This window comes from Paenibacillus sp. LHD-38 (assembly GCF_031157315.1).
In the GTDB taxonomy this organism is placed as follows: Bacteria; Bacillota; Bacilli; order Paenibacillales; family Paenibacillaceae; genus Pristimantibacillus.
The window spans coordinates 1-57,671 of record NZ_JAVIFU010000026.1 but is presented as its reverse complement, the minus strand read 5'-3'; the positions used below and the strand labels follow the sequence as shown (position 1 = coordinate 57,671).

Annotated in this window: 57 protein-coding genes (1 of these 57 running past the window's edge); 50 read left to right on the top strand and 7 right to left on the bottom strand. The window is 46.7% G+C overall.

Annotated elements, in window-relative coordinates; genetic code table 11:
- From RCO25_RS21255 to RCO25_RS21150, 22 genes are all read left to right on the top strand, one after another.
- Window positions 1-157, top strand: the final stretch of a protein-coding gene (locus RCO25_RS21255) for a glycosyltransferase family 4 protein (RefSeq protein ID WP_308998136.1). It extends 1,100 nt beyond the left edge of the window; 157 of the gene's 1,257 nt are visible here — the last part of the coding sequence; its start codon lies off the left edge, out of view; it ends in the stop codon at window positions 155-157.
- Between the two features lie 23 nt (window positions 158-180).
- On the top strand, window positions 181-1,530 hold the full coding sequence (locus RCO25_RS21250) for an O-antigen ligase family protein (RefSeq protein ID WP_308998135.1): 1,350 nt from the start codon (window positions 181-183) through the stop codon (window positions 1,528-1,530).
- Window positions 1,527-2,777 (top strand): glycosyltransferase family 4 protein, encoded by a 1,251-nt coding sequence (locus RCO25_RS21245; RefSeq protein WP_308998134.1) that lies wholly within the window; start codon window positions 1,527-1,529, stop codon window positions 2,775-2,777. Before RCO25_RS21250 ends, RCO25_RS21245 begins: the two co-directional genes overlap by 4 nt.
- 3 nt (window positions 2,778-2,780) lie before the next feature.
- Window positions 2,781-4,154 carry an oligosaccharide flippase family protein gene (locus RCO25_RS21240; RefSeq protein ID WP_308998133.1) on the top strand — a complete coding sequence of 458 codons (1,374 nt, stop codon included), beginning with the start codon at window positions 2,781-2,783 and terminating at the stop codon, window positions 4,152-4,154.
- Window positions 4,147-5,193, top strand: a complete 1,047-nt coding sequence (locus tag RCO25_RS21235; RefSeq protein WP_308998132.1) for a glycosyltransferase family 4 protein — start codon at window positions 4,147-4,149, stop codon at window positions 5,191-5,193. The genes RCO25_RS21240 and RCO25_RS21235 overlap by 8 nt, the downstream gene beginning before the upstream one ends.
- The gene (locus tag RCO25_RS21230; RefSeq protein ID WP_308998131.1) at window positions 5,190-6,077 is read left to right on the top strand and encodes a glycosyltransferase; all 888 of its coding nucleotides are present in this window, start codon (window positions 5,190-5,192) and stop codon (window positions 6,075-6,077) included. The genes RCO25_RS21235 and RCO25_RS21230 overlap by 4 nt, the downstream gene beginning before the upstream one ends.
- A 21-nt stretch (window positions 6,078-6,098) precedes the next feature.
- The gene (locus tag RCO25_RS21225) at window positions 6,099-9,056 is read left to right on the top strand and encodes a chitobiase/beta-hexosaminidase C-terminal domain-containing protein (RefSeq protein ID WP_308998130.1); all 2,958 of its coding nucleotides are present in this window, start codon (window positions 6,099-6,101) and stop codon (window positions 9,054-9,056) included.
- Between the two features lie 89 nt (window positions 9,057-9,145).
- Window positions 9,146-9,697, top strand: a complete 552-nt coding sequence (locus RCO25_RS21220; RefSeq protein ID WP_308998129.1) for an acyltransferase — start codon at window positions 9,146-9,148, stop codon at window positions 9,695-9,697.
- Between the two features lie 99 nt (window positions 9,698-9,796).
- Window positions 9,797-10,783 carry a polysaccharide pyruvyl transferase family protein gene (locus tag RCO25_RS21215; protein ID WP_308998128.1) on the top strand — a complete coding sequence of 329 codons (987 nt, stop codon included), beginning with the start codon at window positions 9,797-9,799 and terminating at the stop codon, window positions 10,781-10,783.
- A gap of 24 nt (window positions 10,784-10,807) precedes the next feature.
- The gene (locus RCO25_RS21210; protein ID WP_308998127.1) at window positions 10,808-12,178 is read left to right on the top strand and encodes a sugar phosphate nucleotidyltransferase; all 1,371 of its coding nucleotides are present in this window, start codon (window positions 10,808-10,810) and stop codon (window positions 12,176-12,178) included.
- Window positions 12,179-12,210: 32 nt separating this feature from the next.
- Complete coding sequence (locus RCO25_RS21205; RefSeq protein ID WP_308998126.1) at window positions 12,211-13,551, top strand: UDP-glucose dehydrogenase family protein; 1,341 nt, start codon at window positions 12,211-12,213, stop codon at window positions 13,549-13,551.
- A 24-nt stretch (window positions 13,552-13,575) separates the two neighbouring features.
- Window positions 13,576-14,742, top strand: a complete 1,167-nt coding sequence (locus RCO25_RS21200) for a nucleotidyltransferase domain-containing protein (protein ID WP_308998125.1) — start codon at window positions 13,576-13,578, stop codon at window positions 14,740-14,742.
- A gap of 120 nt (window positions 14,743-14,862) precedes the next feature.
- On the top strand, window positions 14,863-15,759 hold the full coding sequence (locus RCO25_RS21195; protein WP_308998124.1) for an ATP-binding cassette domain-containing protein: 897 nt from the start codon (window positions 14,863-14,865) through the stop codon (window positions 15,757-15,759).
- Window positions 15,756-16,049 carry a lasso peptide biosynthesis PqqD family chaperone gene (locus RCO25_RS21190; RefSeq protein WP_308998123.1) on the top strand — a complete coding sequence of 98 codons (294 nt, stop codon included), beginning with the start codon at window positions 15,756-15,758 and terminating at the stop codon, window positions 16,047-16,049. The genes RCO25_RS21195 and RCO25_RS21190 overlap by 4 nt, the downstream gene beginning before the upstream one ends.
- Window positions 16,049-16,540 carry a lasso peptide biosynthesis B2 protein gene (locus RCO25_RS21185; protein WP_308998122.1) on the top strand — a complete coding sequence of 164 codons (492 nt, stop codon included), beginning with the start codon at window positions 16,049-16,051 and terminating at the stop codon, window positions 16,538-16,540. The genes RCO25_RS21190 and RCO25_RS21185 overlap by 1 nt, the downstream gene beginning before the upstream one ends.
- 21 nt (window positions 16,541-16,561) lie before the next feature.
- The gene (locus RCO25_RS21180; RefSeq protein ID WP_308998121.1) at window positions 16,562-18,367 is read left to right on the top strand and encodes an ABC transporter ATP-binding protein; all 1,806 of its coding nucleotides are present in this window, start codon (window positions 16,562-16,564) and stop codon (window positions 18,365-18,367) included.
- 50 nt (window positions 18,368-18,417) lie between these two features.
- Window positions 18,418-20,355, top strand: coding sequence for an asparagine synthase-related protein (locus tag RCO25_RS21175; protein ID WP_308998120.1), 1,938 nt, complete (start codon window positions 18,418-18,420; stop codon window positions 20,353-20,355).
- Between the two features lie 27 nt (window positions 20,356-20,382).
- A complete protein-coding gene (locus tag RCO25_RS21170) occupies window positions 20,383-20,532 on the top strand; it encodes a paeninodin family lasso peptide (protein ID WP_308998119.1) in 150 nt (49 codons plus the stop codon).
- A 168-nt stretch (window positions 20,533-20,700) separates the two neighbouring features.
- On the top strand, window positions 20,701-22,623 hold the full coding sequence (locus tag RCO25_RS21165; RefSeq protein WP_308998118.1) for an asparagine synthase-related protein: 1,923 nt from the start codon (window positions 20,701-20,703) through the stop codon (window positions 22,621-22,623).
- A 35-nt stretch (window positions 22,624-22,658) separates the two neighbouring features.
- The gene (locus RCO25_RS21160; protein ID WP_114379620.1) at window positions 22,659-22,796 is read left to right on the top strand and encodes a paeninodin family lasso peptide; all 138 of its coding nucleotides are present in this window, start codon (window positions 22,659-22,661) and stop codon (window positions 22,794-22,796) included.
- Between the two features lie 143 nt (window positions 22,797-22,939).
- Entirely contained in the window at window positions 22,940-23,077 is a 138-nt protein-coding gene (locus RCO25_RS21155) for a paeninodin family lasso peptide (RefSeq protein ID WP_308998117.1), read from the top strand.
- Window positions 23,078-23,179: 102 nt separating this feature from the next.
- A complete protein-coding gene (locus RCO25_RS21150) occupies window positions 23,180-23,317 on the top strand; it encodes a paeninodin family lasso peptide (protein ID WP_308998116.1) in 138 nt (45 codons plus the stop codon).
- A 98-nt stretch (window positions 23,318-23,415) separates the two neighbouring features.
- On the opposite strand, the gene RCO25_RS21145 is transcribed toward RCO25_RS21150, so the two are convergent.
- From RCO25_RS21145 to RCO25_RS21135, 3 genes are all read right to left on the bottom strand, one after another.
- Window positions 23,416-25,755, bottom strand: coding sequence for a golvesin C-terminal-like domain-containing protein (locus tag RCO25_RS21145; protein ID WP_308998115.1), 2,340 nt, complete (start codon window positions 25,753-25,755; stop codon window positions 23,416-23,418).
- A gap of 309 nt (window positions 25,756-26,064) precedes the next feature.
- Complete coding sequence (locus RCO25_RS21140; protein ID WP_308998114.1) at window positions 26,065-26,406, bottom strand: helix-turn-helix domain-containing protein; 342 nt, start codon at window positions 26,404-26,406, stop codon at window positions 26,065-26,067.
- A 148-nt stretch (window positions 26,407-26,554) separates the two neighbouring features.
- Entirely contained in the window at window positions 26,555-26,881 is a 327-nt protein-coding gene (locus RCO25_RS21135) for a cupin domain-containing protein (RefSeq protein WP_308998113.1), read from the bottom strand.
- Here RCO25_RS21135 and RCO25_RS21130 point away from each other — a divergent pair.
- Complete coding sequence (locus RCO25_RS21130) at window positions 26,802-26,981, top strand: cupin domain-containing protein (RefSeq protein ID WP_308998165.1); 180 nt, start codon at window positions 26,802-26,804, stop codon at window positions 26,979-26,981. The genes RCO25_RS21135 and RCO25_RS21130 overlap by 80 nt on opposite strands.
- A gap of 26 nt (window positions 26,982-27,007) precedes the next feature.
- Entirely contained in the window at window positions 27,008-28,054 is a 1,047-nt protein-coding gene (locus RCO25_RS21125) for a hypothetical protein (RefSeq protein WP_308998112.1), read from the top strand.
- 43 nt (window positions 28,055-28,097) lie between these two features.
- Here the strand turns inward: RCO25_RS21125 and RCO25_RS21120 are convergent, their stop codons facing one another.
- On the bottom strand, window positions 28,098-29,312 hold the full coding sequence (locus RCO25_RS21120; RefSeq protein ID WP_308998111.1) for a hypothetical protein: 1,215 nt from the start codon (window positions 29,310-29,312) through the stop codon (window positions 28,098-28,100).
- Between the two features lie 144 nt (window positions 29,313-29,456).
- Here RCO25_RS21120 and RCO25_RS21115 point away from each other — a divergent pair, with 144 nt between their 5' ends.
- The 17 genes from RCO25_RS21115 (at window position 29,457) to RCO25_RS21035 (ending at window position 44,634) form a co-directional block, all read left to right on the top strand.
- Window positions 29,457-30,407, top strand: coding sequence for a VanW family protein (locus RCO25_RS21115; protein WP_308998110.1), 951 nt, complete (start codon window positions 29,457-29,459; stop codon window positions 30,405-30,407).
- Window positions 30,408-31,096: 689 nt separating this feature from the next.
- Window positions 31,097-31,420 carry a nucleoside triphosphate pyrophosphohydrolase gene (locus tag RCO25_RS21110; protein ID WP_308998109.1) on the top strand — a complete coding sequence of 108 codons (324 nt, stop codon included), beginning with the start codon at window positions 31,097-31,099 and terminating at the stop codon, window positions 31,418-31,420.
- A gap of 112 nt (window positions 31,421-31,532) precedes the next feature.
- Window positions 31,533-31,820 carry a HesB/YadR/YfhF family protein gene (locus tag RCO25_RS21105; RefSeq protein ID WP_308998108.1) on the top strand — a complete coding sequence of 96 codons (288 nt, stop codon included), beginning with the start codon at window positions 31,533-31,535 and terminating at the stop codon, window positions 31,818-31,820.
- Window positions 31,821-32,203: 383 nt separating this feature from the next.
- Window positions 32,204-33,106, top strand: coding sequence for a LysR family transcriptional regulator (locus RCO25_RS21100; RefSeq protein WP_308998163.1), 903 nt, complete (start codon window positions 32,204-32,206; stop codon window positions 33,104-33,106).
- 300 nt (window positions 33,107-33,406) lie between these two features.
- Window positions 33,407-34,243 carry a transporter substrate-binding domain-containing protein gene (locus RCO25_RS21095; RefSeq protein WP_308998107.1) on the top strand — a complete coding sequence of 279 codons (837 nt, stop codon included), beginning with the start codon at window positions 33,407-33,409 and terminating at the stop codon, window positions 34,241-34,243.
- Window positions 34,244-34,269: 26 nt separating this feature from the next.
- Window positions 34,270-35,058, top strand: coding sequence for an amino acid ABC transporter permease (locus RCO25_RS21090; protein ID WP_308998106.1), 789 nt, complete (start codon window positions 34,270-34,272; stop codon window positions 35,056-35,058).
- The gene (locus tag RCO25_RS21085) at window positions 35,048-35,758 is read left to right on the top strand and encodes an amino acid ABC transporter permease (RefSeq protein ID WP_308998105.1); all 711 of its coding nucleotides are present in this window, start codon (window positions 35,048-35,050) and stop codon (window positions 35,756-35,758) included. Before RCO25_RS21090 ends, RCO25_RS21085 begins: the two co-directional genes overlap by 11 nt.
- Window positions 35,755-36,507, top strand: a complete 753-nt coding sequence (locus RCO25_RS21080) for an amino acid ABC transporter ATP-binding protein (RefSeq protein WP_308998104.1) — start codon at window positions 35,755-35,757, stop codon at window positions 36,505-36,507. Before RCO25_RS21085 ends, RCO25_RS21080 begins: the two co-directional genes overlap by 4 nt.
- Window positions 36,508-36,528: 21 nt before the next feature.
- Window positions 36,529-37,539: an LLM class flavin-dependent oxidoreductase gene (locus tag RCO25_RS21075; RefSeq protein WP_308998103.1), complete on the top strand. Its 1,011-nt coding sequence runs from the start codon at window positions 36,529-36,531 to the stop codon at window positions 37,537-37,539.
- Window positions 37,536-38,726: an amidohydrolase gene (locus RCO25_RS21070; RefSeq protein ID WP_308998102.1), complete on the top strand. Its 1,191-nt coding sequence runs from the start codon at window positions 37,536-37,538 to the stop codon at window positions 38,724-38,726. Before RCO25_RS21075 ends, RCO25_RS21070 begins: the two co-directional genes overlap by 4 nt.
- Window positions 38,710-39,843, top strand: a complete 1,134-nt coding sequence (gene solA, locus RCO25_RS21065; RefSeq protein ID WP_308998162.1) for an N-methyl-L-tryptophan oxidase — start codon at window positions 38,710-38,712, stop codon at window positions 39,841-39,843. The genes RCO25_RS21070 and solA overlap by 17 nt, the downstream gene beginning before the upstream one ends.
- Before the next feature lie 42 nt (window positions 39,844-39,885).
- The gene (locus RCO25_RS21060) at window positions 39,886-40,380 is read left to right on the top strand and encodes a DinB family protein (RefSeq protein WP_308998101.1); all 495 of its coding nucleotides are present in this window, start codon (window positions 39,886-39,888) and stop codon (window positions 40,378-40,380) included.
- 47 nt (window positions 40,381-40,427) lie between these two features.
- Window positions 40,428-40,964 (top strand): GNAT family N-acetyltransferase, encoded by a 537-nt coding sequence (locus tag RCO25_RS21055; RefSeq protein WP_308998100.1) that lies wholly within the window; start codon window positions 40,428-40,430, stop codon window positions 40,962-40,964.
- Between the two features lie 561 nt (window positions 40,965-41,525).
- The gene (locus tag RCO25_RS21050) at window positions 41,526-42,860 is read left to right on the top strand and encodes an LLM class flavin-dependent oxidoreductase (protein ID WP_308998099.1); all 1,335 of its coding nucleotides are present in this window, start codon (window positions 41,526-41,528) and stop codon (window positions 42,858-42,860) included.
- 168 nt (window positions 42,861-43,028) lie between these two features.
- Complete coding sequence (locus RCO25_RS21045) at window positions 43,029-43,244, top strand: helix-turn-helix domain-containing protein (protein WP_308998098.1); 216 nt, start codon at window positions 43,029-43,031, stop codon at window positions 43,242-43,244.
- A 166-nt stretch (window positions 43,245-43,410) separates the two neighbouring features.
- Window positions 43,411-43,551 carry a hypothetical protein gene (locus RCO25_RS21040; protein ID WP_308998097.1) on the top strand — a complete coding sequence of 47 codons (141 nt, stop codon included), beginning with the start codon at window positions 43,411-43,413 and terminating at the stop codon, window positions 43,549-43,551.
- 387 nt (window positions 43,552-43,938) lie between these two features.
- Window positions 43,939-44,634 carry a DUF421 domain-containing protein gene (locus RCO25_RS21035; protein WP_308998096.1) on the top strand — a complete coding sequence of 232 codons (696 nt, stop codon included), beginning with the start codon at window positions 43,939-43,941 and terminating at the stop codon, window positions 44,632-44,634.
- Between the two features lie 461 nt (window positions 44,635-45,095).
- Here the strand turns inward: RCO25_RS21035 and RCO25_RS21030 are convergent, their stop codons facing one another.
- Window positions 45,096-46,124, bottom strand: coding sequence for a Leu/Phe/Val dehydrogenase (locus tag RCO25_RS21030; protein ID WP_308998095.1), 1,029 nt, complete (start codon window positions 46,122-46,124; stop codon window positions 45,096-45,098).
- A 226-nt stretch (window positions 46,125-46,350) separates the two neighbouring features.
- On the opposite strand from RCO25_RS21030, the gene RCO25_RS21025 reads away from it, so the two are divergent.
- The 3 genes from RCO25_RS21025 to RCO25_RS21015 all read left to right on the top strand — a co-directional run bounded on the left by RCO25_RS21025 (window position 46,351) and on the right by RCO25_RS21015 (window position 48,699).
- On the top strand, window positions 46,351-46,881 hold the full coding sequence (locus RCO25_RS21025) for a hypothetical protein (RefSeq protein ID WP_308998094.1): 531 nt from the start codon (window positions 46,351-46,353) through the stop codon (window positions 46,879-46,881).
- A gap of 470 nt (window positions 46,882-47,351) precedes the next feature.
- Entirely contained in the window at window positions 47,352-47,933 is a 582-nt protein-coding gene (locus tag RCO25_RS21020; protein ID WP_308998093.1) for a nucleotidyltransferase family protein, read from the top strand.
- A gap of 82 nt (window positions 47,934-48,015) precedes the next feature.
- Window positions 48,016-48,699, top strand: coding sequence for a hypothetical protein (locus RCO25_RS21015; RefSeq protein WP_308998092.1), 684 nt, complete (start codon window positions 48,016-48,018; stop codon window positions 48,697-48,699).
- Window positions 48,700-49,000: 301 nt separating this feature from the next.
- On the opposite strand, the gene RCO25_RS21010 is transcribed toward RCO25_RS21015, so the two are convergent.
- Entirely contained in the window at window positions 49,001-49,504 is a 504-nt protein-coding gene (locus tag RCO25_RS21010) for an Rrf2 family transcriptional regulator (protein ID WP_308998091.1), read from the bottom strand.
- 229 nt (window positions 49,505-49,733) lie between these two features.
- Between RCO25_RS21010 and RCO25_RS21005 the strand changes: the two genes are divergently transcribed.
- The 6 genes from RCO25_RS21005 to RCO25_RS20980 all read left to right on the top strand — a co-directional run bounded on the left by RCO25_RS21005 (window position 49,734) and on the right by RCO25_RS20980 (window position 55,772).
- The gene (locus tag RCO25_RS21005; RefSeq protein ID WP_308998090.1) at window positions 49,734-50,177 is read left to right on the top strand and encodes a carboxymuconolactone decarboxylase family protein; all 444 of its coding nucleotides are present in this window, start codon (window positions 49,734-49,736) and stop codon (window positions 50,175-50,177) included.
- Between the two features lie 629 nt (window positions 50,178-50,806).
- Window positions 50,807-51,058 carry an EamA family transporter gene (locus tag RCO25_RS21000; RefSeq protein ID WP_308998089.1) on the top strand — a complete coding sequence of 84 codons (252 nt, stop codon included), beginning with the start codon at window positions 50,807-50,809 and terminating at the stop codon, window positions 51,056-51,058.
- Between the two features lie 344 nt (window positions 51,059-51,402).
- On the top strand, window positions 51,403-52,179 hold the full coding sequence (locus tag RCO25_RS20995; RefSeq protein ID WP_308998088.1) for a DUF817 domain-containing protein: 777 nt from the start codon (window positions 51,403-51,405) through the stop codon (window positions 52,177-52,179).
- 281 nt (window positions 52,180-52,460) lie between these two features.
- The gene (locus RCO25_RS20990) at window positions 52,461-54,530 is read left to right on the top strand and encodes an Ig-like domain-containing protein (protein WP_308998087.1); all 2,070 of its coding nucleotides are present in this window, start codon (window positions 52,461-52,463) and stop codon (window positions 54,528-54,530) included.
- A 333-nt stretch (window positions 54,531-54,863) separates the two neighbouring features.
- On the top strand, window positions 54,864-55,394 hold the full coding sequence (locus tag RCO25_RS20985; protein WP_308998086.1) for a DinB family protein: 531 nt from the start codon (window positions 54,864-54,866) through the stop codon (window positions 55,392-55,394).
- Window positions 55,395-55,457: 63 nt separating this feature from the next.
- On the top strand, window positions 55,458-55,772 hold the full coding sequence (locus RCO25_RS20980; protein WP_308998085.1) for a GNAT family N-acetyltransferase: 315 nt from the start codon (window positions 55,458-55,460) through the stop codon (window positions 55,770-55,772).
- 104 nt (window positions 55,773-55,876) lie between these two features.
- On the opposite strand, the gene RCO25_RS20975 is transcribed toward RCO25_RS20980, so the two are convergent.
- Window positions 55,877-56,986 carry an N-acetylmuramoyl-L-alanine amidase family protein gene (locus RCO25_RS20975; protein WP_308998084.1) on the bottom strand — a complete coding sequence of 370 codons (1,110 nt, stop codon included), beginning with the start codon at window positions 56,984-56,986 and terminating at the stop codon, window positions 55,877-55,879.
- Between the last annotated feature and the right edge of the window lie 685 nt (window positions 56,987-57,671).

The window sequence follows — 57,671 nt, the reverse complement described above, 5'->3', positions numbered from 1 at the left end:
CGTCTGTGAAACGGATGAGGAGATGGTACAAAATGTACTCCTATTATTGGACAACGATGAGATAAACGAAAAAGTATCGCGCAATTCGATCCGTTACGTGACCCATCATTTCAGCAGCTCCGTGACCCGTAAAAATCTGGAGTTGATTCTATCGTAGGGCAATTGCGCAAAGAGCAGGTGTTGGTTATTCGAAATCTTGTTATTGCGCTATTTATGTTATCCCTGATGCTTTTGACGTACGACAGCTTGCCATATATACCATTCTCGGTCTATAGGCCTGTATCCATGTTTCCGATGTTCCTTGCTTCCGTCCTCCTCTTGTTTACCGACTTCAGGTTCAAGAAGGGGGATGCATTCTTTCTCATCTTCGTGATGTACAGCATTGGGCATTCCTTGCTTGTGGCAACGAGAAACGGTGATATCGCCAGCAGTGCGTCGCATATTATCACGCTTCTGTTTGGTCTGTCTATGTACCGGGTAACGGTATATGTCGCTGAACAAGCGAAAGAAGATCCGGAGATTAGAAGCGGCATCGCTAAAAGTATTGCTATAGCCTTTATTCCTCCGCTTGCAGCCGGTTTTCTGCAGCTAGTCGATGCATTTTTCATCCGCAACGGATTTTCCGGAGCCTTTACGGGACTATTCGCGGATAAAGTGTACCTCCGGAGAATTCAGATGCTGTCGGGCGAGCCTTCATGGGCGGCGATCCATATGCTGAGCGGCGGGCTAATCATGTTCTTCTTGTATAAACAGGGATTCCGAAAGCAGATGCATCTGCTTATCGCTGTTGTGCTGCTTATGGTACTTTCCTTCTCCGCTTACGCTTACACCGTGCTTCTGACTGCGCTGGTTATTTATGTACTGGTAACGAACAAGAATAGGGGACGGATGCTGGTCGTTCTGTCAGTCTGCGCCTTTGTTGTTGTTGTAGGCGTGCCTTATCTGATCGAAACGTTCAAGGTAAGCGGCTATTTTACGCAGCGGTTTCAGTTCGATTTCAAACAATTAATAAATAATGATAATTCATTTTTTATCAGGCTGGTGTTTCCGGCCATCGGTTTTTTAGAATTTGCCAGACATCCGATTTTTGGAGTAGGCGGCGGCTTTTATTATACGGAATTTGCCTCCCTCCTACAGCAGTATTTCAGCAGCGGATTGAAATTCAGTGAAGTGCACGATCTGGTATTTATTAATCCCTATGACGCAACGTCAAGAAATATGGTGTCGAAGGTGTTCGCTGAGGAAGGCCTTATCGGGGTTATCCTTTTTGGAGGATTTCTGGTTTCGATTTTTCGCAGCTGTGGGGCAAATTCGTATTCGAAATTCGCTTTTGCGTTATGCATCGCACTCGTAATGAATTTTGATTCATATGCTTTTCTGGATTTCTGGTTGTTGTTCGGGTTCATCCGCGGGGGGGGGTTCGAAACGGAAGCCATACGTACCGGAATGCCTGTGCGTATGCCCGTTAGGGGTAAAGGTCCGATAATTCCCGCTAGACCCATCTATAGCGAATGGAGACGAAAGGCATGAAGATCGTTATTGTAAATAGTTTGTACAGCCCTCATATTATTGGCGGTGCGGAAATATCGACTCAAATCTTAGCCGAAACACTTAATACAGTAGCTGATGTGCACGTGCTTACGACTGGAGGGCAAAAGAGAAACGCCGGTATAACGTCTGAGTTGATTAATGGGGTTACGGTTCATCGTGTTCCTTACAACAATTTGTATTGGATCGGCGATTCGGAAAACCACGGCACGCTGCATAAGGTGGCTCGCAGACTTCTCGATTTTTATAATCCTGTGCAAATCGCGACTGTGACGAAGCTATTGAAGGAAATCAAACCTGATTTGGTTCATACTCAGAATTTGTCCGGTTTCGGGGCTGGGATATGGACTGCTTTCTTCAAAGCGGGTGTACCGATCGTTCATACATTAAGAGATTACTCGCTCATCTCGCCTGTCAGCTCGCCGATATCCAATCCACTAATTGCGGGGTTATACAAGCTGACTTCTCTTGGATTCAGCAAACGGGTATCCGCGGTTGTCGGTATATCTTCGCATATTTTAAAGCGTCATACGGAAGCGGCGGGATTGTTTCCGAATGCTCAAAAGCTGGTCATTCCGAACGTAGTGGATGGCGACATCGCCGCGGGAGAGAAAGATTTCGAGCGTAAGGCGCTGCGTATTGGCTATTTCGGCAGAATCGAACCGGAGAAGGGTGTTCGTGAAATAATCGATGCTGTCCGCTCGTTACCGAAAGAGATGGTTGAGCGGCTATATGTATGCGGGGAAGGCAAGCTGAAAGAGGAGCTTTCGGAATCGTGCCGGAATGACGGCCGCATCGTGTTCACCGGTAAAGTGAAGCCGAAAGAGGCGCGGGAGCTTATGGCCCAGGTAGATGTCACAGTGGTTCCCTCTATTTGGGAAGAGCCTTTCGGGCGGGTCATCATCGAATCCTATCAAGTCGGCACGCTCGTATACGCCTCTGCAGTAGGAGGAATTCCGGACGTCGTATTGAATCGCAGTCATCTGTTTGCACCGGGAAGTTCAGGAGCGATTCAAGATAAGTTAAAGGAATATTATTCCTTCTCGGCTGAAGAAAAACGAACGATTCAAAGACAATGTCTGGAACATAGCCGCAATTTCACCAAACAATCGCAACTTGAACGGTATTCGGAATTATATAAATCGGTACTGACTCAGGTAACCGGTACTGCACAATCGGAGAAGACTTTTTCAAATAGAAAAAAAATAAAGGCCGATGTGGGAAGGTAGTCTATGGCACAATTGGCAATCCGTAAAGTATTAAAAGGGAATGGTCTTGTTCAAACGATTATGCGCACAAGCGCAACCAATTTTATGGTGATGGTCATAACCACGCTGACCTCCATCGTGACGGCAAGAATGTTCGGCGTCGCCGGCAAAGGGGAATTTTCAGCGATTCTGTTCTGGCCGACCTTCTTAGTAGGGATTGTTGGATTCGGACTTTCCACTTCCCTTATTTACAACATGAAGCAGCATGCCGGCAAAGGAGCGGAATACATCAGGGCAGGCTTTCTGTTCCAACTCTCGATCAGCATAATTGTCGGCGTGATTTCATGGATCTATCTTCCGGCTTGGCTGGGCAACTATTCTGTAGACGTCATTCAGACCGCCCGATGGTACACAGTGCTTACGCTGCCGCTGCTGCTTGCGGTCAATCTGATTGCGGCGCTTGCGCAAAGCACGGACAACTTCAAAATCTATAACGGTGTGAGGTTGTTTGTTCCGCTTTTTAATTTGGCGGGCATCTTAGTACTCTTTATGACTGGAGTGCTGAATATCCACGCTGCTTCGTTCGTTTACCTGATCACGACGCTGCTGGTCGTCATTTTGTCTTTGTTCCAATTGAGGAGCGAGCTGAAAATCGATTGGTTCAAACGTATGGTTGACCGGGCGGCGGCCAAGTCATTGTTCGGTTACGGAAGCAGGGTATTTGGCGTCGAGCTGCTGGGAACCTTGTATTCGCAGTTTGACAAAATCATTATATTATCGCTGCTCACGCCGCGGGATTTCGGTTTGTATAGCGTCGTTTATGCGCTGTCCCGCGTGTTCAATACGGTACAGATGGCCATCTCGAACGTCATCTTTCCGAAATTGACAGGGCTAGATAAGGACAAGATTATCTCAACGGTTGGCCGGGCTTTCCGATTGTCACTTATTCTGATGACGATCGTGGTCGTACCGAGTATATTCATCGGCAAATTCCTGATGGGAATTTTATTCGGTAAGGAATTTCTGGAGGCCAGCACCGCGTTTTATCTTCTTTCTATAGAATGCATTCTCGGGGGCGGCTCATGGATTCTGGCAGCTTCGTTCAACGCATTGGGTCGTCCCGGTCTCGTACTAATCAGGCAGGTTATAGCACTTGCGATTACAATCGGACTATTCTTTGTATTTACCCCTTTATACGGTCTGAACGGAATTGCCCTATCTTTATTAATCGGTGCGCTGGTGAGAATGCTGATCACGATAGCCGCGATGCGGGTCGTGTTTAAGGTGCGGTTTGCCGGTATGCTTTTTGATAAAGACGATTTCCGCTTTTTAATCGGGCGTCTGAGAGAAAAAAAGATCATTAAAAGAGCTGGAAGAGCAGGTGGAATGGATGAGTAACCCAACAGTTTACATGTGGCCTAAAGTTAGCGAATATAACAAATATTCCGAATTGCTGACAAAGTCCATCGAAGATAACGGTCTGCAGGTGGAACATTACGATACAAAGAACACCCTTAAACCTGCAAAGGGAGACATCGTCCATATGCATTGGCCCAGTTATTCGTATCAGGCGTCAAATTTCCCCCTAACGATCGTGAAGTCGCTGTTATTTTCCGGACTTCTTTTGTTTTTGAAAGTAAGGGGAGTACGGTTGTTTTGGACCGTTCACAATATTTGGCCGCATTCGACAGGCAAAACGAAATGGGATTATATGATGCGAAAGTTTATTTTGTCAGTCTGCAACAAAGGATTCGTCATGAGTGAAACGGTAAAACAAGAGGTTATCGAAACATTCGGGGTGAGCTCTGATAAGCTGATTGTTACACCGCATGGCCATTACGTTGACGCATATGTCGGCAAAGGGACGGATATCCGTAAGCGGTTCGGCATTCCGCCGGAACAGTTCCTATTCTTATTTATCGGCAGAATCAACCCTTATAAAGGAATTGAGAAGCTAGTCGAAGCTTTTTTATCGGTCAAGTCGGACTCCGTTGGACTGCTGATAGCGGGAAAAGTGGATACCGGTTATACATTGGATTATATCGATCCGATTAATGACGGCAGAATCAAAGTTTATCCTCATTTTGTGGATGATCACGAACTTGTCGACTATTTACAGGCGGGCAATGTTATGGTTCTGCCTTATAACCAGATTACAACTTCCGGAAGCGCGATTCTGGCTCTCTCTCATTATAAGCCAGTCGTTGCGCCCAAGCTCGGTTCGCTCAGCGAATATGTTTCCGAAGGATGCGGAATCTTATACGATCCTGCTGACCCGGACGGGTTACGCAAGGCGCTGGCGATGTCGGTAAATATGAATATGAACGAGGTAGAGAAGCACATTTCAAAAAAATTGGCAGAACTGGACTGGCAGGGGATAGCCGGAAAAATGATAAAAGTTTATACCGGAACAAAACGGTACGAGGTGAATGCATGAAAGCGACAGTAGCGATTTGCACCCATAACAGAGCTGAGGATGTGAGAGAAGCACTTTTAAGTCTCTTACGACAAAACTTTGCGGATGCGTTTGAGGTGATTGTGGTTGACAACCGGTCCACCGACAACACCAAACAGGTTGTTCAAGAAGTCAATCAGATGACAAGCATCCCGATTATTTATGTTTATGAAGAAAGGCTGGGGCTCTCCGTAGCCCGGAATCGTGCGATTCGCGAAGCGAAGGGCGAATATGTGCTGTTCTTAGACGATGATGCAGTGGCCTCCAAGGAATGGATCAGTGGAATTGTCTCCTTATTTGAGACCGATCACCGGATCGGCTGCGTCGGCGGCAGAATCGAACCGGCATGGGAAGGGGCGGAGCCGACTTGGCTTTTGCCGGAAAACCGGACGCTCTATACCATTTTGGATTATTCCAATGAAATTGTAGAAATGCAAAAGCCGGCCATACCATTTGGAGCCAATGTAGCTTTCCGCAAATCCGTGTTTAATTCGCTTAAACCCTTTCGCGAGGATTTGGGCAGAGTGGGGAGTAACCTGCTTTCAAGCGAGGAAGCTGAGCTCATTGATCGAATCCGCAGCCGCTATACCGTCTATTACACACCTCATGCCTGGGTGCGGCACAAAATTGCGCGAAGCAGAGTTAGCAGAAAATGGCTGCTGCGCAGGATCTATTGGCAGGGAGTGAGCAGTGCAGTCAGCTCGGAGCAGAAAAAAGGCATTATCGTCAAATCCGTCGTGAAGATTCCGGTGTTTCTGCTTTTGACGATCATTTTTTTCTTCGATAAGAATCGGATATTCCGCAATATAAGCAAAATTATATACAATAACGGTTTGATCAGCGGTGTATTGCGCACCTATAACTAGAGAAAGAGGAAAAGGAGAAGCATGGTGGAGACGAAAGCAAACTTAAAGAATCGTACACGGATTAATTTGTTGTTGATTTTCAGTTTACTTATAACCCTAATGCCGACACACACTTTTGCAAGCAACTCTACTTCTGCTGAAATAGTAGTTGATGATCTCACGGATTGGAGTCAAGTTTACAAGCATTCGGAGACTCTTTCTCTACAAGTATCTGAGGCTTCCGATGATCCTACCCGGGTGATCCGAAGCTTTCGATCTAACGAATACATGACGTACCGGTCGGATGGTCCTCTCAGGAATTTTTCCTTATACACGTACTATCGTGCGGACAACGGGCCTTACAATCATCCGAATTTTTATGTTTCCCACGATGGACAAGAATACGAGGAAGTGACTCCGCAAATTTACAAAGACGCGGATAACATGAACATTGTCGTGTACGAAGTACGGAATTTTCGTGGAGATGCAAAATATTTGAAAATACAATACACTGGCAGCGATATTGCTAAATCACCGGTAATTGGGAAAGCGGTGCTGAATGGTTCATTGGGCGTAAGGTCCAACCTGCCTTCGGGGTCCGTCCCTTACGGCAGTATGGTCATGTTGGAAAGAGCAACTGCCGGCGATACCGTGTATTACACTACGGACGGCAGCGACCCCAGAACATCTCTTACACGCAAGCTTTATACTTCACCGATCAAAGTGGTGAACGAACTTCTGATAAAGATTTCCGCCGTAAACCATTCGGCATCGGGCAAATCAGCGGCCAGCAGGGTTTCCACCTACCGGTATGTGCCGGATGGCTCTTTGGATACAACAGTCGGAATGAATGACACGCTCGAAAATTTTAAACAGCTTTACAGCAAATCGAGTATTTATATTTTGAGAGATACACCCTATTTCTTCGGCAACGACTCAAACCGGATGGTGCGTACTTCAAAGAAGCCAGGGAACATCATTTATAATACGGATTACGATATTTCTTCCTTTATGGTCTACAGCTACTTTTTTACTGGAAAAGCCATTGAGAAACATCGGATCTTCATTTCGGAGAATGGAGTAGATTATTCCGAAATTTCTGCTAAAGCCTATTCGGTAGGCCATCCAGTAGGCAATTGGCAGAAGTACGCTTACGAAGCTTCGTTACTGCCTGCGGGTACGAGGTATTTGAAAATCGAGCTGCACGGATCGGATGCGTCTTGGTCGCCTCAGGTTTCAAATGTGATTTTAAATCGAAGCACCGCTTCCGTGGACATTAAGTCAACCAGAAGCGCCGAAACATTGCACGATGTGCAGTTAACGGCTTCGGGTGAGGCAAAGATTTTTTACCGTTTGAATAATGGGTTCGGCTTCAAGTCCTATTCCGAACCGCTTCAACTCACAGGTTATAACGTGCTGGAAACCTATGCGGTCAAGGATGGTATGGAGCCAAGCCCCATCCGTAAATATACGCTCAACGCAAGCAATCTAATTAAAGTGGACAGGTTCGGTCAATTGACCTCTGCGAATTTTCCCGGGAAGGTGACAAATGACCAGCAGCTGGAAGCGGATGCCGCGGCAGACGCCTCCTATTACGGGGGGTTAACACCGCCTTCGGATCGCGACCAATACGGCGGCCTGAATGGCAGTGCGGAAAAATACGGGTTGCAAAAAACGGGATTTTTTACAATTCAACAGATAGGAAGCCGCAAAGTGATGACAACTCCGGGAGGCAATCTCTTTTTCAGCTTAGGGGTGAACGGTCTTACAGCCAATGAAACCTATACGATGGTAAAGGGTCGGGAGGAACTGTTCGAATCGATGCCTTCTAATCAAGAGGAATATAAATCGGCATTTATGGGGTTAGAGAACTTCTCGTTCTATCTGGCGAACAAATACCGGAAAACAGGGGAAGTTCCAACCGAGCATGCTATCTATTCGGAAGCGGCCGAGCGCATCAGAAAATGGGGTTTTAACAGTGCGGGTGGCTATTCGCCTGAAAAATACAGCAATGAAACCAAATTGCCTTACGTGCGGATGCTTCCGCTTACGAGCATGAACTGGGCTAATATTGGCGGGATTTCGATATTCGACATTTTTTCGCCGGATGCGGAAGCTAAGCTCGATAAGACGTTAGCAAATGTACTCAAGCCAAACAAGGATGATCCGCTGCTGATCGGGTACTTCATCGACAACGAATACGAGTACCATAAGTTTTATTCCCATGTGCCGAAGCTGAAGGCAAGCAAAGCAGCGATCAAAGGAACTTTGGTTAAAAGGCTGAAGGATAAATATCAAGACATAGACAAATTTAACAGCCATTGGCAGACAAGCTTTAAATCCTTTGAAGATTTGAAGGAAGCGGAGCTGCCGATCAATACATCGTCGGCTTGGGGTGATATGGACGCATTTTTTAGATATTATCTGGAGACGTTCTTCGGAACGGTTTCACGGATCTACCGCAAATATGATCCGAATCATCTCCTTCTCGGAGACCGCTGGCTAACGACTCCTTTCCACAATGAGAAGTTTCGGAGCGTTATGGCGGAGATCGAAGGGAAATACGTGGATGTTATCAGTATCAACCATTACAGTTATCATCTCAAACCTGATCTATTGGAGGATGTGCACAAGAAGTCGGGAGGCAAACCGATTCTGATAAGCGAATTCGGTTACGGTACAGCGGAACAAGGATTGGATCCTCTCCTTCCAAATTCGGCCGCGAACCAGTTTGAGAGAGCAATGCGTTACCGGAATTATATGGAGGAGGCAGCCAGTCTGGACTTCATTGTAGGCGTTCATGTATTCAATTACGTGGACCAGGCAGGCCTTGGAAGATATTGGCAGGGAATTTGGGGAGAACGTTATAACTCAGGCCTTGTGAATGTCGCCGACCGTCCTTATAAGGAATACCTGGAAGGGATCATGGACACCAACTACGACATCTACAAGTTAGTTCTAGGGGAACGGCCGAAATTTTATTACGAGTTAAGGAAATAAGCGTGAAGTAAACCGCGGCTTCTTCTCGATCTTCTCGTCGGCGCTGGCCGTTTTCAAGGATGGAATCCCACCACATGGAGGTGAACATCATGGAAAAAAGAAAGAGAAGCCTAAAGGAATATGTCAGATATGGATACCGTATTTTGCTCGGCATGATGTTTAGAATGAAGGTGGAACAGGGAGGCAGCATGCTTCGGGTGTGCGGCAGAGTTATTGTATCCAAAGCTAAAGATTCTAAATTAATTATCGGGAAAAATGTCATTTTGCATAAAGACACTGGTTTTTATTTGGAATCGAAAAAAGCGAAGATTGAAATTGGCGATCATACATTTATTAACCGGAGATCTGAAATCAGGTGTAAAGAGCAAGTAAAAATAGGGAATAATTGCGCAATTTCCTGGGATGTATCCATAATAGACACCGATTATCATCAACTTTTTGGTACAGAATCGACGAAGCCGGTCTTCATTGGTGATAGGGTGTGGATCGGCTGTAAATCGACGATTTTAAAAGGCATCACCATTGGTAATGGTGCCGTTGTTGCGGCGGGCTCTGTTGTAACGAAGGATGTGGAGCCCTATACGCTTGTGGCGGGAGTTCCGGCAAAGGAAGTCAAACGGAATGTGAAGTGGAGTCTCTAGGGTTTGGATTGATTCTACCATCCGGCTCCTTGATAGAAATGATTTCTAATTTTTGATCTAGCGAATGAAAGAGAGAAAACAATAAAGGAGTGGATTGTCATGAAGAGTACCCCGAATGTTCACCCTATGGATGGTCTCAAAAATAAGCTTCGCCAAATTTTGAATGTTATTCCGCCGGGCTCCAACATTTACTATATCGATATTCCCGTTCATAGCAACGGCGGCGACCTGCTCATTATGAAAGGCACGGAAACGTTCTTCAAAGACTATAATATTCGCGTCCGTGCACGCTACAGCGTGCTTGATTTTCCCGATTCGCTGATGATTCCGAAAGATCATATCATCGTGCTGCATGGGGGAGGGAACTTCGGCGACCTGTATCCGGCGCATCAGAAGCTGCGCGAGAAAATTATTACCAGCTATCCGTACCATCGGATCGTGATGCTTCCACAGACGATATTTTATAAGAAAGAGTCTGAATTCGACCGGACGGCGCAAATATTCAATGGACATAAAGATATTCATCTCTATGTCCGCGACACGTTGTCCTATCAATCTGCATCCGAGAAATTCCATAGATGCAACGTTTATTTATCTCCCGACATGGCCCATCAATTATGGCCGATCCGGCACAAAGGCAGCCCGGGCAAAGATCTGCTCTGCTTCTTCCGTACGGATATAGAGAAAACGATTGAGCAGGAGAAGCTCGAATCGGCGGGTCGCGGCGATTATTTGGATTGGAACTCCTTGTATAACCGGGTGGAGCAGAAATCGATTAATCTCATTGTCAGAATGATAAAGAAAGGCAGCAGTCCGCTGCCGATGCAGGCGATTTGGGGCAGGTATACCGATTATCTGGTAGATAAAGCTGTCAAGCGCTTCAGCGGCTACCAGACGGTACAGACGTCAAGGCTGCATGGCCATATTTTATCGTGCTTGATGGACAAGCCCAATACGCTGCTGGACAATTCGTACGGCAAGAACTCCAACTATTATCATACATGGACAAGCGGCATAGGCTCCGCCCAATTGATTGTGAAGAATGAAGGGCAAAAAACAAATTCAAATACTTCGCAAATCAGTTAACTAATATATATAGGAGGAGTCACCATGAAAATTGTTCTACTCTCAGGGGGATCGGGCAAACGCCTGTGGCCGCTGTCGAACGATTCCCGTTCCAAGCAGTTCTTGAAGGTGCTGAGGAATTCGGAAGGCGAGCTTGAGTCGATGGTACAGCGGGTTTGGGGGCAGATTGCGAGTGCCGGACTTGGCGATCATGCTTTTATCGCAACGAGCAAGCCGCAGGTTGAAATGATTTACAACCAGCTGGGAAGCGAGATTGAAGTGATTGTCGAACCGGAAAGAAGGGATACGTATCCTGCGATCGCGCTGGCGGCTACCTATTTGTATTCGGTTAAAGGCGTCAGCCTGAATGAAACGGTAGTGGTCATGCCGGTCGATCCTTACGTTGAGGAGTCGTTCTTCCACAAGACCAAAGAACTGGACCGGGTCTTGAACGAGTCGGGCGCGGATTTGGCGCTTATGGGAGTAAAACCGACATATCCTTCGGAGAAATACGGGTATATCGTTCCGCAAAACGGGACCACGCATGACGCGCCATATATGAATGTACAAAGCTTCCGGGAGAAACCCCGCGAAGAAGAAGCAGCGGTCATGATTGAGCAGGCAGCACTTTGGAACTGCGGGGTTTTCGCATTCAAACTGGATTTCATCATTAATATTCTGCTATCGCACGGGCTTCCGATCCAATACGACGAGATGGTGAAGCAGTACGACAAGCTAACGAAAAACAGCTTCGACTACGAGGTGGTGGAGAAAGCCAATCTAATCGTCGCTCTGCCATACGAGGGGGATTGGAAGGACCTTGGAACGTGGAACACGCTGACGGAGGAAATTGCGACCCCGCTGATCGGCAAAGGAATCATTACCGACAATTCAATCAATACGCATATTATAAACGAACTGGATATTCCGATTACGCTGCTTAATTTATCCAATGTCGTCGTCGCGGCGAGTCCGGATGGCATTCTCGTCTCGGACAAAGCATCAAGCCCGATGATTAAGGAGGTTATGAAGCATTCGGATCAACGTCCTATGTACGAGGAGAGGCGTTGGGGCCGTTACAGGGTGCTCGATTACTTGAAATATCCGGACGGGAAAGAAGTGCTGACCAAACGGATATGCATAGGGCCTGGCAATAATTTAAGCTACCAATACCATCTGCTTAGAGACGAGGTATGGACCGTCGTTTCCGGTAACGGGGAGATGGTCCTGAACGATAAGCGGTTTCCGGTTAAGGCCGGAGATGTGCTTGTTATATCGAAACAGAGCAAGCACAGTTTGCGGGCGGAGACGGAAATGGACATCATTGAGGTGCAAACCGGGTCGGAGCTTGTTGAAGAGGATATTGTCCGGCTTGCCTTCGATTGGAATGAAATTATTGAAATATGTGCCGTATAAGTGAAGGGATTTCAATATAGGGAGTGATGAGAATGAACATTACAGTCATTGGCACCGGCTATGTCGGGCTCGTATCGGGTGTCTGTTATGCGGAGCTGGGGAATAAAGTCATCTGTGTCGACAAGGATCTTGGGAAGATTGAGACACTGCAGGCTGGAGAGATTCCCATCTATGAGCCGGGGCTGAAGGAATTGGCGGATAAGAACAGTTCCGCCGGGAAACTCGCTTTCACAACCGATCTGACCGAAGCGGTGCGTCAATCGGACATTATCATTCTGGCTGTCGGAACGCCTCCGATGCCAAGCGGCGAGGCGAATATGGCCTATATCAATCAAGCCGCCCTTGATATCGCCGAAGCGATGAACGGCTATAAAATCATCGCTATAAAAAGCACGGTACCGGTCGGCACGAATGAACGAATCCATGAGCTGATCCGCACCCGCACATCCGAGCCGTTTGACAGCATTTCATTGCCGGAATTTCTGCGCGAAGGTTCTGCCGTTAAGGATACGCTGAATCCGGACCGGATCGTCATCGGTGCTGATACTGGGAGCGCAGCCGATACGATGGTTCAACTGCATCGGCCGTTGACGGAGCAAATCATCGTAACGGATATCCGAAGCGCAGAAATGATTAAATATGCTTCCAATGCTTTTCTCGCTACGAAAATTTCGTTCATCAACGAAATTGCGAACATTTGCGAGAAAGTAGGCGCAGACGTGACGAAGGTTGCGGAAGGGATGGGCTACGATAAGCGCATTGGACAGTCGTTCCTTAAAGCCGGAATCGGCTATGGAGGCTCCTGTTTTCCGAAGGATACCAGAGCCCTTATCCAAATCGCCGGTAACGTCGATTACGAGTTCAAGCTGCTGCGGTCGGTTGTGGAAGTAAATCAAGATCAACGGTTTAATGTGATCCGCAAGCTGGAGACGATCTTTAATGGCCAGTTGCGAGGTAAGACAGTCGCGGTATGGGGATTGTCCTTTAAACCGAATACCGATGACGTCCGCGATTCACCGGCACTAGAAATCATTCAATATTTGGTAGAGAACGGCGTGAAGGTGAAAGCTTACGATCCTATTGCTATGGAAAACTTCAAGGCCTTATACGGCAAGGAAGGCGTCATTTGGTGCAATCAGGCGCTCGATACGGCACAAGACTCTGATGCGCTTTGTTTACTGACGGAATGGGATGAATTCGCGGAAGTGGATTTGAATCTGCTGCAATCCGTCATGAAGCAGGCCATTCTGATCGACGGACGCAATGTGTTTAAAGAGGAAGATTTGCTCGGAACGGCATTCGTTTATTATTCCGTCGGCCGCCCGAGCCTGAATAAGGGCGTCAAACAGCAAATTCCTGTTATGCAATTGTAATTCTAACGATAGTGGGGTTCTGACATGATTAAAGCAGAGAAAATTGATTTAAGCGATATTTCGAATGAATTGTCATTTATGCTATTCATTCTGCGCGACGTTCAAGAGTTGGATGAGAAGAGGATACGAGAATACACTTCAAATATGAAGTGGAATTCGTTTATACAATTAACCTTGCATCATCGTGTTTATCCGATCGTTTACTTGAAACTAAATCAAATCCGTTCATCTCTTATTCCTGCCGATATTATGGAGACGCTCCACTATCATTACAATTCCAATATCATTAAGATGATGCAGCTAACTAGAGAGATGAATAAAATTTGCGATAAATTATCAGACAACAGTATACGCACCATTTTGTTGAAAGGCCCCATTCTGGCGATTCAACTTTACGGTGATATGTCGCATAGGACTTCCAAAGATCTGGATATTCTGCTCGATGCAGAAGATGTGGAAAGAGCAGAAGAAGTCATGACACAGCTTGGATATGAATTAGAGGATGAGCATTCATTAAATCATAATTGGAAAGAGAAGTTGCATCATCTTTCCTTCCGTCATAAAGAACATGCCGTACAAGTTGAAATTCATTGGCGAATAAATCCTAATTCCATTGGTTCTCATTCATTCAATCAACTGTGGGAACGTAGAAATACAGTTCATTTATTGAATCAGTCATTTTATTGCTTAGGCAATGAAGACCTGCTCTATTATCTTGCTGATCATGGTGCAAGGCATGCCTGGTTCCGATTACGCTGGTTAATGGATATAGATCGTTTGATACCTAAAATGGATAGCGGGAAAATGCATGTTTATTTTAAACAGTACGGTGGACAAACATTCACAGGGCAGTCTTTCATATTAGCTTTCAATCTGCTTGATTCAAATATTCCTCATTCTATGAATCAAGTGACGAATAATAAGAAGGCTCTTCGGCTAGCGAAAGCATCTTTGTTTTTTATCAAGAAAATAGTTAAATTAAACCCGGTACCGGAGAAAAGCGTCGTTTGGCATTATTTTCGATACACTCTATCGCTGATGACAGGCAGGCAGAGAGCGAGGTATCTTCTGAATCACCTGGAACCTAACGTGAAAGATATGTCTCTGCTGCCGCTATATAAACCATTTCATTTTCTATATGTTCCGCTCCGGCCGTTTCTATGGTTTTGGAGAAATATCATAAATAATTAATTTTTATTTAGAAAAAAGCGACATAAAATGAATTTTAATTACGAATAGTATAAATAAATACAAAGTTTATACTACTTATTAAACGGGGTGCTTACTCTGAATTATTATCGAATATTTGGTTTGAACATTAAAAGTAAAATTGTTCTGCCTGAAGCATATGAAATACATGGAATTATTTCGGAATTTGATGTAGAAATTGAATTGAATCCACCGCAGCAAGATTACCTGGATCAATTTGCATCGACGAGCTACCGCTTCGACAATGGTCGATTTCACTTTCATGTACCAGACACAGCCGTTTACAGCATTACATCCGGCAGCCATATAATGGTAAATCCATACCCGGGAGCGGATGAGGCAAAAATTCGGCTTTACCTGCTCGGAACCTGTATGGGTGTACTGCTCATGCAGAGAGGGATTCTACCCCTGCACGGGAGTGCAGTCGTCATTGATGGGAAGGTTTACGCAATTGTCGGGGAATCGGGTGCCGGTAAATCGACTCTTGCCGCAGCGTTTGCTCACTCAGGATATCCATTAATGACGGATGACGTTATCGCGGTCTCCTTATCCAATGATTCGGCAGCAGCTACTGTCTATCCTTCCTATCCGCAGCAGAAGCTGTGGGAGGAAAGCATAGAACAATTAGGATTGCTTTCTCACAACTATTCATCGATTTACCAAAGGGTTAACAAATACGCGGTGCCTATACGGTCCCAATTTTGCAGAGAGCCTCTCCCTCTCGCCGGGGTAGTTGAGCTTATCAAAGCTTCCGAACCAGAACCGTCTCTTAAAGCTTATAACAGATTAGAAGGGCTTCATGTCTTAAATGTGCATACCTATCGGAATTCCCTTCTCCATCTGTTGAACCTGCAGCAATGGCAATTTCAATCGATTGCCCGGCTTGCTTCCGGGCTCCCGGTGTACCAGCTCCGCCGCCCGGCAGACGGCTTTTCTGCCTTTAACTTGGTTGATCAAATTGTCAGTTTGACTAATAAAAGGGAGGTTGTTATTTCATGAGCGTTGAATTAATTACCGCTAACGAACTTGTTGCACAGTCGGATGGTTACCTCGTAAGCGAAATGAACGGGGAGAAGATCATGCTGAGCATCGAGAACGGCAAGTACTACAACTTAGGCCAGCTCGGGGGCCGAGTGTGGGAGCTGATGGCATCCCCTGTGTCCATAAAAGATATGGTTAAGCAACTAGTGACCGAGTATGAGATAGAGCCGGGAGATTGCGAACAGCAAGTTTGCAATTTCTTGCAGAAGCTTGCAGCAGAAGGACTCATACAAGTTAGGAAGGAATAATGGACTTGTATAGGAAAGCGATAAGAAAAGTTAAGAGATTTATAGCTTACCCCGCAGACTTGAAGCGGATGTATGTGGAAGCTTATTTTTATTTAGCTTTGGCGAGGGTGCTTAAGCTGCTGCCATTCGCAAAAGTAGCACCTTCTCTTGGCGAGCATATGAGGGAGACACCATATACGAGCACTATGGAGCAGGATCTCATCCATCGTAAGGTATCCAAGGCCGTTCATGCGATGAGCCGCATCACATGGTGGGAAAGTCAGTGCATGGTTAAGGCTGTCGCGGCGATGAAGATGCTGCAGCGAAGAGGAATCGCGAGTACGCTCTATCTGGGCAGCGGCAGGGATGAGACGGGGAAAATGATTGCTCACGCTTGGCTGCGCAGCGGGTCGTATTATGTAACCGGCAATGAGAGACTGGAACGGTATGCTGTCGTTGCCGTGTTCGGGAATCACACAGAAGCTGCGGTTCTGTCGACAATTGAGCGGTAATCCGCATTAGGGGTTTTTCTTATGAAGGATTTATTCTATTTTATTCGAAAAATGCACCAGGTTTCAGGATTCCGTCTGTACCTCAATATGTTCACTACATTCGTTATCAGCTGTCTGGACGGCATCGGAATCTATATGATCGTTCCTATGCTTAGCATTATAGGTGTATTTCAAATGAATATGGATGAAGTGCCGCTTGTCTCTTCCTTATTCACATTCATCGAGTCATCGTCGATCGAGTTAAACTTACCGATCGTACTAGCGATATACGTGATGATCGTAGGGGGACAAGCTTTGCTTCAGCGAAGCCAGATGGTGTTGAACTCACGGATTTTGCAGAACTTCGTCCGTTCGCTCAGGACGGAAACGTATCAGGGGCTGCTTGGGGCGAAGTGGGAGTTCTTCCTCCGCAAGAGGAAGTCGGATTTTCATCATGTCATGGTCAACGAGCTCGGACGGGTCAGCTACGGCACTTCCCTCTTCCTGCAGATGGTCACAGCCATTATTTTTACGGCTATTCAAATCGGTCTGGCCTTCTGGCTGTCTCCGTTGTTAACGGCCGTCGTGCTTATAAGCGGCGGAATACTCGCTCTATTCTCGCGCAGGTTTATTAAGAAGGCGGGACATATTGGCGATAAGACATCAGAGCTGTCTCAGAGCTATTTTGCAGGAATAAGCGATCATTTCAACGGCATCAAGGATATTAAGAGCAACAGGCTTGAACGCTCCCATATCAGTTGGTTCAACAACATGAGCAAGGAGCTGGAGAGCAACGTTAACCAATTAATACGAATCAATTCTTTGTCCCAGTTCATCTACCGGATCTCTTCCATAACGCTTATTGCCGGATTCGTCTATTTAGCTTTAGAGGTCTTCCACACGCCGGCTGAGCAATTGATTCTGGTTGTTCTCATCTTCTCGCGGCTTTGGCCGAGATTTATCGGGATTCAGTCGAATATCGAACAGCTGGCGACCAATCTGCCCGCTTTTAAAGCAATGCGTAAGCTGCAGCAGGAATATGAGCAGGAGAAGGAGCTCAACTTGTCAGGCTCTTCGGACAGGGGAAAGCAATTTCAATTGCAGGAAGGAATCGAATGCAGACAAGTCAATTACCGGTACGACCCTAAAGAGCCGGTATTTGCTCTGCGTGATATTAACGTCTATATTCCAGCGAATCGCATGACGGCTATCGTTGGTATGTCCGGTGCGGGGAAAAGCACGCTGATTGATATGCTCATGGGGCTTATTCAACCGGAGAGAGGGCAAGTGCTGATTGACGGCGTTACGCTGAGAGACGAGAAGCAGCTTCTCTCACTGCGGAGTGCAATCGGCTATGTGGCACAGGATCCCTTTCTCTTTAATGCGAGCATTCGGGATAACTTGAAGCTGGTTGACCCGTATGCCGAGGACACCGAGCTGTGGAACGCTTTGAAATTCTCAGTATCCGATGAATTTGTACGCATGCTGCCGCAAGGTTTGGATACGGTCATCGGTGACAGGGGCATCCGGTTGTCCGGGGGAGAGCGGCAGCGGATTGTACTCGCTAGAGCCATACTGAAGCGTCCCTCCATTCTAGTGCTGGATGAAGCGACCAGCGCGCTGGACAGTGAGAATGAACGGCTGATTCAGGAGGCGCTTGACCGTCTAAAGGGAAGCATGACCATTATTGTCATTGCACACCGATTATCGACCATCCGCAATGCGGATCAGGTCATTGTCATAGAGCAGGGTGAGGTTATTCAGCAAGGCGGCTATAAACAGCTGTCTCAAGAGGCCAAAGGAAAGTTCAGACAACTGCTCAACTATCAAACAGGCGTTAACAGTTAGTTCCGACAACACAACCGCTATCAAACATAACCGGAAAGATTGGAGAAATAATGAGTGCGATAACCGGTGTTTTTAATTGTAATGAAGAACCTGTATCTGTCGAAACGATCGGAAATATGATGCAAGCCTTGCAAAAATACCCTGCCAATGATGTGCGGGTTTGGCATGACCGTTTCGTATTTTTAGGTTGTCACGCGCAATGGATCACACCCGAATCGACTAAAGAACGGCTGCCCTTTTACGACGAACAACATAAGCTTGCCATTACCGCAGACGCGATCATTGACAACAGGGAGGAATTATTTAACCGGTTGCAGGTGGAGCATTTCCGCCGGAAACAGATGACGGACAGCGAGCTTATTTTGGCGGCATACCTGAAATGGGGGAAGGAAGCCCCGCGATACCTGATAGGAGACTTTGCTTTCATCATATGGGATGAGCAAAAACGCCATCTTTTCGGCGCGCGTGATCTGTCGGGAAATCGAACGCTGTATTATTATCATCATTCACGACAGTTTGCATTTTGCACGGTGATGAATCCGCTGTTTACTATTTCCGGTGTCAAGAAGGAACTGAATGAGTCATGGTTGACCGAGTTTCTCATGATCCCTATCATTTTGGATACGATCGATGTTCACTCCACGGTTTATCATAATATCGATCAAATTCCTCCCGGCCATTCGATTACGGTGGCGGACGGAAACATTGCATTGGAGCAATACGGGACATTCATAACGCCTGGCGGGAAGCTTAAACTAAAAACAAACGGCGAATACGAAGAAGCATTTCGTGAAGTCTTTCAGGAAGCCGTTACATCGAAGCTCCGGACATACCGGAAAGTTGGTGCAAGCTTAAGCGGAGGGTTGGATTCGGGGGCTGTCGTAAGCTTTGCCGCAAACCCGTTGCGGCAGGAAGGGAAAACATTACAAACCTACAGTTATGTCCCTCCCTCTGATTTTGTGGATTGGACACCAAAAAGCTTGATTGCCGATGAGAGTCCTTATATCCAAGCCACGGTTCAACATGTAGGAAATATCGCGCACAACAATTTGGACTTCTCGGGTCGAAACTCATTTGAGGAAATGAATGACCTGCTCGAGCTGATGGAGGCGCCTTATAAGTTTTTTGAAAATTCATTCTGGATCAAAGGGATTCTCGAGCAAGCGGAGAAGCACGGAGTCGGAGTATTGCTGAATGGAGGGAGTGGAAATTACACTATCTCTTGGGGTCCGGCGCTGGATTACTACGCTCAGCTTTTAAGAAAGCTGCGCTGGATACGTTTTAACCATGAACTGAAGCTCTATGGCAGAAATATGAGAATAGGGAGATCCCGATTGCTGCCCATAATCGGCAAACTGGCATTTCCATTTCTGGATCCGTCTTTTTTTTCGAAGCCTAGGTCGGATACCCCGCTTTTAATCCAACCGGATTTAGCGGAACGAACCAAAGTCTTCGATAAACTTAAAAACCATAATGTAGGATTGACCGAATTTTCAATGAACGAATTTGCGGCAAGATTCTATCAGTTCGAAAATTTGTCGTTCTTAAACCATCAGGGGACGTCATCAACGAAATTATCGTTACGTTATGCCGTCAGGGAAAGGGATCCGACCTGTGATCCCAGGGTGGTTCGATTTTGCTTATCCGTGCCTGTAGAACAGTATGTCCAAAATGGTATGGACCGCTCTTTAATTCGAAGATCGACCGAAAATTATTTACCCGATAAAGTCCGGTTCAATCTTCGCGTTCGGGGTGTGCAGGGGGCGGACTGGATCCATCGCATGATTCCATCGTGGAGTGCTTTTACGGAAGAACTTCATCAGCTTTGTCGTGATTCCGGGGCTTCGTATTTTTTAAATGTGAAACAAATTAAAGAATCACTTTCGAAAATTGGAAACTCACCCAAACCTGAATTAGCCTTTGATCCGAATATAAGATTATTAATGCAAAGCTTAATTGTTTACCGCTTTATAAGGCAATTTTCATAACGCCCCGTATGAAAGGAGGTGATACAAATGACAAAGGAAATGAAGAAAGAATGGCAGCAACTGACGTTGGAACTCCTTGATGTCAGCGCGACCATGGGTGGAAAAAATGGAGTGTATCCTGACAGAAATGGTAAAGGTAACAATAATGGTCACCCTCATGAGGACTTGGACTCTTAGGATGACTTACTACTAGTCCCATTATTTTCATGGCCCTTATACTTTTATAACGTATAAGGGCCCTTCTTAACGATAAAGAAGGTTTAAGTTCACGGAAGCTTCCTTTATCGTTAAGAAGGTAAGGAAGAAATAGGTGTAATGAAATATGAGTCGATGGGAGGTGATTGCATGAGCGTTATTGCCGGTGTTATACAATTCGATAGGCCTCTTCGTTCAGCCGATGGTACTGCAGATTTCATGGAAGCTGTACAGTATTTTCCAGGAAATAGCTTTGAAACATGGGAGGATGCGTCGGCTCTTCTCGGCTGCCGGGCTCAATGGATTACACCGGAATCGGTTAATGAACGGCTTCCTTTTCGGGATGAGCAATCCGGACTGGTTATAACCGCTGATGCAATTATTGACAATCGCGGGCAATTGTTCGAGCAGCTTGAGATTGGGCGAGACAGAAGAAGCGGGATAACGGACAGTGAGCTCATTCTGCTGGCTTATCGCAAATGGGGTCCGGAGACGCCGCGTTATCTAATTGGAGACTTCGCTTTCGTTATATGGGATGCAAGCAGAAAGCTGCTGTATGGGGCGAGAGATCAGCTTGCAAGCAGGACCCTTTATTATCACCACAGTTCGAATCAATTCTCGTTCTGCAGTGTAATCCATCCGCTATTCTCCCTAGCGGGAATAGATAAGAGACTATGCGAAGAGAGGTTTGCCGAATTTTTGGCGATACCGACGCTCTTGGATGCTGTCGATGTCCATACGACCTATTATGCAGATGTTTTGCAGCTGCCTCCGGCACACACGTTTACTTTGCAAGAGGGGAAGCTTACGGTTGCAAAGTATGGCTCATTAATGCCGGAAAAGAGCCTAACCTTGGGCTCTGATGACGAATATGTGGAGGCCTTTCAGGAAATTTTCCAAGAATCGGTTCGCTCCAGATTGCGTACCTTCAAGCAGGTGGGAGTTACCCTTAGCGGGGGACTTGATTCCGGCTCGGTGTCAGGGTTCGCAGCGAGGATGCTCGCCAAGGAAGGCAAGAGCTTACAGGCCTACAGCTACATTCCCGAACGTGATTTCAAAGATTGGACGCCCAGAAGTATGTTTGCGGATGAAAGTCCTTATATTCAGTCCATCGTCGATTATGTAGGAAATATTAAGGCGAACTTATTAGATTTCCCGGGGATAAGTCCTTTTACTGAGATTGATGAATGGATCGACAGTTTAGAAGGGCCATACAAAAATTTCGAAAATGCATTCTGGGTTAAAGGCATTCATGAAGAAGCGGCGCGTCAAGGCGTAGGTGTCTTGCTCACGGGCGCAAGAGGGAATTACTCGATATCCTGGGGTTCAGCTATCGGTTATTACAGCTTGATGCTTAAGAAGCTCCAATGGCTCCAATTATACCGTGAGATTTCAATGTACGGCAGACAGCTGGGCACTGGCCGGAAACGAATCGTTCGCGCGATTAGACAGCAGGTTTTTCCGGAAAAAGCGGCTTCGTTTCAACCTGGAGTACCTTCCATCATTCAAGCTGATTTTGCAAGGAGCTCCGGGGTACTCGAGAAGCTGTCGCAGTATGATGTCGGTTTGCGGGAGTCAACGTATCAAATGCTGCGGGAACGCGAGGATTATTTCAGAAATCAGGCGGTTTTAAGCATGCAGGGCACCATTTCGGCGAAGTCATCCTATCGCCTGGGCATATGGGAACGGGATGCAACCAGCGATATACGCCTTATTAAGTTTTGCTTGTCGATCCCCGTGGAGCAATATGTGAAGAATGGCTTCGGGCGTTCTCTTATCCGAAGAGCCACCAAAAATATTTTGCCGGACAAAGTACGATTGAATCAGCGGACACGAGGCGTTCAAGGCATGGATTGGGTACATCGGATTATACCCCGGTGGCCGTCTATAGAAGAAGAGCTTCGTACGCTGTGCAGGGATGAGCAGGCTTCCCGCTACTTGAACCTGATGCAGGTGAAGGAATCGATGAGCATGGTAGGTTCGGCCATTAAGCCGGAGCAGGCTGATGACCCTCACTTAAAGTTACTTATGCGCAGCTTGATTGCCTATCGTTTTCTCAAACGGCTGCAATAGAAATACGAACTGCACTTGAGAGGAGGTGAAGTATAATGGAGAAAAAACAATGGACAGCCCTTTCCCTGGAAGTGATGAATGTTTCAGAGACTATGGCAGGTTTCGGTGTTGCGAAAATGGACTTTACTTATGTTGACGGCAAGCTCGTAGACCTCGATGTTTATGATTCCTAGGATTCCTAGATTTCTACGGCCCTAAAGCCGGAGCAGGCTGATGACCCATACTTAAATATACTTACGTACAGCTAGATAGCCTATCGGTTTCTCCAACGGCAGAAATCGGCATACGAATTGCACTTGAAAGGAGGTGGAATACAATGGAGAAAAAACAATGGTCTGCACTTTCCCTGGAAGTGATGAATGTATCTGAGACAATGGCAGGTTTCGGCGTAGCGAAAATGGACTTTACTTATGTAGACGGCAAGCTCGTTGACCTCGACGTTTATGATTCCTAGGATTCATCGTATTTAACTGATGCACCGGAAAGAGCCGTAGAGGATCACAGCTTATGCTGTGCCTTTACGGCGCTTTTTTGCATTTAAAGGAGGTGAAGTGTAATGGAGAAAAAACAATGGACAGCACTTTCACTGGAAGTGATGAATGTATCGGAGACTATGGCAGGTTTCGGTACAACGAAACAGGACTTTACTTATGTTGACGGCAAGATCGTAGACGTAGACGTCTATGATTCTTAGGATTCATCGTTTTTAACTGATACATCAAAAAGTGCCATAGAGGACCTCAGCTTACGCTGTGATCCTCTATGGCGCTTTTTGCGTTCTGTGTGCCAAGATCAGTTCGACGAAACAAGGATGTTATCGAAAACAGCCGTCTGATCGTACGTCCGCAAACCAATGTACCCGCTGGTTAAGCTGGAGTCGCTAACGCTGATTTTTTTCACGCCGTCTACATACGCTTTCAATGAGCTTCCTTTCATCTCGAACTTAAGCTGATACCAGGTGCCTGGAGTGGCTATCATACCCGATTCCCCGATTTTGGTCCAACTATTGCCAAGTTTTTTGTAGAGCTGGACTTTATTCAGATCATAATTGATGCGCAGGGTGTACATGTAGGAGAAATCTGAATTTGCCCGGGCTACCAATCCGGAAGAAGCGTTGGCCATATGATTGTCATACGCTTTTAAGGCTAAGGTTATGGTGGCGTTGGTGTAGGTCGAATTGATAACGGTTTCGGCAATGCCTGTGCCCGATTGTTTCATCACGCTATTGTCGAGGGGAATGCTGTCGTGACTGATATCATTGGTTAAAGACCAGCTGCCGCTCAGAGGAGTCCAACTGCCGATACTATTGTTTTGAAAGCTGTCGCCAAAGTTCTGCGGTTCAAACATGACCGCATCGGCTCTGTTGGAACCGCCTCCAACGGTCGTCAACTTCACATATTCTTCCGGTCCGCCAGCGAAATATACCGTATCAATCAGACGCCACTGACCGCCCGCTATATTCGTCTGATTGATGGTTACAGTGTTCGTTATACCATTGTGATAGACCGAATATTGAGCATACTTCGTTGAACCCTGATGGTAAGGATATCGGACATACACATTGTAGTAACCCGGCGTCGTGAAGTTTGGCCTCCACGTAGCCGTACTTCCATTGGTACTGCTGTAACGGGAGCTGCCATTGTAACTGCCGCCCAGCGTACTAGCACCCCATGTTCCCGTCTCGTTATAGCCGCTGCTTTCTTCGTCGACGATGAGTCCGCTTTTTGCCTTAATTGGACCGATGATGTTGGAATACGTAGAATAGGAACCGTGCACATTTTTCGCTCTCACCCTATAGTAATAGCTTGTGCCGTCCTGAGCAGATGCATCGTCGAAAATCGGTACGGTAAACGTATGATGACGCGGAGCGGTAACATCGTCCGTCACATCGCTGCCTACTGCTGTCCATGGACCGGAAGAACTTGTCGAACGTTCAACGTCATAAGTGCTTGCTCCCGAGACACCCATCCAGGAGAGGGTATGAACGGAATCGACAGGGAACATAACAGGCGCATCGGGTGTCGGCCAAAGAGGTACGGCCAGGCCTTTCATTGAGTAGGCATATTTGCGCAGCAAGTCGATGGTGGCCGATTCGTTCGCCCAATCGCCGGTTGCGAAACCGGGATAGCGCAAATAGGACCAGTTTCCAACCGGAGGCCAATGCCATCCACCCATCTTGTGATGGTGCATGCTGCCCCAGAACATGGCACCTGATGTTTCATTGTTCTGAACGATGTCAAGAAGCTGTTCGGTTTCCGTGGGGGAATAGTCGCCGAATTCGCCAATAATCAAAGCTTTTTTTCCTTTGGTTTTGACTTTCCACTCATTGAGTTTTGTAACCATATCGACATTGTGATATTTGTAAATGTGCGGAACAATAATATCAATATTAATGTCATTCAGTGCATTGGTCCTTATTCCCTGTGCCCGAACATATCCTCCATCGGCTAGAAGGTGGTTGGAATCAAGACTTTTTACATACGCGGCCATCTCGCTTACCCAGCTATCCGTGGAGGGAAGCTCGTTTCCCAGCTGCCAGGCCAGAATGGCTTTATCGCTTTTATACTGCACGCCCGTATACGTATTAGTCCGATTAATTACAAATTGAATGAAATTTTTGAAGTCCTGCTTCACGGTAGGATCGCTCCAAAAATCATTCACCGTTTTCCCGCGGAAAGCCGACCAATCGGCAATCCCTCCGATGTAGTTGTACTTATCCACGAAAGGCACAATAAGCCGAATATTGTACTGGTTTGCCAGTTGCACAATTTTATCCAGTAGTCTAAATGCGCTTTCATTATAATTATTAGACCCCATCACATGACGAAAAGTTCCTGCGGGATCGCTGCTCATTCTCACTTCAAACGGATACAAGCGAATAACGTTAATCCCTGAGCTGCTGGCCGCGCGAATCGCATCTTCGATTTCTGACGGATCAGTCCATGCTCTATTCAATAAAGGTTCGTTGGTTCCGGTAAAACGAAACGTGGACGTTCCCTCCATCAACGTATCTCCACTGCGCGTGATATAGTCTGTAAATCCCGCTTGAGCACGAGCCGGCCATAAGTTGAAAAAAGAATCGTACGTAAGCAGCATAACGGCCAAGGTGACGAGTTTCAACCATTTGTTCATGCCATTATTCCTCCTTATTTTCACATGACCATCCATATGAACGACATCTTCAGAACTAGCGGCAGCAAAGGGAGAATCCCCCTTAATATAAGGTATGAAAGCGGATACAAAATCTTGCCTGATTTGATATATCGTTCTGGTAATCATATTCACATAGCGGGCAAGATGTTCTATTCCGAATAGCGAGCGCTTTCGAAACTTGCCGGCGGACCCTAGAATGGGGTGCTTACATGTAAAAACAGGTCCGTTCATGGTGTGATTCACCATTAACGGACCTGTTAGTTAGAGAGTGGTTTATTCTTCTTTGGGTTAAGCTCGGTCACGGAGCACGCGTTCGAGCAAGCTGCGAATCAGCTCCAGATCGTCCCTTTCCAAAGGAACACCATCCCAATGAAGCTGCTCGTAATTCAAATATTCTTTTGCATTATGGTTTAGTTCCGTTGGCGGCTCCGGAAATTCGGTAAGTCCTAGAAGATAATCCGCGGACGTGCGCAGCTTTCGGGAAATCGTCTGAATGGATTCGATCGTCGGCTGCCGGTAACCGGATTCATACCCCGCATACGTGCTCTTTGCAACTCCGACGTAATCGGCCACTTCCTGCATAGTCAATTTCCTCTTTTTACGCAGCTGCTTCAATCGCTTCGCGAACATCTTCTGTCCTCCTCCCGAACACCTATATGTATAGTAGTTCTTTCAGTTAAACCTTATTAGTATCCTTCTAGTAAGCGCAAAGATAATTATAGCATGTTTAACAGCTGTCTGCATCTGATAGAATGATGAAACGGAAGGGGCGAATGATCTAGGACCCTAATGATTTTTGCGAGAAAACGGCAATATATGTGACTTCATCTGATAGGGGACTAAGAAGATGCTCTTCAAGAGAGTTGAAGTAGATCGTATCCCCTGGCTGTAGCAAAATTTCGGTTGCTCCTACCTTATAGTTCATCGTACCGCTTATCATATAAATGAACTCCTCACCTTCATGAGTAAAGCTGTGCTGCCTGACTTCCCCTTTTTTTGCCGTTATTAAATAAGGCTGAATAAGCTTGTCTCTTCGTTCGCTGGAATGCGACCATTCGCTAGGGGATGTGATGTTCCATCTCAAACCTGGGATGGCGCTTAGCATTCCGCAGGGCGTACCCCATCATGCAAAAGTAACGGGCTGGGAGCCTTGCCGGATGATTATCGCTTATTCGGCTGTAGACAGACAGACGATTGGGGAATGAACCGGGCTATAGGAAGGAGGAAGGTAATGGGCATCAAATATGCATTTTCCAGACCAACGTCTACGCTTGAAGATGAGTACACGATGATAAAAGGGTACCGCCAGGCGGGATATGATGGACTTCAGTTGAAATGGAGCCAATACACCCCCTATATTAAAGAACCTGAAAGATTTATTGAACGTTGGGGACAACCGGATGGTATCGCTTCTGCGCTAATTACCGGTGGAACGCTGCTTGACGATGAAAGCAAAGCTCAGCTTCGTGAGCTGTTCCGGTTTGCGGGAAAAGTAGGTACGGAGATAATCGTATATTGCCATAGCGTATCGAGAAAGAGCATAACTTACGAGCATATCGCAAGGTATGCCGGGATTTTTGAAGAAATGGGTAAGGAAGCACAGCAACACGGACTGCAGCTCTCCCTGCACCATCACTATGATCAACCTCTTATGTACCGTATAGATTTTGACGTTTTTTTTGATCAACTTCAAGCTGATTCAGCAGTCGGCTTGACTGTGGATACTGCCCATCTGGTTAAATCCGGTATAGAGGATGCGGCTGAAGTCATTCGCACCTTCGCCCCGTTCATTAATAATTTTCTTGACGGTATACGCCCCATGGCAAATTCGGAAGCGGAGTCGGTATATTGCAGCGCCTATTCTTCAAATGCAGTCGATTGTATCGGGGAAACCGATGCTACGGTTCAAATGACGTTTGCTAACGGAGTTAGCACACATTTCACGCAAAGCTTCTCCAGCCCTTTTATTAAAAATGATTTGGTCGTTCTCGGGAGCGAGGGTGTAATAAGCTCTAATTCGGATGTGATCGGTTTGTATCGTCTCGATCCCTCAGGCGTCCCGAATTGGAATCCGACGCCTGTTCAAACCTGGCAAGCGGTGATGCCGATAGATGAAGCCGTGTTTGACGGCTTGGACCAACTGCTCGTTTGGATTGAAACGGGAATAGAGGCGGCTAATAGTGCAAGAGATAATCTGCATTCGGTTTCCTTGCTCGATAGCGCCTATATTTCAGCCAAGGAGAATCGGGTAGTCTCGTTGAGCAACGGTTTGTTATAACACTTTAGGCTGCCGGAGATTAGAACGGCAGCCTTTGTTTATTTCATTGAATATTCGAATCCATATTATCTTCATCTGTCAAAATGTTTTGGATACGCCAAGGCGATTGCTTAGATTCGCGTTTGAAAATAAACCTATAACCGGTGTTCCGCTCAGCATGGTTTTGTTTATGAATCGTAATTGGCAATCTGATTTCTGCTGACAAGCTCTCATCGAAATCCCCATCATCTGTGTCGCTTGCCCCCTTGTATTTCGACTGTTTTTTTTCACGAATGGAATCGAGCGACTCCATTTCCTTAACGAAATACGCGAATTTCTCCTTCGAAATGCCTTCTGCAACCTGCTGAAGCAGCCCCTGATCCTGATGGTTCATTATTTCAATGAAGCTTTTAGCTAATACAAGCGGTGATGCGGAATCGAAAAAAGGTTTCAAATTCCCGGCTGCCTTGTGTACCATGATCTGATGCGCCAAATCAGGAAGATCAGATTTGTGGGTACTGCTTAGATAGAAGTGAATGCAGAAATGGCCGGAGAAGCCGTTTTCGGGAATGCCGTCTCCGCCGTGGGGCATCCCATTCATGGAAGCCGCGATCCAAGCATCGCCCGAGTGGATAAGCACCGCTTTTCTTTTCCAGCTCCACCTACCGTTATAGATTTGCTTCATTATGCGGGAGTCATCCTTCGTCAAGGGCTGAACATCAGCATGGTCGCTGCCAGCGCGGCGCTGTACATTGAACGTTAAGCCCGTTTCCAGCTCCGTTACGGAAAAGATGCTTTTGTTAGGCAAAATTTGCGTCGACTGCTGCCAGGAAAGAAGCTTTCCGTAATGCTGCGACCGCACTGCTTCTGCTAGTCCGATGAGCTTCTCTGCCATTTTTGTCGGCAAAATCGTTCTTTCCATCTTTGTTTCATCCCATAGCTGACCGCTTCGCTCCAAACGGAAATACGTAGCTTCGGGGGATAGCAGCGTGATGTAGATATCTGAGAAAACGTCTACCTCTGCCGCAGAAGCAGGCGCTTGCTTCGCTTGGCGCAAAGCTGCATTCATTTCGCGGCTCTCGATGCGAAGGTCGCTGACGAAAGCGGCTTGCTGCCCGGAACGGACCGTGATGATAAAGCTGCTTTGCTGCTTTTCGTTTGGGGAGGATATTGGCTTCTGAATTGTTGATAGTGCTTGTGCCTCATTCGGCTGAATCGTCAACAGCGAGATAAGAATCGAGGTGAAAACCAATAATGCCTGCTTCCATAAGAAGTTCATGTTCGCTATGCTCCTCCTCCATCATTATTTTTTATTAGATTCAGCTATTTAGCTTTTAAATATGTGAACGACTGCTCATGAATGGATAAGCCCAAAATGATTCATACTATCACGGATACTACCGTCTGGGGGAGATTAGCGACAATGGGTCTGTATTGGATTTTAGCCATATTGATGATGTTTCAGCAGGGGCATTATCCCGATCCGCTTGTCATTGAGCGAAATGGACAAGTTATTCTGGAAATGAGCCGGGCTCAGTACAGCGATTCGCGTACCGGCATACCGTTCGTGGTTCGGGATAAATTAAACAAAGGGATGGACGCGATAGACAGGCAGGTGCAGAAACCGGCTGTTAACGCGACGCTGGACGGCGGCGGGAGAATATTGCCTGAGCATGCGGGAAGCCAGCTGGACCGAAAATTGTTTGAGGAGCAATTTTACAGCTTTATTTTTGAAGGCGGGTTTTCGCAGCTTGAGGTTCCCATGCTGACGATTTATCCAAGGGTAGACAGCGAGCTGCTCTCGACGATAAAAGTAAAAAGAATTGGCCAATATGCGACTTATTACAATTCGAATAACAAAAATCGCTCTCATAACGTTAGTTTGGCCGCAAAAGCGATTAATAATTATGTCGTATTCCCTAATGAGAGATTTTCGTTTAATGAAGTTGTTGGTAAGCGGACGAAGGAAACGGGCTATTTGCGTGCTCCTGTAATCGTAAGGGGAGAAATGTCGGAGGATATTGGCGGAGGCATCTGCCAAATTTCGTCGACGCTGTTCAACGCTGTAGACCGTGCGGGGCTGAAAATTATCGAGCGGTATTCCCATAGCCGAAATGTGAAATATGTGCCGCCCGGCCGCGATGCGACGGTTAGCTGGTATGGTCCCGATTTTGTGTTTCAAAACAAATATGACCAGCCGGTTCTGATCCGTGCTTACGCGAGCGGCGGACAGGTCAGTATCGTCATTTGCTCGTCCGACGAGCTCATAGCGAAAAAAAGGCAGGTGCCGAGCGCTTCGAAGAAGCTCCCTGAAGAAGTGAAGCTAGAAATGGATGCAGGCGGGTTGGAGCGGGATACGAATAAAACAGATTAAAGAAGATTGCCGAAGACGGCAGTCTTCTTTTTTTAGTTTTGCAATTTGTATTGGGTATATTCGTATTCGGCTTCTTCTCTAATCACCCACCAAACTACCTCTAATCACCCACCAAACTACCTCTAATCAAGCACCAAACTACCTCTAATCAAGCACCAAACTACCTCTAATCAGCCACCAATCAACCACCAATCAACCACCAATCAACCACCAATCAACCACCAATCAACCACCAATCAACCACTAATCAACCACTAATCAACCACCAATCTATCTCGCCTCCTACGCTGCAGTTTATACAATGTAATTCGTGCTTAAACGTCATTTATCTCACTACAATGCAGTTTCTGCAATAGAAACCGTGTCATGGAGCAGTTTTGGGGCGTGTTGGGGGAATTCTGTTGTACTTACTGCAACGTAGCTCATGTGGTCGGGTGCCAAGTCAGGTTTCTGTTGTAGAAAGTGCAGTAGAATACGTAAGCACCGAAGCTGAGATTTGTTAATGTGGAACAATGCGGCGGAGGTTGTGTTTAAACTGCCGGCATTCTCTAAGGAAATACAGCAGGGGCCAAATTGGTTAAGAAAGTTCTTGAAGGATCCATGGCTTATTAGGCAGGTTTGCGCAGTAGCGGATAATTGCTATAGTTATACTATCTGAGAGGCTATAAGTAATGATGAGGTGAGGACAAATGACGTTGTATAAAAAATTGGTGCGTGATGGAATTCCGCAAATAATCGAGTCTAAAGGAGAAAAATGTATTTACGAAATTTTAGACGACGAGAAATATGCAGTAGAGTTACGAAAGAAATTAGATGAAGAAATTTTAGAGTATATAGAGGCAGCGAATGTGGAGGATGCTACTGAAGAACTAGCAGACGTGCTAGAGGTAATCCATGCGTATGCTTTGATTCACGGAGTAAGCCTCGAAAATGCAGAGACTATGCGTTTGAAGAAGGCTTCTGAAAGAGGCGGATTTGCTAACAAAGTTTTTCTTGTTGAGGTATTGGATTAATCCTTATAATCCTTTATTTTCACTGAACACATTTGTACATTTGTTAGTGTTGACATCGGTTCGCATATTCGTAATGATGGAATAGAATAGGTAGTGGAAGGAGATGACCGCGATGAATTTAGTGGTAGAGCAGTCAGCGGCTCGCTGGTATAAGCAGGAAATGGGTTTGACCGTTGGTGACTCGATTCGCATCTATGTCCGTTTGGGCGGCTGCGGCAGTGTTCATCCAGGGCTTTCGCTTGGCGTCACCAAGGATGAGCCAAGAAGCATTGGACTTCGCGAGGAAATAGATGGCATAACGTATTTTATAGAGGAAGATAACTTGTGGTATTTAGAAAATAAATCGCTGCGGATTTCTTTCGACGAAAAGTACGAAGAAATTATTATGACTGTAGAATAACAGCAGCCGGAAGATACAGCTCATTTTTCTCTGCCTTGGCCTAAATAAAAGTCTGCTAGATACCCCGTAAGGGGTATTTTTTCGATATATAAGAATTTATAAGTTTTCACTTATAAATGTGCTTATATATCTCCGCGAAACGATAGCTTTTGCCACTGAGGACGGCGACAGCCGTTTACGCTTGTTTAATCCCTTAGGAGATTTAGCAGCGGATACGGAACATGACACGGTACCGCAGAGCGTGGCAGTGATCGCAGCAGCACTAGAAAAATGCGGCATGCTGCTTTGAAGACGATTGACAGCCAGCCCTCTCATTTGTTATTTTTAAATTAATAAATTCTTATTGGATTAGTTGGTTTAAATGGATTGAGGGGGTGAAGGAGATCAATATTGAAAATATCGAAGCGTTCGTTTATGTCATTCATTGCGGAAGCTTTAATAAAGCAGCAGACGCGTTGTATTTATCACAACCTTCCGTAACGGCTAGAATTAAATCGCTTGAACAGGAGCTTGATTGCAAGCTGTTCGACCGGCAGGGAAAACAGATACAAATAACGGAGGATGGGAAGCGGTTTTTGCCCTACGCGCAGCAGCTGCTGCTTATCTATCAGAAGGGCAAGCTTCATATTAATCAGAAGAAGTCGTCTCCCGACGAGTTCCGAATTGGCTGTACCGTATCCGTCTCCAATTATGTCATTCCGGATTTATTGCCTCGCTTGAAGCAAAGGTTTCCGAATACGCATTATAAAATCGTAACCAGCACGACGGATGAAATTATGAATAAGGTGCTAGGCAAGGAAGTTGATATTGGTTTTGTTCGCAACGTGAACCATCCCAACCTGCAATCGACGAAGTTCTATGAGGATCCGATCCGGCTGTATGCCTATGACGGGCATCCTTTTTTAAGGACGGAGAGCGTGACGATCGAAGCGATTGCGGAGCAGCCGCTCGTATTTTTTGAGTGCGGCTCTTTAGATTGGCTGCGCATCCACCGTATTTTCGAGCATCTCGACATGCCGCCCAATATTCAAATTCAAACAGACAATTCTGAGCTGGCTAAGAAGCTGGTCATCCAAAAGGCGGGCATCGGTTTTCTCCCCGATTTATGTGCCCAGCAGGAAATACGCGAAGGGAAGCTTTATCAGATCCGTGTTCCGGAGACGGAAGGCATTTCCTTGCAAACCAATCTCATCTCGCATCACGGAGAGCATCTCGCGTTTCTTGAGGCGATTACGGAGATAGGAAAGCAGTTAGCTGAGATGAAGCTGGGCTTATCGGTAAATTGAAAGCTTTTATAGAAATGCTCTATTATCCGAAGAGCTGCACTCATGGTAAAGTTAAATTGTCAGTAAAGCCGATTGAAATAGTGTGATTAAACATGTTCATCCGCTGCTCCTTCTGAAGCAGCGGTTTTTTATTGCCGAAACCACCGATCAGACAAATCGATTTACTTATAGAAGATCTCTATAAGGAATAGGATTGACGAAATCTGCATTCAGGTGGTAAAGTGAATTCAACGTTAATCCTTACTTAACAGGTAGGAATTATAAGGATTAGAATTACATCATACATTGGGGGAAAAGAAAATGAAAAAAGCTTTCTTTTTATCAATCGCAATCGTTATGGCACTAACTCTTGCAGGCTGCGGCAGCAACAAAAACAACGCTGGCGCCGATGCGGAAGCAGCAAGCGGAAATGCCTCGAAAGAAGTAACGAAGATCGTTGTAGGCACGGGGACACAATTCCCTAACGTTTGCTTTATTGACGAGAACGGTAAGCTAACCGGCTTCGATGTTGAGTTGGTTAGAGAAATCGATAAACGTCTGGCCGACTACGAATTTGACATCCAAACGCTTGAATTTACAAACCTTCTGCTGAGCTTGGAAACGAAAAAAATCGACCTGGTTGCCCATGAAATGGAGAAAAATCCGGAACGAGAGCAAAAATATTTGTTTAACACGGAACCGTACGCGCACTGGAGAAACAAAATTATCGTCGCAAAGGACAATGATTCCGTTCAAACGCTTGATGATCTAAAAGGCAAAAAAGTGTTGACGACGGCAACGAGCGCGCAATCGACCATTCTTGAAAACTATAACAAAGAAAACAATAACGCCATTGAAATCGTGTACCAAAACGGCGGAGCTAACGATTCCGTAGCACAAGTAACCTCCGGCCGCGTGGACGCATTTTTGGCAGCCGACTTCACCCTATCGCTTATCGATTCAAAGCAAGAGCTTAAAGCAGTAGGACCGGCGCTTAGCGAAGCAGACATTTTGTTCATGTTCCGTAAAGATGATCCGGAGCAAAAGAAACTTTCCGACGCGGTTGACGGAGCGATTAAAGAGCTTAAAGCAGACGGCACGCTTGCAAAGCTTAGTTCTGAATGGTTAGGCAATGACTTTACTTCCGAAGAAAAATAAACGCGGGTGAAAGGTGAGATGGCTGGATGGGAGAACCATTTGATATCAGTTATGTGTTCGAATATCTAGTAAAGCTGCTGCCTACCTTGAAAGTCACTCTTCTTATTGTAGTGAGTTCCATCGTAATCGGGCTGGGCGTCGGGTTTATCGTCGCCCTTCCCCAGCTTTATAAGATTCCGATTTTAAGACGTTTTTCTCAGGTGTATCTCTCCTTTTTCAGAGGCACTCCGATCTTGATTCAGCTGTTTTTGTTTTATTATGGTCTTCCTGAAATATTGAAGCTCGTTCACGTAGATGTCGCAAAGGTGCCGGCCTTATATTTTGTCATCCTCACCTACGCCCTACACAGCGGAGCCTATATGGCGGAAATGATTCGCGCAGCTGTAGGAGCGGTGGACCGCGGGCAGGTTGAAGCGGCTTACTCGGTAGGCATGACAGGGTTTCAAGCCTTTACGCGGATCGTCCTTCCGCAAGCCATGGCGATATCGGTTCCGGTATTTGCCAATCTAGTCATCGCGAACCTGAAGGACACCTCGCTTGCTTTTTCGTTAGGCATTATGGAATTGACGGGCAAGTCGCAAACGCTCGCCGTGATGTCCAGGCATTTCGTTGAAACGTACATTTCACTCGCAATCATCTATTTTATAATCAGCTTTGGACTTGAGAAGCTGTTCCATTTCATTGAACACAAGCTGTTAAAGCATGAACGCCGTATAGCGTCTGAGGACAAAGAACCTCGTTTGAAAAAAGGGAAAGCAAGGTGGCTCGCAATAGGACCGGGCTTTGGCAGAGGGGGACGGGAAAATGAAGCTTGATTTTGCATTTATATGGACGGCTTTTCTTCAACTGCTAACCGCCGTGCCGACGGCACTCGCGATAACGGCCGTCTCCGTTTTCTGCGGCTTGATCATTGGTACTACCGTAGCGGTTATACGCCTCTACAAAGTGCCTGTCCTCTATCCGATCGCGGCTTCCTATGTCACGTTTATCCGCGGTACGCCGATGCTGACGCATTTATTGCTCATTTATTTCGGGCTGCCGATTATCGTCGACGCTGTCGCCGGCGCCTTGGGACTATCCTTTCGATCGGTCTCCATTCCAATGATCGGGTTCGCTTATGTATCATTCTCCATCACGGCTGGCGCATATATGTCAGAGGTAGTGAGATCGGGTTTACTGGCCGTCAACCGCGGACAAATCGAAGCGGCCTACTCGATCGGCATGACGACTTCGCAGGCGATGCGAAGAATTATTTTACCGCAAGCCTTTGCGGCAAGTTTGCCGAACTTATCGAACATGATTATTGGAATGCTGCACGGGTCAACACTGGCCTTTACCGTATCGGTCGTGGAAATTAACGCGAAAGCGCAAATCGTTGCGACGACGAACTGGAAGTTTTTTGAGGCTTATTTGGCGGCAGCCATCATTTTCTGGGGATTGACCTTTATCATCGAGCGCCTGACCGCATTAGCCGAGAAGCGCTTTAACCTTTACAACAGAGGCGGTGTCTCATGATTAAGCTGACACAGATTAGGAAGAGCTTTGGACGCAATGAGGTGCTGAAGGGCATCGATCTTACCGTAGAGAAAGGAGAAGTCGTAGCTATTCTCGGGCCGAGCGGCTCCGGCAAAACGACGCTGCTGCGCTGCATCAATTACTTGGAGAAGCCGAATGACGGCCAAATCTCCATTGATGATTTTTCGGTCAACTGCAAACGTCCGGATAAAAAGGATATTCATACGCTTCGCCAGAAGAGCGCGATGGTGTTTCAGCAATATAATTTATTCAAGCATAAGACGGCCGTCGAGAACGTCATGGAAGGGCTCGTCATCGTTAAGAAAATACCGAAGGATGAGGCACGCAAAAGAAGTGTGGAGCTGCTGGAGAAAGTCGGGCTCGGCAATAAGCTGGATGCCTACCCAAGCGAGCTCTCCGGGGGACAACAGCAGCGCGTTGGCATTGCCCGTGCGCTTGCGCTGAATCCGGAGGTGATCCTGTTCGACGAGCCAACCTCGGCGCTTGATCCGGAGCTTGTCGGCGAGGTGCTTGGCGTTATTCGCAAAATCGCGAGGGAAGGCATCACGATGATTATCGTTACGCATGAAATGGGCTTTGCGCAGGATGTTGCCAGTCATGTGGTGTTCATGGACGGCGGCGTCATTGTCGAAGAAGGCAAGCCGAATGAGATTTTTAATGATCCGAAGGAAGAACGGACAAAGCAATTTTTGAAGCGAATCACACCGGAAGGTGTTTATTCCATCTAACGCATAGAGGAGCGAATCAATATGTCACTCAAATTTGGCATTCTGGATCAAAGCATTATTTTCCCCGGGCAGACAGCTTCAGAAGCTTTAGGAAATACCGTTAAGCTGGCGCAGCTCGCAGAAACGCTGGGCTTCGAGCGCTTCTGGGTATCGGAGCATCATGATTCCCCAGGCATGGCAGGCTCCTCGCCGGAGGTGCTTATCGCTTATTTGCTGGCCCAAACCAAATCCATCCGTATCGGTTCAGGCGGCGTAATGCTGCAGCATTACAGCCCTTATAAAGTAGCGGAAAATTTCAACGTGCTGGCTTCCTTAGCGCCCGGGCGGGTAGAGCTCGGGATTGGGCGTGCACCCGGAGGGCTGCCGCGTTCGACAAAAGCTTTGCAGAAGGGCGCAGCGGAAGCGGCGACCTTGGCAGAAAAACTGACGGAACTGGAGCAGCTGCTCATTGCTCCGACTGGAGCGGAGCACCCGCTTGCCGGTTTAGAAGCAAGTCCATTGCCTGTTCACCCGGCTGATATTTATTTACTCGGCACGAGTGTTTCAAGCGCGGAGCTGGCCGCGGAGAAGGGTTATCCGTATGCTTTTGCCTTATTTATTAATAATGATCCGGATACGGCTGGGAAAGCGATCGACACGTACCGGAATAACTTTAACCGCTCGCTTGGCGGAGAGCCGAAAACCATTTTGGCCTTGTCCGTAATCGCTTCGGATTCAGAGGAGGAAGCGAATGCGTTAGCCGGGCATTTTAAAAGCGTGAGAGTTACGCTGGCAAGCGGTAAAACCGTTAATGTGGGCTCGCTTGAGCAAGCGAAGGAGTTTGCTCGGCAAGCAGGCGAGGACTACACCGCCGAAGAGCGGGATGCGGATATTACGAGAGGCACCAAGGAAACGGTTCGAAAACGGCTGCTGGAGATCCAAGAGCAATACGGCGTGGATGAATTCGTCTTTACGACAATCATTCCTGATTTCGCCAAACGCATTCGTTCCTTTGAGCTGCTGAAGGAAGCCTTTGAAGGGGAATTAGTATGAGCGACTTCTCGGCAGAATCGATAGAGCAGCAACTTGTAGCTATTCGCAGGCAGCTTCATGAGTATCCCGAGCTGTCCCATGAGGAATTTGAAACGACAGCCGCCATTATTGGCTGGTTGACGGAAGCTGGCATTCGGATCGTAGAGCATGGTCTGAAAACGGGGGTAATCGCGGAGGTTGGCGGTCTGCATGGCGGACCGACCGTTGCCGTTCGGGCGGATATAGACGCGCTGCCGATCCAAGAGGAGACGGGGCTGCCGTTTGCTTCCAAAATACCGGGAAAAATGCATGCTTGCGGCCATGATTTCCATACCGCTTCGATTCTCGGCACCGCGTTTCTATTAAAGGAGCGGGAGCAGGAGCTGCAGGGCACCGTAAGATTTCTATTCCAGCCCGCCGAAGAGAAAGCGAAGGGAGCGGGGCTGCTCATCGCAAGCGGAGCGCTTGCAGGCGTGGATGCGGTATTCGGCATGCATAATAAGCCTGATTTGCCAGTCGGGACGATTGGCATCAAGGGCGGCCCGCTTATGGCAGCAGCAGATGGTTTCATCGTTGAAGTGGAAGGGCGAGGCAGTCATGCGGCGGTGCCTGAGGCAGGCCTCGACCCGATCGTGACAGCGGCACATATTATTACGGCGCTGCAGTCGATCGTAAGCCGCAATGTGAGCGCGCTGGACAGCGCGGTCGTTAGCGTGACGCGGCTGCATGCGGGTACGGCATGGAATATTATTTCCGATAAGGCGGTATTTGACGGCACGCTCCGCACGTTTGACGAGCAGGTGCGATTAACCGTGCGCGAGCGCCTCGAGCAGGTTGTTAATGGTGTAGCTTCAGCTTTTGCAACAAAGGCGCATGTGAAATGGATTGAAGGTCCGCCAGCGGTCTTGAATGATCAGAAATGGGCGGATCAAGCGACAGTGACTGCCGAAGCGGCGGGGTTTACCGTCGTGGAGCCGATCCCTTCGCCTGCAGGCGAGGATTTTTCTTTCTATTTGAAAGAAACGGAGGGACTGTTCGTATTTCTCGGTACGGCAGGACCGCAGGAGTGGCATCATCCAGCCTTTGATTTGGACGAGAAGGCTTTGCCGATCGCAGCTACGTTCTTTGCCAAACTGGCTTCGGACGCTTTGCGCAAGCTGGCGGCTGAGCGTACGCAAGGAGGACGACAGCATTCTGAAATCATATGATGTCATCGTCGTGGGAGCAGGCTCGATGGGGATGAGCGCAGGCTATGAGCTGGCGGCGCGCGGTGTCAGGACGCTGCTCATCGATGCCTTTAATCCACCGCATAACAATGGAAGCCATCATGGCGAGCCTCGTCTGATCAGGCATGCTTACCACGGCGGCGATACGTATGTGAAGATGGCGCTGCGCGCGGACGAAAGGTGGCTAGCCCTGGAGCAGGCAACCGGACAAAAGCTGTTGGAGAGATCCGGCGTGCTGAACATGGCGGAGACGAGCTTTTACAATTACGAGGGCAGGCTGAATGATGCGGTCGCGAACGGCGTGCAGGTCGAGCTGCTGCAAGCGGCTGAGATTAACCGGCGTTTTCCCGGCATTCAGCTGGACGATTCGTTCCAAGGCATGTATGAACCGAATGCAGGTTACCTGTACAGCGAGAAATGTGTAGCTGCTTACAAGCAGCAGGCGCTGGCAGCCGGAGCGGAGCTTCTCACGGATACTTTCGTTACAGACATCAAGGCCGATGCGACAAGCGTCACCGTGTATACGAAGGGTGCAGCTTATACGGCCCCGCAAATCATTATTACCGTCGGTGCTTGGTTCAAAATGCTATCGAATCACGTCAAGCTCCCGATCCGCGCGGTTCGCAAGGTGGTCGGCTGGTTTGAAACGAGCTCGCCGCGCTTTGATGCCGGCGTTTTTCCCGGCTTCACCTGGGGCGGAGCGGCAGGCGGTTATTATGGCTTCCCGAGTATCGGAGGCGCAGGCATCAAAATCGGCAGACATGATACGGGAGTCGAATGGCTGCCTGGCGAGCCGATTGCTCCGTTTGGCGCATTTCCGGAGGATGAGGAAGACTTGCGACGTGCGCTCGATGCGTTTGTGCCTGGAGCAGCGGGTAAGCTTTTGACAAGCGCGGTGTGCAAATATGAGTTTACGCCCGACGAAGACTTCATTATTGATTCGCATCCGGAGCATGCCAATGTGCTGCTTGCCGGAGGGTTTTCCGGGCATGGCTTTAAATTTGCCAGTGTGGTTGGTGAGATTTTGGCTGACAAAATGGAAAGAAAAGACACGGGCTATGATCTTCGCTTGTTCGAGATTAGCCGGTTTAGCAAGTAATAAAGAAGTACACTTTTGCCCCATTCATAAGGAGGAGCTTACATGAGCCAGTCAACTGTCGATGTTCAAGCGTATTTGCAGGCGTACGATCAAATCGAGAAAGAAATCGAAGGATTAACGGATGAACAGCTGAAATGGAAAGCTGCTCTTGAATCATGGAGCGTAACGGAGGTCCTCGCGCATCTTGTGGATCACAGTATTGTGGTATCCTTCCGCGTACGTGAAATATTGGCAGGGTCCGAAGTGAAATTGCCTCTATTCAACCAGGATGCATGGGTATCCGGCCAGAAGGCAAATAAGGGCGATGCGACAGATATTCTGACAGCCGCAAGGGCACTCGTTCAATATAACAGTTTGCTGTTTAATCGTCTGACGGTTGAGGAATGGAGCAAAGCAGGCATTAACTTTAAAGGCGAGCCCGTAGCGATAGCTGCTATCGTACCGGCCTTTGTCGCGCATGTTCAAGTTCACTTGGCGCAAATTCGCAGGATTAAGCAGGGCGAATCAGGATCGCTTAACTCCAGCTGCGCAATTTAGACTGTAAAGCGGCTGCTATTATTTTCAGAAAGAGCGGGTGAAGATGCATGCCAGAAAATGCAGTGGTTATACGGGGGGCCGAGCTGACGGATCACGAGGCGACCCGGGAGGTGCTGCTCGATGCTTATGGGCAATATGAACTGGAGCTGCCCGAGCCGGCCTGGAAACAGTATAAAGAAAGCATCCTTGCGGCTGTTGATGGCGCAGCTACAAAGGCGCGGCTGGTCGCGGTGCTGAATGGGGAGGTCGTCGGGAGTGTGTTCCTGTTCGATTCCTCGGAAGCAGCTTACGGCTTGCCCGACCTGAATATTCATTCGCCGATCATCCGGTTGCTTGCCGTATCGAAGAAAGCGCGCGGCTACGGCGTTGCGACCGAGCTTATTCGCGCCAGCGCTAAGCTGGCAAGAGATTGGGGCGCGGCTACGCTGCATCTCCACACCTCGGATATGATGGATTCGGCCGTTAGGCTGTATGAGCGGCTTGGCTTTGAGCGTGCGTTTGATAAGGATTTGAAAAACGGGGAAACGCTCGTGAAGAGCTACCGGCTCTTGTTGAACGAAGCTCCTTTGCTGCAGGCCCAATAGCGGAGGAGCACACGGCAGGCTTTACTGCATTGTTTGCAGCAGGGGCCTCGTACGGATGGGAGAATAAGCAGCTGAGTTTTAGTAGCTGCCTCCCTCATAGGGCAAACGCATAAATAGGTTATAGGGTGCTATTGCAGCAGGTTCCTCAATTGGTTATTGCGGCAGAAACCTCAATGAGATGAGGGACGAACAGGCTATATTGTACTTTTTACAACAGAAACCTCACAGGGAGAACATTTGACCGACTACATTGCAGTTTTTGCAGTAGAAATGCCGTAAACTGCCCGTTCTGCAGGCTTGGAGGCTTATTCTGTTGTACAAAGTGCAATGTAGACTCGTTAGGTTTGGTTCGTGGTAGATTCTGTTGCAGAAAGTACACTATAAGGCCTGTCGGCAAAACGCTGGAGTGACGTTGCTTCAGTTAAGCTACCTGCTTTGAGATTTGAGATATGAGATACGAGATACGAGATATGAGATATGAGATAAGGGAAATGGGAAATGGGATAAACGTATTGGCAGAAGTCGGGCAACAAACCAATATAAATCGGGAGGTAGTTTAATATGGCGAATCGCAAACAAATTAAGTTTGGTGCATTGATCCATGGCGTAGGAGGTAATGTATCGGCATGGCGGCATCCGGAAGTGCCGGCCGATGCGAGCGTTAATTTTCAATTTTATACCCAGCAGGCGCAAAAGGCGGAAGCGGGTAAGTTTGATCTAGTTTTTATTGCGGATGGTCTATACATTAACGAAAAATCGATTCCTCATTTCTTAAATCGCTTTGAACCGATTACGATATTGTCCGCGCTCGCTGCAGTTACCTCTAAAATAGGTCTCGTGGGTACGCTATCCAGCTCCTATAGCGAACCGTTTACGGTAGCCAGACAGTTTGGATCGCTTGACCACATTAGCGGAGGCCGCGCAGGCTGGAACGTGGTTACGTCTCCGCTTGAAGGCTCGGCAAGCAATTTCAGCAAAACGGATCATCCTACGCATGACGAGCGCTATAAAATTGCGGAAGAGTACCTTGAGGTTACGCGCGGATTATGGGATTCATGGGAGGACGATGCTTTTGTAAGAGACAAAGAGTCGGGCGTATTCTTCGATCCTTCCAAGCTGCACCGTCTTGACCATAAAGGCGAGTATTTCTCTGTGCAAGGTCCGCTTAATATCGCGCGTTCGAAGCAAGGGCATCCGGTTATTTTCCAAGCGGGCTCCTCAGAGAGCGGTAAGAAGCTGGCAGGTAAAGCAGCAGATGCGGTCTTCACTGGTCATGAGAACATCGAGGATGCGAAAGCTTTTTACAAGGACGTGAAGGACCGCGCGGTTGCGGAAGGCCGTTCGGCTGACGATATTGTCATTCTTCCGGGCATTGGGCCGATTATCGGACGGACGGAAGAGGAAGCTGAGCGTAAGTATCAAGAGCTTGCCGGGCTTGTTACGATCGAGAATGCGCTGAACTATTTGGGACGTTTCTTCGAACACCATGATTTCTCGCAATATCCGCTTGATGAGCCTTTCCCTGAGCTTGGGGACCTTGGACATAACAGCTTCCGCAGCGGCACGGATAAAATTAAAAAAACAGCCAAGGAACAAAATTTGACGCTTCGCCAAGTTGCGCTTCAATCCGCTACGCCGCGCGGACAGTTTGTTGGCACGCCGGAGAAGGTGGCCGATCTCATTCAGCAGTGGCATGAAGAAGGCGCTGCGGACGGCTTCATTATTCATTCATCCATTCCAAGCGGCTTGAACGATTTTGTTGGGTTGGTCGTTCCGATCCTACAGGAACGCGGAATTTATCGTACCGATTATGAATCCGATACACTGCGCGGCAATTTAGGCTTGCGGATTCCGACTAACCGCTATACCAAAGAAAAAGAGAAAGTAAACAGCTAATCGAATAGATACGAGTCCGATTTATACGCTGCTGGAGGAACGAGAGCAGGAATGGTGTTAGTCGGGCAGATTGTTCAGCGGTGGAGTTCGAGCTTCGAACAGAGGGTATAGAGAGGCACGCTTGGTTAAACTGGATTTGTACGTCCAATTAATGGAGGGTGCCATCCGATGAGAATTGAGCTTGGCAGCTGCTTGCTTGAGCAGCGCTTGGCGGAATGCGGGATGTCGAAGGAGCAGCTTGCGGCGACACTCCGCATTAGGCCTGAGCGAATTGTCGACTATATCGACAACAAGCGCATTATGCCGCTAAAGGCTGCGATAGCCATAGCCGATACGGTGGGGTGTAATGTCAACAGCTTGTATGAGCTGCATGCAATCACTTGAAAAAAAGGAGCTTCCTTGGCACAATCGCCAAGGGAGCTCCTTTTTATATCGGAAGGTGTTCTAAACGCTGTGCTGCCGTACCCGTGCCAATTAAGAACGCCTACGCTTACGTCTGCGCTTTCTGCGATTAAAATACCGATAGTCTTCGACCGCGGAATGACTCCGTTTGTTTTGGTTCCGATTTTTTGACCGTTTATTATTTAACGCAGCAGCTTCGGCAGCATCCCCGGCAGCTCCGGCCGCATCGGAACCTGTGTCGGCAGCCGCGGTGCTCGATGAGCTTGATGAACCGGATGAATCACTTTGAGATGAAGAAGTCGTATTGACTTCTATGGATTTGACATTACCAAATATAATAGTGCCTTGGTTATTTACGATTGTAATCCGTCCGATGCAGCAGCCCATAGATGCCTCAGCGCCCCTTCATAGTAAAAGACTGGTTCCTCTATTTATATGAGCAGCTAGTTTTATATGCATCGGCACTTTCAGGAGTTACAAGAGCCTTTTTTTAATATATAAGAATTTATAAGTTTTCACTTATGAAAGTGCTTATATATCTCCGCGAAACGAGCTATTGCCGCCAAAGGACGGCTGCAGCCGTTTACGCTTGCGTTTCTATTAGAAATGACTAAACAAAGTTAACATTGTTCAAAAGAAGGGTATTAAATGATAAAACGCGGAAGAAGGAACAGAAATGGAGGAATACTTGCCCATAGTAATCAAGCTGTTTATCGCTTATGCCGGACTCTGGTGCTTGACGCGCCTGCTTGGCAAAAGAGAGATTTCTCAGCTTTCGCCTTTTGATTTTATATCTGCTCTAGTATTGAGCGAGCTTGTTGGAAATACGATTTACGATGGGCAGGTTTCGTTCTGGAAGCTCATTTTCGCTCTGGCGTTTTGGGCGGGTCTTTCGTATCTATTCGAAAAAATAATGGAACTCAGCAAGCCCTTTCGCAGAAGCTTGGAAGGCAAACCGGAACTTCTGATTATCCGCGGTGAAATTGATCTTGACGCGCTGCGCCGCAACAGCATTGCATTCGATGAGATGCGTATGATGCTTCGGCAGCGCGATGTTTTCTCGGTCAGCGAGGTGGCTTATGCTGTCTATGAAACGAATGGAGCACTCAGCATTTTGAAAAAGCATGCGTACGATACCGTGCAGCGCAGCGATTTCGATCTCCATTCGTATCCGGTTCATATGTCGTGCAGCCTGGTCGAAGATGGAGTTCCGCAGCCTGAAGGGCTTGCCGCAATCCGCCATGATGAGACTTGGCTGCTTCAGGAGCTGGAAACACTCGGCTATGCTGATATCCGATCGGTCGCTTTTGCTGAATGGACCACAGAATGGGTATTAAAGGCATCCCCGCGATTCATTAAGGAAGACCAATAGCAATATAGCTTGTCCGCAGAAAAAGCGATGCTTGCCCTTGCTTATTATTCACTTATCAACGCAAGGGTCCACCGGGAGGATTCCAGCCCGTTATTCTCGAGGATCAGCGTCCTCCATATGCCCATGTAATCCGTCCCTCAAATAAGCAGCCGCGGTATTAATATATTTAAAATCTAGCAAACGATAGCCGGGTTATTCATCTTAAATAGGCTTGGCATCTACAACCGGAAACCGGACGTCTGCCGATTTAAAGAAGCTTATCGGCACGCTGACGCCGCTGGAAGAAATCGTGAGACAATCTTTGTAGGCTTAATTAGCAAAGGGATTACAACCGGATAATGAAGGATGAAAAAGATAGGGCTCGACACCACAGCCACACCTGAGTCGGGCTCTTAATTTTGCGGATTTTCATGGTAGCATTATCCTATTGCAGCAGCAGCTAGAGGAACACTCGAATGTGATCAGTTCCCGAGCAGCTTCTCGGCCACCCCATCGGCTGCTGCTGCAGTCGAGATGCCTTGCGCGTCTGCTTCGCTGAACACGTACGTCAACGTATCGCTGATTTTCTCCACTTCCTTTTGCGCTGCCACAGCATCTCCACCGCCCAGCTCTACGGATGTAACGATAATGCCGCCAGCGTTTATAACATAATCGGGAGCGTATAAAATACCGAGACCATGGATCATCTCGCCATGTCGGCTTTCAGCTAATTGATTATTGGCGGCCCCTGCAATGATGCTGCAGTTAAGCTGTCCGATCGTAGTATCGTTTAATATGCCGCCTAATGCACATGGTGAAAACACATCGCATGGCGCGGAAATAATATCATGCGGCCTGCGCGGGCTTGCTCCAAAATCATCAACAGCCTTTTTTAACAGCTTGGGATTAATGTCCGTAACGACGAGCGTAGCATCTGCCTGCTTCAAATAACGACAAAGCTGGTAGCCTACTTTCCCTAAACCTTGAACTGCAATGATTTTGTTCTTGACGGTTTCGCTGCCATACGCGCGTTTGAGAGACGCCTTGATTCCTAGAAATACCCCGTAAGCCGTCATTTTTGCAGTAAGCTCGCTGACAGCCCCGAGTGATCCGGTCGTATCGGTAACGAACGAGGTTTCTAAACGAACCCAGTCCATATCGGTGACCGTTGTCCCCAGGTCCATGCCTGTAATATAGGTGCCTTGCAAATCATGGATTTTTTGACCCAGCGCGCGAAACAGCACTTCACGCGGACCTTGATCAGCATGGCTGATGATGACCGCCTTGCCTCCCCCGTAAGGAAGCCCCGAAACGGCAGATTTATAAGTCATTCCCTGAGCTAGCCTAAGCGCATCAAGAATAGCGCTTTCGTCACTGGCGTATTGCCACATCCGGCATCCGCCAAGGGCAGGTCCGAGTTTCGTATTGTGTATGGCAATGATTGCTTTAAAACCGATTGAGAGATCTTGGAGGAAGATGAGCTGTTCATAACTTTGTTTCAAGACGTCCAAGGTAACTCCTCCTTTGAAGCCTTATGCCGTGCTTCTTGTTCATAGCATATTCAAGCCTGCTTCGCCTTGGCACATGGAGCCCGTTTCCTTTTTTTGCCCGCAGGAAAGGAATATTTGATATCATTTGTCATATATCATGGATGTATTTCTATTTTATTGAAGCGGCTGGGATGCGGGAATATTGAAGGGAGCAGACTGCGATGGAAATGGGGGATTTGGGGGCATAATGGAATACATTAGGGATTACGCGATGTATGCTGCTATTTTCGGATTTTTTAGCTTTAGTTGGTTTGGCTGGGCGCAGGAGAATCCTAGGAAAAGTTGGCGGAAATATATCGGAATGGCTTCTTCGCTTCCGCTAATCATCTGTTTAATTGGCATCTACTTAAGTGTGAATAATTGGGAGGAGGCTACTGCGCTTTCGGATTCGAGCGTTTTCAAAAGTTATTTGTTTTTCGTGTTTATCGAATTCTTTTTAGCAGCAATTGGTGCCATCCTATTAATTAAGCTTAAACAAAAGGATTATATTGCTCCATGGATTGTTTTTATCGTAGGCATTCATTTCTTCTGGTTAAAAAATGTGTTTAAGGATCCAAGTTTGAATATTTTAGGGATCCTCCTTGTTGGTGTCGCATTGCTTTCCTTATTTTTATCCAAAAAACTACGCGTTGCAAATAGTGCAATCACGGGTATTGGCGCGGGTACGATTCTGTTTTGCTTCGCTATTTTGGGATTAATTCGTTTCTTGCTGGTGTAATGAAAAACCCGATGCTAATTGGCATCGGGTTTTACTGTATCGCTTGCATTTCCGTATTCTTCAACGGAGCTCCAAGCATCCGCCTCTGGCCATGTCCCTGCTTTTCTCAAATGTCTCGGTTCCAAGATCGGCAGGATGTTTATCGTATGATGACAACTCTCCGGTAGAAGTTGTAAGCGAATCGTCTAGATCGCTATTTGAATCGATATTGCTTTCAAAATGAGCCGTTAGCTCCTTTTTTTTCCTTGGTGAGCATTTCGTTTAATTGCTTCAGCTGTGCTTTCGGTAACTGCTCCATCGCTGGTTTTCCCTTCGTGAATCCGTTCTCCTTCTTACCACAAGAGATCATAAATGACGCAATTTTAGTCTTAATTAAAACGTAGGGATAATAAAAGGTAATTAGCCGCTTTTTCCGAATAAGTATTAAGTTTGAGACAGGGACATCATTGGTATGTTCTTATATGAGGAGGATGAATTTGATTAATAGTAGAGAGGATATTATTTGCCTTATTAATGCAGATGAATGGATGATGGACATCCTCAAGGCTGCTAAATCGCTGCGACTTCCTGATTGGTGGGTTTGTGCAGGCTTTGTGCGTTCAAAAATCTGGGATACCCTGCATGGATTCACGGTGCGAACACCATTACCTGATGTAGATGTAATTTATTTTGATCCTTCAAATAAAAATGAAGACGCTGAGAAACAATTTGAATTGCAGTTGAAACAAATCATTCCAGACATACCTTGGTCTGTTAAAAATGAAGCAAGGATGCACTTAGTCAATAACATCCCGCCGTATTTGTCTTCAGTGGATGCCATTTCTAAGTTTCCAGAGACAGCAACAGCTTTAGGCCTTAAGTTAGACGATCAGGATAATGTAATATTAACTGCCCCTTGCGGAATAGACGATGTTCTCAAAATGATTATAAGGCCAACACCTTATTTTTCAGAATGCATGGATCGTGCTGAGATTTATGAAAAACGAATCGTACAAAAGAATTTAAAGGGGAAGTGGAATAAAGTAACTGTAATTCATGCCATTTTGAGCTAACGGAGAACAGTAGTAAACGGATGGGGGAAACATATGAAATTTTACATAGCAAATATTTTATGTTTCGGAGGTGAAAATTTAAATGAACAACAAGATGCTAATGGGATTCTTCATTATGCTGACTTTATGCTTTCTATTTTCGGCTTGTGATTCCAATAAGGAATCAATCGAGGAATCAAAAAAGAAGTTATCAATTGAAGAAGCCAATAAACTAATTTTAGCAACTCAAGATTTTTCTCATTCGGGTAATATGGAAAATGACCTGCTTGAAATTACTCCCTCTGATATTTGGGATAAAACAAAGCTTCAGCTTTTTAAGAATTCAAGCTTGGAAACATTTATCGTAACAAACCAGAAAGCTGTTCATATAGGTATTGGATTCGGTGGTTTTGGTGTAACAAGTGCTGTGCCTTACGATGTCAATAAGGATGGAACTTTGGATGTAGTTTATGCATATTCATTTGGTTCAGGTATCCATCGCTCTGTTATTTCGTGGATAGATTTAAAGAGTTTTACCGAGCATCATGTTGGAGATATGCCAGAAAGAAAGGATTTTAGAAATTATGATTTGATATTAAAAATTGAAGGTAATGAAATAGTAGTTAATCGTATTGCAGACATGGATGAAAGTAAAATCAATTTCGTTTCGTTGCAAACATACCCCACAGAGAAGGAAATAGAATACATGACTTTAGAAAAGGTTGGGGTTTTGGTTGGGGAGAATAGCGAATTATACAATAAGCAATTACTTTTGCACTCTTCTTGAATGCAAGCCACCCTTCCAGGTGGCTTTTTTTATTGCTGATGAAGAGAATGGACTCAATACAAGTATATGAGGGAAACAACCAGCGGGACATCAAATAAACATGTGAACATGTGTAAATGAATTCGGTTGTTTCAGGATGTCAAGGTAGGGGAGTCTGGCCGAAGTACGGGTGACAGACAACATGGAAGACTGCTGCTCAAGCAAGGGCCTTGGGTCAATTTGCTAAGACCAGCATTCAGCTCATGAAGGATGCGCAGCGTTAAGCGTATTTATTCAATTCGTATTCTAATTAAATTCACCATTAAACATTGTTGCTATTAGCAAAATATTCACGAGTATCTTTGCGCGCTTGAGGAGTTAATACGCGATCAAGCTCTTCATTCAACCAAGTAAGTGACTTGTTACGCAGGAGATTGCGCATACTCTCTTCAGCTTCGAGCATAGTTAATTTAATCACACAGGGAGAAGCTAGAGAGCACGCTGCATAGTCTTCATCACGGCATAGATAGCTATTATCTTTGATGTTCTTACATTGAAAAATGGGGGTAGCACCTTCAACAGCTTCAACTACATCCCAAAAAGAAATTTCCGCTGGAGGCTTGGCTAATTTATAGCCTCCTTTTACACCAGGGACAGAGCTAACGATACCAGCTTTTGTTAATTTACCGAAAATCTTCGAAAGATAGGTCTCCGAAATACCTTGAAAAGCGGAGAGCTCTTTAATCCCAATAGTAGAATCAGGAGGAATATCAATTAAATATACTAAGCAATGCAGGCCATATTCAACGCCAATACTATACTGCATGCAAACACCTGCTTTCTAGGTATAAAGATTGTTATTAATCATCTTAGGTGGATTTAAAACCCTTGTCAAATGTGGGTATTTGGGTATTTTCAACGAAATGGCTCATGATTATTAGTTGACAGACATAAATTAAAGAGTTATATTACAGACAATATTAATCGACGATAATATTTATCGCTGATACACTTTATAAGACAAGATAAATATATAGTTCACGGAGGAGATTACTATGAAGGTTAGATTAAATCATATCAGTGTAAGCCCAGGTGCTTTGCAAGTGATGATGAAGCTGGAAGGTTTTATTAAGACAAGCGGGTTGGATGCAAAGCTATATGAATTAATTAAGATCAGAGCTTCACAAATTAATAAGTGTGCTTTTTGTATGGACATGCATACCCGAGATTCGCGGAAAATGGGCGAGACGGAGCAGCGGATTTATTTGCTAAGCGCGTGGCGCGAAGCCCCCTTTTATTCCGAGAAAGAAAGAGTGGTACTTGAGCTTACGGAAGCTGTAACCCGTATTTCTGAGCAAGGCGTACCGCAGGATTTGTATGAAAGAGTTCGGGCACACGTGGATGAGGCAGAATATGTGGCAATCATTATGGCGATCAATACCATTAATGCATGGAATCGAATTGCCATCTCCACGGGGATGTTCCCTGAAGAGGAGTAAAGAGAAGCTTATTGAGAATAGTAAAATTCTATAAGAAAAGCTTTAGAAACAAGCGATCGAACTAGCCAAAAGCTTCTAAAGTTAATAAATTAAATTCTAAAAGTAAAAAAACCGGAATCGGGTGTGACAATGATACAAATAGTTCCAGCATCATCATGGCTTCATACAGTCTTTGTTCTAAGTCATCCTGGTTTTGGGATGCACTCCCACCAAAAAATGAAAATAGAATTTATCGTTCTGGAGGGCGGCAAGTCAGAACAGAAAAAGGCATCATGAAATACATTTTATTAGTTTTATGTGGGGCATGCAGCTTCGGTTTATTATCTGCGTTTGTAAAGAAAGCTTATGAGTCTGGTTTCAATGTCGGCGATGTCGTCGGCAGCCAAAACCTATTCGGTGTGATTATGCTGTGGATATTGGTATTCGTGTCCGCGAAACCCGCCAAGCAACCGCAACGTCGCATACATTGAAAGTAACATGGCGTCAAGCACTCACGCTCATGGCCGTAGGAACGACGACAGGCTTAACGGGAATGCTTTATTATACAGCGCTCCAATATATTTCGGCTTCATTCGCGATTATCTTGTTGTTTCAATTTACGTGGATGGGCATCCTGCTGGAAGCAGTAGTTGAACGTAAACGTCGTCATTCCGCCGTTATTCTATGCCATTGGTGTACCGCGTGTTGGCGGCGGACTAGCTACAATCTTAAGTGCAGCTGAACTGCCGACGGCCGTCATTATGTCATACGTTGTACTGAATGAGTCCGTCAACTGGCTGCAATGGTTTGGTGTGGGGATCACGATGATCGGCATTACACTGTTATTCTCCTCTTCAGGTAAACACTCAGAAAAACCTTATGATTTCATAAGGATAGAGTGAACTTGGAGGGGATTTTTGTATGGCCAAAAAAAGGACAAACTTTCAATCAGTATACAGAAGAATTTAATTTAGCAGCAGTAAAATAGTATTTTTTTTAAGTCACAAAAATCTGAAAGAAGGCACTTTTCTAAAGTGTCTATTTTTCGGGTTACAGTTCAACGGCGACGGCTCCTTCTATGTGGAGCAACCGAAAATAAGAAATATTAAATGAGGAAATTTCTATTTTAAATTAGGGATTTCGCCTTTATTCTTGAAACACATACCAAATCTAATCAATTTTGATGACCAGAATATAAATTGATGAGTCGTAAGTTTAAATGGGAATGGGGAGGAGATAAACATAATTGAAGTCATTCATTCAACTATTGCATTTTGGCTATCATCAGGCGATGAGCTGCATATTTCCTGTTGCGATCTTTGGAACTTTAGCTCTCTCTAACGTAATAGCGCTACCTTTCATTTATCGTTATGATGCCATTTTACTTATACTGCTTGGAGTACAATACTTCATGTACCGCAGCGGATTAGAGACACGTGATGAAATCAAAGTAATCTGTATATTTCACTTAATTGGATTGTTGCTGGAGTTATATAAGGTATGGATGGGATCATGGTCATATCCTGAGCCTGGGTATACGAAGCTGCTCGGTGTCCCGCTCTATAGCGGATTTATGTATGCAAGTGTAGCAAGCTTTATGTGTCAGGTATGGCGGAGACTGCGGATGGACATGACCGGCTGGCCTGGGCTTACGTCATCGGTTTTGTTAGGCGGAGCCATCTATTTCAACTTTTTCACACATCATTTTATTCCCGATTTTCGATGGTGGTTGACGGCACTGGTGTTTATTGTCTTCTGGAAAACACGGATCATATATCGGGTACGGACTATAACTTATCGAATGCCCTTATCGCTCGCTTTTATCATTGTAGGTTTTTTCATCTGGTTAGCAGAAAATATAGCCACATTTTTTGATGCTTGGAAATACCCTGATCAGCACCAAACCTGGCAACTGGTTAGTTTCAGCAAGATCAGCTCGTGGTTCCTTCTGGTAATCATTAGCGTCATCATCGTTGCCCAACTTAAAAATGTTAAAGCTAGTCGAACAAGGAACGATTCATGATCCTGTCAAAATTACGCTAACGGGACACTGTAACGTACATTCGATAACCCGATAGCGGGCATCGAAAATTACTTCGCCAAACGGAACGATGTACAATCCACGCCACTCGCGGCGGATTTCCAGAAGTTTGCTCGAATCATGACTAGTTTTGGATGAGACAGCCTTCGACAGAAACATTTTCCTCTGTAGCGTCGTTAAAGAGGGTATATTCGCCGGCCCGCATCCGCTTACAGTCTTTTCTTCTTCCGCGGTTCCGGCAGAAATCCCTTAGGAGGACTGCAATGATGAGGAAAATCGGTCTGGCATTGCTCTCGTTATTATTGCTGCTTGGATTGGCCGTCCCGGCCGCGGGAGCGGCGACGCTCACGACGGAGGAGAAGTTCCAAGTCCTGAAGCGGCAAGGAATAATGACCGGTTTCGAGGACGGGTCATCCCGCCTGAACGAATCAATGTCCCGCGAACAATTCGCTACCGTGCTCTACAAGCTTCTCGAATTGCCTCGTTCCAATTCCACTCCAGGCTTCGTGGATGTGCTGAAGACACGCTGGTCGTTCACGGCGGTCCAAGCCGTTCGAAGCGCAGGCATCATGGTTGGCAGAGGGGGTAACCGATTCGAACCGACCGCCCCAGTGAAGGTCGAAGAGTTGGCCACTGTGCTGCTGAAGGTGAACAATGTCCCCGCCAACCCGAACATTGGATTCGTTGGCAAAGTATCGGCTTGGGCGAAGGTTGCGGTCGGAACCGCTCTTAGCAAAGGCTGGATCGCCCCTCGGAACGACTACACGGTCAACGCCACGCGAGGCGTGCTCGTGGAGGCTGTCTACGCGGTCTATACGGGCTGGAACATTGCGCTCGATGTGAAGTCGGTCGAAGGACTGAACGTCCAGACGGTGCGGGTGAACCTGAAAGCGAAGACCGACTCGGCGGATATCGGGCGATTCTCGCTGCGGGACGATCTCGGCAACGTCGTGCCGATTATTCTCGCGACGGTCAACGGAGACGGGATGTCGGTTTTGCTCACGACGGGCTACCAAATTGAGAACCGCACGCATTACTTAACCATTGATGGCAAGGTGTGGTCGTTCGCTTCGACGAGATCGGACATGGCGAAGCCGACGATAACCGCGTTCGAACGGGTAACGGCTCGTGTCTACGTCCTGACGTTCTCCGAACCGGTTGATAACAAGACAGCTACAAGTCCCGCGAATTACGCGTTCTCCGGCGGATTGAAGCTAACGACGCTGCAACTCTCTTCGGACAAGAGACAGGTCACGTTCACCACCTCGAATCAATCGGACAACGCCCGGTACTGGCTGACCGTTAAGAACGTCAAGGATCTCGCCGGCAACGTCATGGACACGCGGTCAGATTTGTCCATCGTCGGCAACGACGACGCGATAAAGCCGACGATCATTGATTCGGAATTTAAAGTAAATGCGGATGCGTCACTGACCGTCAAATTCAGCGAGAAGGTGAATCGAGACATTGCCGTGCAGACCGGACGGTATAGCATCGGCGGCTTGACGATCGTAGCAGCGAGCCTAGACAACGAGGGACGTACTGTCACGCTGCGGACATCTGCCCAACAAGACAAGACCGTGTACAGCCTTACCGTGTCGGGTATTCCCGACCTGGCTGGCAACGTGATGGATACGAAATCGGGCCTTCTGTTTGGGGGCATCTCCAATCCGATCCTGCCTGTGAAGCTTCAGAGCATAGCCGCGGTTAACGAGAACACCATCGAGATCACGTTCGACAGAGATATCAAGGACACGGATGCCGGTTCCTTAACTGTAACGATTCTCAAGGACAACGGCGCCAACGTCTCGATGTCCGGCTGGAGCAAATACGCCGTCCGCAAGCCGGGAACGGAAAGGGTCGTTTCCGTCCAATTCCGCACGGGAACCGATCCGAACCCGGGCTTGTTCCAGCCTGGCCACGTATACACGGCGAGGGTAACGGGCGTGTCGTCACTCATCTCGCAGGACGGGGCGAACGAATCCGCGTTCGCGGGAACCATTGTCGCCAACGAGACTCCTTACGCGAAACAGGTGATCGTCTTGAGCAGGACGACGATTAAGGTCGTATTCAGCGAGCCGGTGAAAAACGTGAACGAGCCGTACTTCGTGATGAAGGAACAGGGAGGGGATTCCGTAGGTATCTCCCACGACGAATTGAACAACACGGGCGCGGTCGTCACTGAGGTGACGCTGAAGCTGTCCAAGGACATGACGCCGGGCCAGGTGTACTATCTCACGTTCAAACCGGGCATTACCGATGCGGCAGGCTTCAACGGATGGAAGACGAAGAACGGCAACGAGGACATCAGCCTTCTTTTCACCGGCGTATAAGAAACGTCTGAAGGAACGATACGCTTCAGGAGGAGAGTCCTCCGAACGGCTGCAAGAAACCAGCATCGTGAGGGCACCGAAGCCGGTGCCGGATGATGCGCCGCCAAAGAGCTCGACGCCAAAAGCGGAGATGCATGGTTGAATCGGGTACCCATACCTTGGACACTTTGAAAAAGTGTTTATAGCGATGGGTACCTTTTTGTATAGGAGAGTGGTGTCAGAAGGAAAGAAAGTCTTAGACTAGAAAAATTAAGTGTTAGACTGAGAAAATAAAGTTTAGACTAGAAAAACAAGGTATCAGGATGAAGCTAAAACGGGGGAGGATGAACCAGGATGCTTTACGATTTACAAGGTGAAGAAAATATGTCACCTATTGTGGGAATACTATATTCCGCTGTAAAAGAAAATAGCCAAAGACTACAATTAATCACTGATGGAATGTCGCAAGAGGAAGTAGATTACAAGGGACCTAATAACGATTTTAATAGTACTGCTCAGTTAATAAAACATATCATGTATGTTGATCTAAATTGGGTTTATAGAATAAAGGGACAGCCACTTCCTCAGTCATTAAAAAAACAATATGGCCCCATGATAGATGAAAATAATAGGCTCCCGATGGTCAAAGGGATGTCTCTGAACACACTTATATCTAAATATGAAGGTGTATTAAGAATGTTGAAAGATTCATGTACACAATTAACAGATGCTGATCTAGATAAAGTTGTCACATTTGGACATGAAAATGAAAAGCAAGCAACCATACGTTGGGGCTTATGGCATATGGCTGACCATAGTCGCTATCATCAAGCTCAAATTAATCAGCTTAGAAAGTGGTATAGTGTAAATTCTCTGTCTAAATAAAATAATAGTCTCTCATGAATTTAGAAGATCTACAACAAATACAACAAGTGTGCGGAGATTTTCTTGACCAATACGAACGGCGGATTGCCAGAGGAGAAATCTTCACCTACTACAGGGGGGGCTGTGCTGCTTGGAATAGGATTAGTTGAGAATTCTAAGATGCTCAAAGGATTAGCAAGCATAGGGATGTTAACTAATGAGGCATATAGAAAACAAGGAATTGGGAGAGTCATCATTTTACAATTAAGGAAATGGTGTGAGAAGCAGGGTATTAAGCCTGTATGCGGATGTTGGTACTATAACGAAGCTTCTAAGAGGACACTGGAGAGTGCGGGTATGGTCACGAAAACCAGACTATTGAAATTCAAAGTAACTTAAGGATGACTGATTTATAAGCATTCCATTACAAAGGCGATACCCCTATAAGACAAGAGCAGACCGCCCAAAGCTGGCGGTCTGCTCTTGTCCGATCAAATATGCAGTTACATGCTAAAGTAATCCTCCAGCCCTTTCGCTATTGCTTTGGCTGCTTTCTTTTGGTAGTCGGAGCTGCGGATGATAGATTCATCCTTTGCGTTGGTCAAGAAACCGAGCTCTACTAGTGTAGATACCGTATCATTTTCCCGCAATACGTGAAGATTGCCGAAAGAAATCCCATTGCTCTTTAAGCCGATGCCGTCCGCAAGTCTGTTTTCTATCGCGCGGGCTAATGACCGATCTTTCGTTTCCGAATAATAGAAGGTAAGTATGCCGGACGTATTATTCTCCGAAGAATTATGATGGATGCTGACGAAAGCATCCGCGCCAGCGGATTCGCTTATCTGCACCCTATCGGAAAGCTTAGGCTTCTCCTCATCCTTCGTTCTTGTCATGAGGACGCGCGCTCCGCGGTTGCGAAGCTCATCCTCAAGGTAGAAGGAAGTGCTCAAATTAAGCTCTTTCTCCATCGTTTCATATTTCATTCCGATTGCTCCGGGATCGTCTCCGCCGTGACCGGGGTCAATGACGATTACCTTCCCTTGCAGTCCCTTCGATTTTCCCAAAGAAACCGCTGCCGTTTGTACTGTATTTTTCTCGATATAACGATCTGATACCCAACCGGTTTGCCCATTCGGAGTCTGGATCTGAACCCATCCTTCCCGGTTGTCTATTATCGTAACAGTCTCACCCTTGGTTAGGCCTCCAAGAACCTTATAGTTCAATCCGGCGCCGGCCCTGATTCGCAGCGAATCCGCCAGCACAGTTGCACGAGTGGCTGCTGAGCTCTGTTGCACACTGCCATCTTGATCTGTCGCCGATACCGTTACGATACTGCCATCGACCTTCTTAAAATAATAACCTGCCGCCCAGCCGGAGACCCGATCCGACTTGATGCGAAGCCAGCCGTGCGCTTCATCCGAGACGGTGACTATTTCGCGATTACTCAAAGCACCCACGATCGACGATTCAAGCGAAGGCTCGCTGCGGACATTCAATGAGTCGGTGTATACCTTGGCTGTATAACTACCGCTTGCTTCCGCCCGGCTTGGTGTATAACCGGAAATACTAATCAACCCACAGATCAAAATCATCAGGTATACAATTTTTTTCATACAAGTCTCCTTTAGTATTCTTAGGCTATGTAGGTCTACTATTATACCAGCAATTACTAGATTCTTGCAGACCTATAAATGTAAAATTTCGACCGCATTCTCCATGCGTCGCCAAAAAACTAGAGTCATAGCCATAAATCAAAGTCTGACGCTAGTTGCAAAATTGTAAAAAAAAGGCGCCACATACGTCCAGAACAGACGTAAATGGCGCCGATTTAAATGTACTGCGAAGGAATGAAACAAGGATAATAGCTGCTTTATACAGATTAAACTGCGTGACATCACGTTTATCGACTTAGTACACCTGTTTTAAAAAATGAACCGTTTCTTCAGCCGCTCCGTCCTGCTGAAGTGTCGTACCTCATAGGGATCAACTGTGTCGAATGTATGATTCACTCCCGCAATGGAAATGAAGTGCTGCTTCGGAGCGAGATCATGCAGCTGTTGAAAGAAAATAAAGTTGTAGACTAGGAAAATAAAATCTTAGTCTAACGCTGCGTCATTAAGATAACGGGCAGAATTGCGCAACATTCGCCAGTATTTTGCGTCCTAATTTATGGGAAATGTATTGTCATATCACAGAAGGAGGACACTTGTGAGAAAGGTGAAGAACATTCTTTTGTTGGTAATGTGTCTATTCCTTCTACTTTCAGGTTGTACGAATAACGGATACAAATCAATCGAG

Excerpts from the sequence above, each read along its gene's own strand:
- RCO25_RS21245 (WP_308998134.1), top strand. The coding sequence starts at position 1,527 with ATGAAGATCGTTATTGTAAATAGTTTGTACAGCCCTCATATTATTGGC.
- RCO25_RS21240 (WP_308998133.1), top strand. The coding sequence starts at position 2,781 with ATGGCACAATTGGCAATCCGTAAAGTATTAAAAGGGAATGGTCTTGTT.
- RCO25_RS21235 (WP_308998132.1), top strand. The coding sequence starts at position 4,147 with ATGAGTAACCCAACAGTTTACATGTGGCCTAAAGTTAGCGAATATAAC.
- RCO25_RS21230 (WP_308998131.1), top strand. The coding sequence starts at position 5,190 with ATGAAAGCGACAGTAGCGATTTGCACCCATAACAGAGCTGAGGATGTG.
- RCO25_RS21225 (WP_308998130.1), top strand. The coding sequence starts at position 6,099 with ATGGTGGAGACGAAAGCAAACTTAAAGAATCGTACACGGATTAATTTG.
- RCO25_RS21220 (WP_308998129.1), top strand. The coding sequence starts at position 9,146 with ATGGAAAAAAGAAAGAGAAGCCTAAAGGAATATGTCAGATATGGATAC.
- RCO25_RS21215 (WP_308998128.1), top strand. The coding sequence starts at position 9,797 with ATGAAGAGTACCCCGAATGTTCACCCTATGGATGGTCTCAAAAATAAG.
- RCO25_RS21210 (WP_308998127.1), top strand. The coding sequence starts at position 10,808 with ATGAAAATTGTTCTACTCTCAGGGGGATCGGGCAAACGCCTGTGGCCG.
- RCO25_RS21205 (WP_308998126.1), top strand. The coding sequence starts at position 12,211 with ATGAACATTACAGTCATTGGCACCGGCTATGTCGGGCTCGTATCGGGT.
- RCO25_RS21200 (WP_308998125.1), top strand. The coding sequence starts at position 13,576 with ATGATTAAAGCAGAGAAAATTGATTTAAGCGATATTTCGAATGAATTG.
- RCO25_RS21190 (WP_308998123.1), top strand. The coding sequence starts at position 15,756 with ATGAGCGTTGAATTAATTACCGCTAACGAACTTGTTGCACAGTCGGAT.
- RCO25_RS21185 (WP_308998122.1), top strand. The coding sequence starts at position 16,049 with ATGGACTTGTATAGGAAAGCGATAAGAAAAGTTAAGAGATTTATAGCT.
- RCO25_RS21180 (WP_308998121.1), top strand. The coding sequence starts at position 16,562 with ATGAAGGATTTATTCTATTTTATTCGAAAAATGCACCAGGTTTCAGGA.
- RCO25_RS21175 (WP_308998120.1), top strand. The coding sequence starts at position 18,418 with ATGAGTGCGATAACCGGTGTTTTTAATTGTAATGAAGAACCTGTATCT.
- RCO25_RS21170 (WP_308998119.1), top strand. The coding sequence starts at position 20,383 with ATGACAAAGGAAATGAAGAAAGAATGGCAGCAACTGACGTTGGAACTC.
- RCO25_RS21165 (WP_308998118.1), top strand. The coding sequence starts at position 20,701 with ATGAGCGTTATTGCCGGTGTTATACAATTCGATAGGCCTCTTCGTTCA.
- RCO25_RS21160 (WP_114379620.1), top strand. The coding sequence starts at position 22,659 with ATGGAGAAAAAACAATGGACAGCCCTTTCCCTGGAAGTGATGAATGTT.
- RCO25_RS21155 (WP_308998117.1), top strand. The coding sequence starts at position 22,940 with ATGGAGAAAAAACAATGGTCTGCACTTTCCCTGGAAGTGATGAATGTA.
- RCO25_RS21150 (WP_308998116.1), top strand. The coding sequence starts at position 23,180 with ATGGAGAAAAAACAATGGACAGCACTTTCACTGGAAGTGATGAATGTA.
- RCO25_RS21145 (WP_308998115.1), bottom strand. The coding sequence starts at position 25,755 with ATGAACAAATGGTTGAAACTCGTCACCTTGGCCGTTATGCTGCTTACG.
- RCO25_RS21140 (WP_308998114.1), bottom strand. The coding sequence starts at position 26,406 with ATGTTCGCGAAGCGATTGAAGCAGCTGCGTAAAAAGAGGAAATTGACT.
- RCO25_RS21135 (WP_308998113.1), bottom strand. The coding sequence starts at position 26,881 with ATGCTAAGCGCCATCCCAGGTTTGAGATGGAACATCACATCCCCTAGC.
- RCO25_RS21125 (WP_308998112.1), top strand. The coding sequence starts at position 27,008 with ATGGGCATCAAATATGCATTTTCCAGACCAACGTCTACGCTTGAAGAT.
- RCO25_RS21120 (WP_308998111.1), bottom strand. The coding sequence starts at position 29,312 with ATGAACTTCTTATGGAAGCAGGCATTATTGGTTTTCACCTCGATTCTT.
- RCO25_RS21115 (WP_308998110.1), top strand. The coding sequence starts at position 29,457 with ATGGGTCTGTATTGGATTTTAGCCATATTGATGATGTTTCAGCAGGGG.
- RCO25_RS21110 (WP_308998109.1), top strand. The coding sequence starts at position 31,097 with ATGACGTTGTATAAAAAATTGGTGCGTGATGGAATTCCGCAAATAATC.
- RCO25_RS21105 (WP_308998108.1), top strand. The coding sequence starts at position 31,533 with ATGAATTTAGTGGTAGAGCAGTCAGCGGCTCGCTGGTATAAGCAGGAA.
- RCO25_RS21095 (WP_308998107.1), top strand. The coding sequence starts at position 33,407 with ATGAAAAAAGCTTTCTTTTTATCAATCGCAATCGTTATGGCACTAACT.
- RCO25_RS21090 (WP_308998106.1), top strand. The coding sequence starts at position 34,270 with ATGGGAGAACCATTTGATATCAGTTATGTGTTCGAATATCTAGTAAAG.
- RCO25_RS21085 (WP_308998105.1), top strand. The coding sequence starts at position 35,048 with ATGAAGCTTGATTTTGCATTTATATGGACGGCTTTTCTTCAACTGCTA.
- RCO25_RS21080 (WP_308998104.1), top strand. The coding sequence starts at position 35,755 with ATGATTAAGCTGACACAGATTAGGAAGAGCTTTGGACGCAATGAGGTG.
- RCO25_RS21075 (WP_308998103.1), top strand. The coding sequence starts at position 36,529 with ATGTCACTCAAATTTGGCATTCTGGATCAAAGCATTATTTTCCCCGGG.
- RCO25_RS21070 (WP_308998102.1), top strand. The coding sequence starts at position 37,536 with ATGAGCGACTTCTCGGCAGAATCGATAGAGCAGCAACTTGTAGCTATT.
- RCO25_RS21060 (WP_308998101.1), top strand. The coding sequence starts at position 39,886 with ATGAGCCAGTCAACTGTCGATGTTCAAGCGTATTTGCAGGCGTACGAT.
- RCO25_RS21055 (WP_308998100.1), top strand. The coding sequence starts at position 40,428 with ATGCCAGAAAATGCAGTGGTTATACGGGGGGCCGAGCTGACGGATCAC.
- RCO25_RS21050 (WP_308998099.1), top strand. The coding sequence starts at position 41,526 with ATGGCGAATCGCAAACAAATTAAGTTTGGTGCATTGATCCATGGCGTA.
- RCO25_RS21045 (WP_308998098.1), top strand. The coding sequence starts at position 43,029 with ATGAGAATTGAGCTTGGCAGCTGCTTGCTTGAGCAGCGCTTGGCGGAA.
- RCO25_RS21035 (WP_308998096.1), top strand. The coding sequence starts at position 43,939 with ATGGAGGAATACTTGCCCATAGTAATCAAGCTGTTTATCGCTTATGCC.
- RCO25_RS21025 (WP_308998094.1), top strand. The coding sequence starts at position 46,351 with ATGGAATACATTAGGGATTACGCGATGTATGCTGCTATTTTCGGATTT.
- RCO25_RS21020 (WP_308998093.1), top strand. The coding sequence starts at position 47,352 with ATGAATTTGATTAATAGTAGAGAGGATATTATTTGCCTTATTAATGCA.
- RCO25_RS21015 (WP_308998092.1), top strand. The coding sequence starts at position 48,016 with ATGAACAACAAGATGCTAATGGGATTCTTCATTATGCTGACTTTATGC.
- RCO25_RS21010 (WP_308998091.1), bottom strand. The coding sequence starts at position 49,504 with ATGCAGTATAGTATTGGCGTTGAATATGGCCTGCATTGCTTAGTATAT.
- RCO25_RS21005 (WP_308998090.1), top strand. The coding sequence starts at position 49,734 with ATGAAGGTTAGATTAAATCATATCAGTGTAAGCCCAGGTGCTTTGCAA.
- RCO25_RS20990 (WP_308998087.1), top strand. The coding sequence starts at position 52,461 with ATGATGAGGAAAATCGGTCTGGCATTGCTCTCGTTATTATTGCTGCTT.
- RCO25_RS20985 (WP_308998086.1), top strand. The coding sequence starts at position 54,864 with ATGCTTTACGATTTACAAGGTGAAGAAAATATGTCACCTATTGTGGGA.
- RCO25_RS20975 (WP_308998084.1), bottom strand. The coding sequence starts at position 56,986 with ATGAAAAAAATTGTATACCTGATGATTTTGATCTGTGGGTTGATTAGT.